Raw genomic sequence first — 57,671 nt, forward strand, 5'->3', positions numbered from 1 at the left:
TGTGGGAGATTCTATGTTGCAGGGGAACCCTGCAGCATAGAATTAGGGCGATATTCGCTCTGGTTTTTCATCAGGGCGAATGCCACCCGACACAATTTACGGGCGAGGCTCACCAACGCTTGGGTTCTGGCGAAACCTCTTGCCAAGCAGGACTCGTAGTAAGGCTTCCAGACTGGAGACCGGCAAGCCGCCATTGCTGCGGTGTGTGCCAAGCGTCGCAGCTCGCCATCTCCTTTCTTGCTCAGGTGTCTGGGACTGTGTTTTTTTCCGGAGTCCTTTGGCCTCAGGTCCATCCCTAAAAAGGCAATGAACGCATCGCCGCTGGCGAAGTCACCTCGCATGAATGCGGTCGCCAGGCTTGTTGCCGTCAGTTCGCCCACACCCTCAATGGCTTTGCAGCGGTTGATATTCTCAGTAATTCCCGCCCCTTGGCTGGCTTCACGCAATAATTTCTGAATGGCCCGATCGCTTTGCTTGAAGGCGTCCAGTTGCTGGGTCAGGATATCTTTCAGAAGCGGTTCGCCCGACCAGCTCAGCATGAGGCTGACGCGAGCTTTGATCAGTTCTGCACGCTTGCGTAGCAGGCTTCTTAGCACTTTGTAGGCATCGGGAGGTGGTGTCCAGGCACGTAGCCGTTGCTGTTCATTCGTCAGATAACGCGCCAGCAAACGTGCATCACAAGGGTCGGTTTTTGCCCGCTGCCCAATGCTTTCACGGTAATGGGCCACACGATAGGCATCCACAACATAAACCCTGTGCCCCATCCCATGGGCCAGTTCAGCCGTATCCAGGTGATAAAAGCTGGTGGCTTCCAAGGCAATCAAGCTTTGCGCTGGCAACATTTTGAGCCAGCGGACAAGGGCTTCACGATTGTTATCGACGATTTGAATGCTTTTCAGATCCTCGCGATAAGCGACAATTTCAGCCTTGGCGACATCAATACCGATAACCGCTGGAGAGGTAAGGATTGTCATGTCGAATCCTCGGAGCTAGGGTTTAGATGCTTGTCGGGGTCTACCGTAGCGCTGGCTTGCTTCTATCGTCGGTTTTACCGATGAATTCCTTATCGGCGCTTTAGGTAGAAAGGGCGGGACGAGAAGTCTCCCACGGTCCGTACTGGCTAGAGTCGGAATCGAGCTTTTAGTCCTGCCCACCCCTTCAAGTCTAAACATACAAGCGAGCTTGCTCCGGGCGGCGATCCGACGATGAACACACCTCAGTTCTTGACCGGCGGCTTGCGCAACAGGCTGAACGCCATCGCCGCGAGGAACAGCACGCTCAGTAGCAACACCGCCCACAAGCCCATTTTCTTCCAGTTGGTGTCAACGACCGCAGGCACCGCTTCAACCGTTGGCGTCGACGTAGTGGTTCCGTTTACCTTCGCCGAACCCAGCGCCGCCAGGCGTGACGGTTTGTAATCCGGAATCAGCGTGGTCAACGGCAAGTTGGCCGCCTTTACCGTCGCGCTGCCCAGTGCCAGCTGGTATGGCCCTTCGCCCCGTGCCAGGAACACCACTTGGGTCGCCCGCACGGCAAAACGCAGCGCAGGCGCTTCGGTGCCCAGACCGCCGCCGCGCTCATCCACCGTCAGCTTCAATTGTTGAACGGTCTGGCCGGACAACTGCAGCTGGTTTTGCTGCACGTCCTGACCGTTCTGGGTCAGGCGATAGAGCAAGCCACCGCCCATCGGCTGCCACGGATGGCTGCTTTCACGGCGACCGGCCAGGGTCACCGGCGCCAGGCTGTTGGCCTGGCTGAGCTCCACCTGCACCTGCTCGATGTCCAGCCCCATCGGCAACTGCCATGTGTACTCACCGGCCTTCGTCGTGTTGCCGGCAAGCGGTTGCGACCAGACCAACGGCAGCGGCAGGCTTTCGCGGCTGGCGCTTTGCAGTTGGGCTGAGGTCAGCACCGGCGCCGAGGACGGCGAATCCCACAGCAACCGCAAGTACCGCGCCGATTGCCCGGGCAGGTTCACTTCGTGCTGCTCGACCCGCTCATCGGCAAATGTCAGCCGGGCGACCTGCCCTTCCCCCCAGGCCTGCCAATGCTGCAAGTCATCGCTGGCTTCGATGGTGAAGCGCTGGAAGCCGTCGCGCTCGCTGGTCCAGTCGAGGATCAACTGCTGCAGCGGTGCCTTGATTGCGCTGGCATCGAGCAGCCAGCCGCGCAATTCTTCTTCCCCCGCTTCGAGTCGGCTGGACGGCTGCACTTGCACCAACGTGCCGTTGGCGTTCGATTGCACCCGCACGCTGGGCGCGCGCTCGCTGTCGTCCGCGGCGTTGTACAACGGGAACCACTTCACATCGGTGAGGGTGCGATTCTCCCGGCTCTGAGCCGACTCGCGCACCAACGCATAGGCCTGGGCCTGCCCGGCGGCGTTGAAGACCCGCAGGTCACTGAGGTCGGTTTGCCGCGCCTGCAACTGGACGTCCAACGGTAACGGCAAGCGATACCACGGCCCCTCGCCGCTCAAGGCCAACGGCACCTGATGGACAAAATCCTGCGGTTGCTCCTGCGCCGTCGCCGACAAGGCTGCCCACAGCCCGACCACGCCCAACCCGATTCGACTCAACTTGCGACTCAAGACGACACTCCCTCACTGACAGGCATCGGCGGTTCGGCATCGGCGGCCGGCTCCGGACGTTTCGGTGGCAGCGGCGCAAAATAACCGACCACCAGCAACAACACGCCCACGCCGATAAACGACACGATCCGCGCCAGACCGCCACGGTTACTCAATTCGACGAAGAACAGCTTGGCCACGACGACAGCAATCAACGCGGCGCCGATCAGCCACACCTCACGGCGATGGCGCAGGTGACCGCCGATCATCAGGCCCAAGGCAATCAAGGTCCAGACGATGGACAGACCGGCCTGCACGAACATGGATTCAAGCAACGCATCCAGTTCGTACGCAACCCCCATCCACTGGTGCGCACAGCGCATCACCACGGCAGTGAAGAACGCGAACAGCGACACACCGGCGGTCAACTGAGCGATATGCCCGACGCGACTCCAACGGTTTGTCGACTGCTCCACGGCGTTGCGGGCCCACACGTAAATACCGAACAAGGCGAACAGCAGGCCCAGCTCCAAGGGATTGAGCAACGGCACATAGGGCAGTGGCTCAGAGTTGCCGTCACTGAAGGTGTTGGTCAGCCAGAACCAACCGAGCATCAACAGCGCCATCGGTGCCGCCGCGTAGACGCGGTATTCGCGCGGTTGAGCCGATACCGGCCAGGGCAAGGTGCGCGGCGTTGACACCAGCACCAGGTAAAGGCTCGGCAGGATCGCCCAGGCCAACCAGCGCCAGGCGTTGTATTGCTCAGACAGCAACAGCAGGCCGTAACGCAGCTCCAGCATCAACACCGTCATCAGCAGCCAGCAGCCGAGCACATGAGCCGTACTGCGCGCCTGGGCCGGCAGTATCGGCGCGAGCCGTTTCAAGGACATGAAATGCACGGCGAACACCGCAAGCCAGGCCAGCCAACCGAAATCCGCCGCCGGGTGGTAACGGCTGTGCCCGGTCGCCACCAGCACACAGCCCGCCGCCGGGATCAGCAAGGTGCCCAACAACCCCAGCGCCGGCCATTTCAAACGCAGCGACAAGACGCTCCACACCGCCACGCTGGCCGCCGCCACCATCAGCAACAAGCTGCCTTGCAGGTTGGCCGGGGCAAAGCGCAGCACTTCGCTGACCCATGCCAGCGCCCACCAACCGGCACCCCAAATCAGCAACAGCTCGGACAGGCGCCGCAAACTCAAGGCGTCGAGCTCCTTCGCCGAATGCGCCCGTTGCAGCCGCCATGCACCCACCAGCGCCGCCAGTCCCAGAACCAATGGTGTCCAGAAACCGCTGTGGGCCAGCGGACGAAGATCCTCGGCATCGAGCGCCCCCAACAGCGCCGGCCCCGCAGTGAGGAACGCCGCACCGCCCAGCAATTGCAGCAGCAAGCCGAAGACAAAACTCACCCGCTGCTTCAGGTACAGGCTCAACCAGATGATCAACAGGCCGCTGGCCGCCCACACGCCGCTCGCCGTTTGCCAAGGCAGGACGAAGAGCACCGCGAGATTGATCAGCACCAGTCCCGCCAGCAACACCACCGACAAGCCACGCAGCAACCGCACATCGTTGCGCACCATGTCGTCGCGCGCCGCCAGCAGCATGCCGCCGATCAATGCCAGGCCAATCAGCGAAGCACTGAGCAAACCGCTCCAGCCAGCGCTGAACACGGCCGTCGAATCCCCGTCCGCACCTTGCAGGCGCACCAGGAACAACGCACCGCCCAGTAGCTGGACGGCGAACGCCGTGAACAAGAAGCTACGTGATTGCAGGCGCAGGCCAACGAACAGCGTCGCCAGGCCGGCCAATGCCCAGGCGATGGCGGTGCCGTGGGTGGAGAAGAACAGCGGAGCCAGCAGATAAAGGAAGCCTAGGCCCAGCACCGCCAGCACGGGTTGGCCCTGGCGCTCCCAGCTCGCGATATGGTCAGGCTCTGCCTTGCGCAACTGATAGAAGCTGAACAGCAAGGCGCCACCGAGCATCAACGCACCCAGCCACGAACCTTCCAGCAGGCTGCCTTCACCTGAATGCAATTCGCTGACGAAGGCCAGCGCCGAACCCAATTGCAGCAACAGGGCAAAGACTCGCGCGAAGGGCCGTTGTTGGCGCAGGCCCAGCCAGAAGATGCCGGCGCCCTCCACCGCCCATGCCGCGGCAGTCCAACGGGCATCGAGGCCGAGCGGAATCGCCAGACTGCTGAAAATCACGCCCAAGGCGAGGCAGGTTTCAGCCAGCAACACGGCGCGACCGCCCATCAATACGCGGGCCAGACCCATGTAGATCATGCCCAGGGCCAAAGCACTGAACGCTGCGGCGAATTCCAGGTGCTGGACCAACGCGAACTGCAAACCGAAGCCTACCAACGGAGGGCCGAAGAGCATGCTGCCATCGACGTAGTCACCCTTGCGGGCCGACCAGCGCAACATTGCATCGCGGCTGTCATCGTCGGGTCCATCGCTCATTTCCATCAGCTTGCGCCGGGTGAACAGCAAGCCGATCACCAAATACATCAGGAAAAACACAATGAGGAACGGTTCGGTGCTCCACAACAATTCCGGCGTATAGGAACGCAAACCCCAGGCGAAACCAATGCCGAAAGTACCAACAAAGCCAATCAGGTTGAGCAGGCGCCAGGCTTTGAACCAGGCAATCGCGAGGATGCCGGCGTTGAGCAGGATGAAATAGCTGAACAGCCCGACGTGGTTGCCACTGCCGGTGGAGGTGAGGATCGGCGCGGCAAACCCGCCCAGCGCCGCGGCCGCCGCCAGGCCCATGGCATTCTGGGTGACCGCCAGGATCGCCGAGAACACCGTGACCGCCACCAGCAAGGCCAGCGCTGCCTTGGAATCGAGCAATGGATGCAGGCGCATGGCGGCAAACACGGTCAGGTACAGCACCGCAATGCCCGTGCCTTGGAGCATCAATGCATAACTGTTGTTACGTTGGCGCAACCACCAGCCCAGGCCCAACAGGCCCAGCGCGCTGGCCGCGACGCCGGCATAGCGCAATTCGATCGGCACCACCATGCCTTCGGTGGCGTAGCGCAGCAGGAATGCCAGACCGAGGAATAACAACACCACCCCGACCCGCAACACCGTATTACCGCCGAACAGCCAGTTGCGCGCGGCGGTGATGGCGCGATCGAACAGATTCGGGCCACGGGGAACCGCAGGCGCAGGCGACGTCGATTCAAGGGGCAACGGCGCAAAGTCACGATGGGAGGGACGGCTGGAAGCGGCCGGCGCAGGACTCCAGATTTCATCAGGCAACGGCTGGCTGGCCTGGGTGCTCATGACGGAGATGGGTTCGAGGTCTGGCGGCAGTTCCCAGACCAGCTCCGGCTCGGTGCGGGTCTCGGGTTTTGGAGCCTGGGGCGCGACGGCCTCGGCCGCCGGCGCCGGGTCACTCGGCTGGGCGGCCTTGCCGCGTTCGAGCACCGCCAGCCGCGCTTCCAAGGTGAGCAGACTCTGCTGGGCCTCTTGCAACAGGATCTGCTGCTTGGCCGCCTGGATACCCAAGCGCCCCAGTCGAAACGACTGGGCGATGCCGAGCCCGACCAACGCGCCTATCAGCGCATCGGCGAACGACTCGTCCACCACCCAGCCGAGTGCCAGGCCCAACAGTGTCAAAATCCATTGCATATGGTCGATATCCCTAAGCGGCCCGTAGCGGGCATGACCGGGAGGATGCGGTGCCTGGATCAGTCTAGTGGAAACCCCAAAACCCTGCGGGAGCGAGCTTGCTCGCGATGGCGTCGTTTCAGGCGACAGTGATCGTGCCTGACATGCCGCTATCGCGAGCAAGCTCGCCCCCACAGTGGATCGTTGGCGCTTCCAGTACTGAATCCGGCTTCACAACCCGGCGAATCAGGCGCTTAGTATATCGACGAAGCCCAACCGTCGTTGGGCTTCGCTCACATTTCTCGCAAGCGTTATTCCAGCGCTTTCCAGATATCGGTGGCGTATTCGCGAATGGTCCGGTCCGAGGAGAACCAGCCCATGCGCGCGGTGTTGAGCACCGCCGAGCGCCACCATTGCTTGGAGTCGTGCCACTTCTCTTCGACCTTCGCCTGGGCATTCCAGTAAGCGTCGAAATCGGCGCAGACCAGGAAGCGGTCGTAGTCCACCAGCGAATCCACCAATCCGGTGTAGCGCATCGGATCGTCCGGGGAGAACACCCCGCCCCGAATCGCCTGCAACACATCGTTGAGGCGATGGGAGGCGGCGATGTCCGGCGCGGCGCTGAACTCACCGTTGCGCTTGCGCGCTTCCACCTGCTCGGCGGTCAGGCCGAAGATGAACATGTGCTCATCGCCGACGCGCTCGTGCATCTCCACGTTAGCGCCATCCATGGTGCCGATGGTCAGCGCGCCGTTGAGGCCGAACTTCATATTACTGGTGCCCGACGCCTCGAAACCGGCGGTGGAAATCTGCTCTGACAAGTCCGCCGCCGGAATGATGCTTTCGGCGAGGCTGACGTTGTAATTGGGCAGGAAAACCACTTTGAGCAGACCGCGCACGGTCGGGTCGTTGTTCACCACCCGGGCGATGTCGTTGGTCAGCTTGATGATCAGCTTGGCCTGGTGGTAACTGGCGGCGGCCTTGCCGGCGAAGATCTTCACCCGCGGTACCCAGTCCACTTCCGGCTCGGCACGAATCGCCTGGTACAGCGCCACGGTATGCAGCAGGTTGAGCAACTGGCGTTTGTACTCGTGGATGCGCTTGACCTGCACGTCGAACATCGCCGCCGGGTTGACGGCGATGCCCAGGCGCTCGTGAATCAAGTAAGCCAAGGCTTTCTTGCTGTGCAGCCGCTGCTCGGCGAACTGCTTGCGGAACGCCGGCTTGTCGGCGAACGGCTCCAGCTCGATCAGCCGTTCCTCGGGGTTGTCGAGCACGCCAGGCCCCAGAGCGTCGACCATCATCGAGGTCAATTCGGCGTTGGCCTGGAACAGCCAGCGGCGGAAGGTGATGCCGTTCGTCTTGTTGTTGATTCGCTCTGGATAGAGCTTGTGCAGCTCGGAGAACACCGTGCTGCGCATCAACTGGGTGTGCAACCCGGACACGCCGTTGACGCTGTGGGAGCCGAGGAACGCCAGGTTGCCCATGCGCACCCGGCGACCGTTGTCTTCCTCGATCAGCGACACCGAGCGCAGCACGTCGAAATCATGCACGCCCTTGGCCCGCAGCGAATCGATGTGCTGGGCGTTGATCAGGTAGATGATCTGCATGTGCCGAGGCAGCATGCGCTCCATCAACCCTACCGGCCAGGTTTCCAGGGCCTCAGGCAGCAACGTGTGGTTGGTGTAGGACAGTGTGTCCTGGGTGATCTGCCAGGCCGCGTCCCACGCCACATCGTAGACGTCCACCAATTGGCGCATCAGCTCGGCCACGGCAATGGACGGGTGCGTGTCGTTGAGCTGGATCGCCGCGTGATCGCCCAGGGTCAGCACCGAGGTGTGCATGTTGCGATGACGACGCAGCAAGTCCTGCAGCGAAGCGGCGACAAAGAAGTACTCCTGGCGCAGGCGCAGCTCCTGGCCGGCCTCGGTGCTGTCGGCCGGATACAGCACGCGGGAAATACTTTCGGCCCGGGCCACTTCGGCTACGGCGCCGAGGTGGTCGCCGGCATTGAAGCGCTCCAGGTGCAGCTCTTCCATGGCCCGGGCGCGCCACAAGCGCAAGGTGTTGACGCTGGCGCCACGCCAGCCGACCACCGGCGTGTCATAGGCGATGGCCCGCACGGTTTCGGCCGGGGACCACACCTGGCGAGTCTTGCCGGTTTCGTCGGTGACGGTTTCGACGCTGCCGCCAAAGCCGATTGGGTAGACGACTTCAGGCCGCTCGAACTCCCAGGGGTTGCCGAAATCCAGCCAGTGCTCGGTCTGCTCCTGTTGCCAGCCATCGACAATCGCCTGGCGGAACAAGCCGTGTTCGTAACGAATACCGTAGCCATGACCGGCGATACCCAGTGTCGACATGCTTTCCATGAAGCACGCCGCCAGACGGCCAAGGCCGCCGTTGCCCAGGGCCGCGTCGGGCTCCAGCAGACGGATGCGTTCCAGGTCGACACCCAGCTCGGTCAGCGCTTCGCGGGCGGTGTCCAGCAGGCCGAGGTTGCTCAGGCTGTCGTAGAGCAGGCGGCCGATGAGGAATTCCAGGGAGAGGTAATAGACACGCTTCTGGCCCTTGCGGTAGATCTGCCGCGTGTGGTCCATCCAGTGTTCGACCATATGGTCGCGGGCGGCAAGGGCGATGGCTTCGAACCAATCGTGATCAAACGCATGATCGGGATCCTTGCCGACGGCATAAGTGAGTTTGGTCAACACAGCGTCGCGAAATGCCGCAACCTCAGCTTCGCGAACAAGTGGTTCTTGAGTCATTGATGAGACCTCGAACGAGCATGGAATTGTCTGAGCCTAGTCGGTCTGACAGACGGTAAAGGCTCTTGGTTCGGTGGTTTTTCCGTCGGCGCCGGAGAATCGTCGCCAAGGAATTGCCGATGGACGAATGAATGCAGGGGCCGTGCCGGTAAGGGCGGGTTTTGTCGGGACGCAAAAAAAACCGGCAGATGGTCGTTCAAAATTTCACCAGTCCCGGTATGATCGCGCGCCCTGATGCATGCTGGTACACACCGATGATGAAGCCCAACCTGATCGCCGCCGCGGAGATCGACCGACTCGATACCTGGGCCAAGTACTCCGCCCCGATGTGCGGTTCCTGCGTGTCGAGCTGCTGCACGCTGCCGGTGGAGGTGAAGATCAAGGATCTGATCCGGATTGGCATCGTCGATGAGTTCGAACTGGGCGACCCGCCGAAGAACATCGCCAAGCGCCTGCAAAAGGAAGGGATCGTCGAGCGCTACAACCAGAAATCGGAAATCTTCACGTTGCAACGCATGAGCAACAACGATTGCCTGTACCTGGACCGAAAGAGCCGGCTGTGCACCATCTATGAGAAGCGCCCGGACACCTGCCGCAACCATCCACGGGTTGGGCCACGGCCGGGTTATTGCGCGTACAAGCCCAAGGAAGTGGAGCGCGAGCGCAATCCTCGGACGTTGGATCGATTCTGATCGACTGATGGTTTAGCGGTGACTGGCCTACCGCTATCGCGAACAAGCTCGCTCCCACAAGGAATCTGTGCCTGACGCAAAATTTGCGCCGAATAGAGCTCCCCTGTGGGAGCGAGCTTGCTCGCGAAGGGGCCCTGGAAGGCGCCACATAAATCCCAGGCACAAAAAAACGCCCCCGGTCTCACAACCGGGGGCGTTTTTCATTCAGCCTGGGCTAAATCAGGCCTTGGCTTTCTTGGCGGCGCGGGTACGCTCGCTTTCGTCCAGGATCTTCTTGCGCAGGCGGATCGACTTAGGCGTCACTTCGCACAGCTCGTCATCCTGGATGAATTCCAGGGCCTGTTCCAGAGTGAAGCGAACAGGTGGAACCAGGGCGATGGTTTCGTCTTTACCCGAAGCACGCATGTTGTCGAGCTTCTTGCCCTTGGTAGGGTTCACGCCCAGGTCGTTGTCACGGCTGTTCAGACCAACGATCTGGCCGCCGTAGATTTCCTGGCCGTGCTCGACAAACAGCTTGCCACGCGCCTGGAGAGTTTCCAGGGAGTAGGTCAGTGCCTTGCCGGTTTCAACCGATACCAGAACGCCATTCTGACGGCCGGACATGTCGCCCGACTTCATCACGTCGTAACGGTCGAAGATCGAGGTCAGGATGCCAGCACCGTTGGTCAGGGTCAGGAACTGGTTACGGAAACCGATCAGACCGCGAGCAGGGATGTTGTATTCCAGACGTACACGGCCTTTGCCATCCGGCACCATGTTGGTCAGGTCGCCCTTACGCAGGCCCATCTCTTCCATCACCTTGCCCTGGGATTCTTCCGGCAGGTCGATGGTGACGTTTTCGAACGGTTCGTGCTTCACACCGTCAACCAGACGGATGATCACTTCCGGACGGCCTACAGCCATTTCGAAGCCTTCACGACGCATGGTTTCGATCAGTACCGAAAGGTGCAGTTCGCCACGGCCGGAAACCTTGAACTTATCAGCCGAGTCGCCTTCTTCAACGCGCAGTGCAACGTTGTACAGCAGCTCTTTGTCCAGACGTTCCTTGATGTTACGGGACGTCACGAACTTGCCTTCTTTACCGCAGAATGGCGAGTCGTTGACCTGGAAGGTCATGGAAACGGTCGGCTCGTCGACGGTCAACGGCTTCATCGCTTCAACGGTGTCCGGGTGGCACAGGGTGTCGGAGATGAACAGCGAGTCCATACCGCTGATGCAGACGATGTCGCCGGCGGCAGCTTCTTCGACGTCAACGCGGTGCAGGCCATGGTGACCCATCAGCTTCAGGATACGACCGTTGCGGCGCTTGCCGTCGGCGCCGATAGCCACGACCGGGGTGTTCGGCTTGACGCGACCACGGGCGATACGGCCAACACCGATCACACCCAGGAAGCTGTTGTAGTCCAGTGCCGAGATCTGCATCTGGAACGGACCGTCACGGTCAACGGCCGGTGCAGGTACGTTGTCGACGATCGACTGGTACAGCGGGGTCATGTCTTCAGCCATGTCGGTGTGGTCCAGACCGGCAATGCCGTTCAGGGCCGAGGCGTAGACGACTTTGAAGTCCAGCTGTTCTTCGGTGGCGCCCAGGTTGTCGAACAGGTCGAAGATCTGATCCAGAACCCAGTCCGGACGCGCGCCTGGACGGTCAACCTTGTTGATGCACACGATCGGACGCAGGCCGGCTTCGAAGGCCTTCTTGGTCACGAAACGGGTTTGCGGCATAGGGCCGTCCTGGGCGTCAACCAGCAGCAGCACGGAGTCGACCATCGACATCACGCGCTCTACTTCGCCACCGAAGTCGGCGTGGCCCGGGGTGTCCACGATGTTGATGTGGTAGCCGTTCCAGTTGATGGCGGTGTTTTTCGCCAGGATGGTAATACCGCGCTCTTTTTCCTGGTCGTTGGAGTCCATCACGCGCTCGTCGTTGAGCTCGTTGCGCTCCAGGGTGCCGGATTGACGCAAGAGTTTGTCTACCAGGGTGGTCTTACCATGGTCAACGTGAGCAATGATGGCGATGTTGCGTAGATTTTCGATCACTTGTGTATCTCGATCAGAGGATTCGGTGTGCTGACAGGTCGTGGCAGCGATTTACAGTAGAGTCCGACAGTTACAGCGTGTCGGCGGCGTCGGGGGGCCGGTGACGCAGGCCACAGGCAAACAGCCCCGGGCACTTAGCTCGGTCGATAAACGCGCACATTGGCATGCCCCTCACTGAGCAAATGGTGAGCATGCAGGCGACTCATCACGCCTTTGTCGCAATACAGCAGGTACTGGCGAGTAGGGTCCAGTTCCTTGAAACGCGCGTTCACTGCATAGAACGGCATCGTTTGTACCTCGACGCCGGCGATACTCAGCGGGTCGTCCTCAGCATCGTCCGGGTGACGGATGTCGATGATGATCTGACCGGCCAGCGCTTCGCCGACTTCTTCAATCTGGATGTCCTGGCCCAATTCGTCGATGACCCGATCGATCGGTACCAGCCTGGCGTTCTCGATCGCGCGCTCGAGTACCGCCATGTCGAATTCTTTCTCTTCGTGCTCCACGCGCCCGCGCTTGGCCGCCGTCTTCGGATTGACCGAGATGACCCCGCAGTACTCGGGCATGTGCCGGGCGAAATCGGCGGTGCCGATCTCGTTCGCCGTGTCGATGATGTCCTGCTTGTGGCTGGCGATCAGCGGGCGCAGCACGAGTTTCTCGGTCACGCAGTCGATCACCGACAGGTTCGGCAGCGTCTGGCTCGATACCTGGGAAATCGCCTCGCCGGTCACCAGCGCGTCGATGTGCAGGCGGTCGGCGATGCTCGTCGCGGCACGCAACATCATACGCTTCAAAATGACGCCCATATGACTGTTATCGACTTTGCCGAGAATCTCGCCCAGGACTTCTTCGAACGGCACGCTCACAAATAACACGCGCTGGGAGCTGCCGTACTTCTTCCAGATGAAGTGCGCCACTTCCATCACGCCCAGCTCATGGGCGCGCCCGCCGAGGTTGAAGAAGCAGAAATGGCTCATCAGGCCGCGACGCATGATCTGGTAAGCGGCGACGGTGGAATCGAAGCCACCGGACATCAGCACCAGCGTTTGCTCCAGTGACCCCAACGGGTAACCGCCGATGCTGTCGTGCTGGCTGTGGATCACGAACAACCGCTGGTCGCGAATTTCGATGCGCACTTCAACTTGCGGGTCTTTCAGCGAAATCCCGGCGGCGCCGCACTGCCGGCGCAGCTGGCTGCCGACATAACGTTCCACGTCCATGGAACTGAACGGGTGCTTGCCGGCGCGCTTGCAGCGGACCGAAAAGATCTTGCCGGCCAGTGCATCACCATAATGGAGCATGCACTTGGCGAGGATATCGTCGAAGTCCCCCAGCGGGTACTCGTCAACTTGCAGGAAATGCGCGATGCCCGGCATGCAGCTCAGGCGCTCGGTCATTTCCTTCAGCAGCTTGGGTTCGCTGACGCGGGTTTCCAGTTCGAGGTTGTCCCACACACCGTTCACCACCACGGCCGGGTCCAGGTCACGGAGCACGGCACGGATGTTCTTGGCCAACTGGCGGATGAAACGCATCCGTACCGGGCGGCTCTTGATGGTGATCTCGGGGAAGACTTTTACGATTAGTTTCATGAAAACAGCGCGCGAACGGCCAGCCGAAAAAGGGGGGCGCGGATTATAGCGGAAATTGCTCAAGGTTTAACCAGTTTATGTGCAGATGGTTTTGCGTGCACCAAAACGGGTCATTATCGACTGACAGCGCCACATTGCAGTGCGTTATTGTCTGACAATCTTTGATTTGCGCCTGTAAAAGCGTGGATTTGGTGCAAAAAACCCATGGTGGGGCACTGGCATGCAATTTGCTCCCTTGTGAGGCAGGTTGCCTTGGCAGAGTATTCGCGCCGGCATCACCCATATCTAAGGGCACTCCACTACCCGCCCGAAGCCACCCGGAGGACATATGTCGAAGTCGGTTCAACTCATCAAAGATCATGACGTCAAGTGGATTGATCTGCGCTTCACTGACACCAAAGGCACTCAACATCACGTGACCATGCCGGCCCGTGATGCGCTGGACGACGAATTCTTCGAAATCGGCAAGATGTTCGACGGTTCTTCCATCTCCGGCTGGAAAGGCATCGAAGCCTCCGACATGATCCTGATGCCGGACGACGAAACCGCCGTCCTGGACCCGTTCACCGAAGAGCCGACCCTGATCCTGGTCTGCGACATCATCGAACCTTCGACCATGCAAGGCTATGACCGCGACCCACGCGCCATTGCCCACCGCGCCGAGGAATACCTGAAGTCCACCGGTATCGGCGACACCGCTTTCTTCGGTCCAGAGCCTGAGTTCTTCATCTTTGACTCGGTCAAGTTCAAGTCCGATATCTCCGGCTCCATGTTCAAGATCTTCTCCGAACAAGGTTCGTGGATGTCCGACCAGGACGTGGAAGGCGGCAACAAAGGCCACCGTCCAGGTATCAAAGGCGGCTACTTCCCGGTTCCACCGTTCGACTTCGACCACGAAATCCGTACCTCCATGTGCAACGCACTGGAAGAAATGGGCCAGACCGTCGAAGTTCACCACCACGAAGTGGCAACTGCCGGCCAGAACGAAATCGGTGTGAAATTCAACACACTGGTGAAGAAGGCTGACGAAGTCCAGACCCTGAAGTACTGCGTACACAACGTTGCTGACGCCTACGGCCGCACCGCGACCTTCATGCCGAAGCCTCTGTACGGCGATAACGGTTCGGGCATGCACGTGCACATGTCGATCTCCAAGGACGGCAAGAACACCTTCGCTGGCGAAGGTTATGCCGGTCTGTCGGACACTGCTCTGTACTTCATCGGTGGCATCATCAAGCACGGTAAGGCCCTGAACGGCTTCACCAACCCGTCGACCAACTCCTACAAGCGTCTGGTACCAGGCTTCGAAGCCCCGGTCATGCTGGCCTACTCGGCTCGCAACCGTTCCGCCTCGATCCGTATCCCTTACGTTAACAGCCCGAAAGCCCGCCGTATCGAAGCGCGCTTCCCGGATCCGGCTGCCAACCCATACCTGGCCTTCGCTGCGCTGATGATGGCCGGCCTGGACGGTATCCAGAACAAGATCCACCCTGGCGATGCCGCTGACAAAAACCTGTATGACCTGCCGCCTGAAGAGGCCAAGGAAATCCCACAGGTTTGTGGCAGCCTGAAAGAAGCCCTGGAAGAGCTGGACAAGGGCCGTGCGTTCCTGACCAAGGGCGGCGTATTCAGCGATGACTTCATCGACGCTTACATCGCACTGAAAAGCGAAGAAGAAATCAAGGTTCGCACCTTCGTACACCCACTGGAATACGAGCTGTACTACAGCTGCTGATCCAGTAAGCGCCGCCACGCACGGCGTGAACTAAAGAGAGGCCTCCTTCGGGAGGCCTTTTTTATGGGCGCAGGATGCGTGCATGATGGTGCGCCGCTTCCCTTACAAGACGAGATCGCCAATGACTTCCCGCTTGAAGATTTGCCTCGCCCTGTCTGCCGCACTGCTGTGTTCCACAGCCGAGGCCAGCAACGCCCCCGACGCCCTGACGCCGTTGCTCAATGCCATCGGCGAACGCCTGCTGATCGCAGATCAAGTGGCCTTGAGCAAATGGGACAGTGGCAAACCCGTAGAGGACCGTCCGCGCGAGCGCGAAGTCATTGCCGCCGCCGTGGCCCAGGCGCCCACCTACAAGCTGAACGGCGAGACGGTGGAGGCGTTTTTCGCCGCCCAGATAGAAGCCAACAAACTGGTCCAATACATCAACTTGTCCGACTGGGCCCTGGACGGCAAGGCGCCAGACCTGCCGCGCCCGGACCTGGTAGGCGAGATCCGCCCTAAACTCGACCGCCTGCAAAAACGCCTGCTGCAACAACTGGCCGACTTCGCGCCCTACCGCACCGATCCACAGTGCCCGCAATGGCTGGCCCAGGCCACCCACCACAACAAACAGCACCCGGTGCACCGGCTGGCCCTGATCCGGGCAACCGGCGGACTGTGTATATCCACACAATCCTGAGGCCACACCCCCTTTCCCTGTGGGAGCGAGCTTGCTCGCGATGAGGCCAGCATATCCAATACCTCAGCGACTGAGACGCCGCTGTCTCGAGCAAGCTCGCCCCCACACTGGCTTTATGCCGCCATGACATCCAGGCATGACACTGGACTCTGGGCAGGGCGCAACACTTTGGCCAACCGCCCACCGTGACCTATGCTGCAACTATCACCTCTTGTTTTCGGTCAATTTTTCCATGGGTCGTGGTTTCTCAATCTTCTTTTTGTTGCTGCTGACGCTGCCCGCCGCCGCGCAGATCTACAAATACACCGACGCCAACGGCAACACCGCCTACAGCAACCAGCCGCCCGACGGCGTGCCGGCCCAGGCGGTGGAGTTGCCGCCGCTCAACAGCGTTGAAACCCAGGCTCCGACCACCCCGGAAACGCCCGCACCTGCGCAAAACAACGACGCGCCGCGCAACGCCTACGACCTGCTGGAACTGACCGACATTCCCACCGATGAGGCCCTGCGCGCCAACAATGGCACCTTCACCGTCGGCGTTCGGACACAACCGCGCCTGCAAAGCCCCCATCTGTTCAGGTTGCTGCTGGACGGCCAGCCCTATGGCCAGCCTAGCAATGTGCCACGGCTGCAATTGATGAACATCGATCGCGGCGAGCACAGCCTCGCAGTGCAGGTCATCGACGGCGAGCGCCTGGTGCAGCAGAGCGAAACCGTCACCTTCACCGTGCAGCGGGTACACGTTCCTTGAGCCGCTGGTTACTCGCCGCAGCCCTGCTGTTGAGCGCATCGCCGGGCCTGGCGCAGGTCTATACCTACATCGACGCCCAGGGCAATCGTGTCTTCACCGACCAGCCCCGCCCCGGCAATGCCAAGAAACTGCAGCTATCACCGGGCAACCGGATGCAGGCGCCGCCCCCGGGTACAACCTCAACGGCGCCACCGGAGGAACCGCGACCCGAACCATTGTTTCGTTACGAGATGCTCCGGCTGCTGATTCCCGAACCGGACGCCACGATACGCAGCACCGCCGGGGAGCTGATCGTCACCGCCACCAGCGAACCCGGCCTGCAGAAAGGCCATCGCTACCGCCTGCTGCTGGATGGCAAACCCACCGGCGCCGCAGGGCCCAGCCCGGTATTCGCGTTGAAGAATATCGACCGTGGCAGCCATCAACTGGCGGTTGAAATCCTCGACGAGCAAGACCGTATCGTCGAACGCACCGCCAACCAACCCTTCCACATGCAGCGCATGTCCCTGGCACAGAAGCGCCGCGTCAAACCTTGTACAAAGGCCGATTACGGCCAACGTCCCGAATGCCCGCTCGCCGACAAGCCCAAGGAAGAAGAAAGCAGCATCCTGCCGTTCTTCTAATGCCCCTGGAGATGGAGCACCATATTGGTGCAGGCTCCGCACGCCCTACCCAGATCCCAACCCATTTTGGTTCGAAACTACCCGAAAGCGCTGGCAGAACGCCGCGTAAACGAGCGCACAAAGGCTGATTGAGGCTTTAAACGCTTCTTTTCGGAGCCTTGGTTTGGTTTTTGCATTTTCCTGGTATCAGCGCATTAATCGCGCGCGCAATTAGAGGGCTTGCCTCCAATTGCTACGCTTTAAAAGAGGTCCTGATGACCATTAGCGACGCACTACACCGCTTGCTGCTCGACAATCTCACCACCGCGACCATCCTGCTCGACGCCGAACTGCGCCTTGAGTACATGAACCCGGCGGCGGAGATGCTCTTGGCTGTCAGTGGCCAGCGCAGCCATGGGCAGTTCATCAGCGAACTGTTTACCGAATCCGCCGAAGCGCTCAACTCCCTGCGCCAGGCCGTCGAGCAGGCCCACCCATTCACCAAGCGCGAAGCCATGCTCACCGCCCTGACCGGCCAGACCCTGACCGTCGACTACGCGGTAACGCCTATCCTGAACAACCACGCCACCCTCCTGTTGCTGGAAGTCCATCCCCGTGATCGCCTGCTGCGCATCACCAAGGAAGAGGCGCAATTGTCCAAGCAGGAAACCAGCAAGATGCTGGTGCGCGGCCTCGCCCACGAGATCAAGAATCCGCTTGGCGGCATACGTGGCGCGGCGCAGTTGCTCGCCCGTGAGCTGCCGGAAGAAAGCCTCAAGGACTACACCAACGTCATCATCGAAGAAGCCGACCGCCTGCGGAACCTGGTGGACCGCATGCTCGGCTCGAACAAGCTTCCGTCCCTGGCGATGTGCAACGTCCACGAAGTGCTGGAGCGCGTCAGCAGCCTGGTCGAAGCGGAAAGCCAGGGCTGCATCACATTGGTGCGCGACTACGACCCGAGCATTCCCGACGTCCTGATCGACCGCGAGCAGATGATCCAGGCCGTGCTGAACATCGTGCGCAACGCCATGCAGGCCATCAGCAGCCAGAACGAGCTGCGCCTGGGCCGCATCAGCCTTCGCACCCGCGCCATGCGCCAGTTCACCATCGGCCATGTGCGTCATCGCCTGGTGACCAAGATCGAAATCATCGACAACGGCCCGGGGATCCCTGCCGAGCTGCAGGAAACCATCTTCTTTCCCATGGTCAGCGGCCGCCCGGACGGTACCGGGCTGGGGCTGTCCATCACCCAGAACATCATCAGTCAGCATCAGGGCTTGATCGAATGTGAAAGCCACCCTGGCCACACCACTTTCTCGATCTTCCTGCCACTGGAACAAGGAGCCACATCGACATGAGCCGTAGTGAAACCGTGTGGATCGTCGATGACGACCGTTCTATCCGCTGGGTCCTGGAAAAAGCCTTGCAACAGGAAGGCATGACCACCCAGAGCTTCGACAGCGCCGATGGGGTGATGAGCCGCCTGGCCCGTCAGCAGCCGGACGTCATCATCTCCGACATCCGCATGCCCGGCGCCAGTGGCCTGGACCTGCTGGCGAGGATTCGCGAGCAGCATCCTCGGCTGCCGGTGATCATCATGACCGCTCATTCCGACCTGGACAGCGCCGTCGCGTCCTACCAGGGCGGTGCGTTCGAATACCTGCCCAAGCCGTTCGACGTCGACGAAGCCGTGTCCCTGGTCAAGCGCGCCAACCAGCATGCCCAGGAACAACAAGGCCTGGAAGAAGTGCCAGCCCTGGCCCGCACCCCGGAAATCATCGGCGAAGCGCCGGCGATGCAGGAAGTGTTTCGCGCCATCGGCCGCCTGAGCCATTCCAACATCACCGTGCTGATCAACGGCGAGTCGGGCACTGGCAAGGAATTGGTTGCCCATGCCCTCCACCGTCACAGTCCCCGGGCGGCGTCGCCATTCATTGCTTTGAACATGGCGGCGATTCCCAAGGATCTGATGGAATCCGAGCTGTTCGGCCATGAAAAAGGTGCGTTTACCGGCGCGGCCAACCTTCGACGCGGACGCTTCGAACAGGCCGATGGCGGCACCTTGTTCCTTGACGAAATCGGCGACATGCCGGCCGACACCCAGACCCGCCTGCTTCGGGTATTGGCGGACGGTGAGTTCTATCGCGTGGGCGGCCATACGCCGGTCAAGGTGGATGTGCGGATCATCGCCGCGACCCACCAGAACCTGGAAACCCTGGTCCACGCCGGTAAATTCCGGGAAGACTTGTTCCATCGCCTGAACGTGATCCGCATCCACATACCGCGCCTGGCCGACCGCCGCGAAGACATCCCGACCCTGGCCCGGCATTTCCTTGGCCGTGCCGCTCAGGAACTGGCCGTGGAGCCCAAGCTGCTCAAGAGCGAAACCGAGGAATACCTCAAAAACCTGCCATGGCCCGGCAACGTGCGCCAATTGGAGAACACTTGCCGCTGGATCACGGTAATGGCTTCGGGGCGCGAAGTGCATATCAGCGACCTGCCACCCGAGCTGTTGAGCCTGCCACAAGATTCGGCGCCGGTGACCAATTGGGAACAGGCCCTGCGCCAGTGGGCCGACCAGGCGTTGGCCCGCGGCCAATCGAGCCTGCTGGACAGCGCCGTGCCGAGCTTCGAACGCATCATGATCGAGACCGCCCTCAAGCACACCGCCGGCCGCCGCCGCGACGCCGCCGTGCTGCTGGGCTGGGGCCGCAATACCTTGACCCGCAAGATCAAGGAATTGGGGATGAAGGTCGATGGTGGGGATGACGATGAGGGAGATGAGGGTTGATCAGCCTTTAATCCTTCACTGAATTTGAAGGCCCAATCGCGAGCAGGCTCGCTCCCACAGGTTTTGGGAACGACACAGAGCTACTGTGGGAGCAGCCTGCTCCGGGCGGCGATCCGACGAAGCTTTTAGAAACTATGTGCACCGCTTCAATGCACGGCGAACCGCAATTGCCCATGCCCTACAAGCCCGCCCCCATCGGAGCGCCTCAAGAAAACCAGCCCACACAAAAGCCAAAGCCCCGGAATACGGGGCTTTACTCATCCACTGCAGTGTTTTTGTGACAAGCCGTTTAAAACTGGCACGCCCCCTGCAATAGCTAGGTCACTACCCAGTTTTGGGGACCTTGGTACAGGCAGGCCGGGGATTCCCCTCTTTTATACCGGGCTCTCGAGCTCGCTGTTTTGGGGGCCTTGATACAGGCAGGTCAAGGTTTCCCTTCTTTACACCCAGGGCTCTGCGCCAAGCGCGAGCCCTCCCGTTTTGGGAACCTTGGTACAGGCAGGCCGGGGATTCCCTCTTTTATTGCTCTTGGAGACGGATCTCCAGCCGCCAGCGGTCATCGACTTCGCTGCCGGACCATTCCCCTCGCAACGGACGCGCCGCCACCAGCGTCAGCAACAACCCCTTGTCACTCAACCGCACCCGCCAATTCACGTCCTTGCCGTTGAGCTTGAGCTGGCCCTTCTGCGGTCGACCTTCGGCCTGGAACAACAGCGCCACGGAGCCGTCGACGATTTCCCCGTGGAGCTTGGGTTCATTGTTGAACCAGGCTACCAACACCCCATCGCCCGCCTCGATCTGTTGCAGCGCACTGGGGTCAGGCGTGGTCAGACGGCCGATCATCAGCCCGACCATCATGCCGAAGATCGCCAGCGAGCCCAGCACCCGAGGCAATAGCTTCGAACGTCGGTCGGTTTGCGGCGTAGAATGCCGCTCATCTTTATCTGCGGAGCCGTGCATGTTTCACGTCATCCTTTTTCAACCGGAAATACCGCCCAATACCGGCAACGTCATCAGGCTGTGCGCCAACAGCGGCTGCCACTTGCATTTGATCGAACCACTGGGCTTCGAGATGGACGACAAGCGCCTGCGCCGCGCGGGCCTCGATTATCACGAGTATGCCACTTTGCAGCGGCACGCCGACCTCGCCAGTTGCCTGGAAAGCCTGGGGCACCCACGTCTGTTCGCGTTCACCACCAAGGGTTCACGGCCGTTTCATGACGCCAGTTTCGTCGCCGGTGATGCGTTTCTGTTCGGCCCCGAAAGTCGCGGCCTGCCGGCCGATGTGCTCGACGCCCTGCCGGCGGAACAGCGCCTGCGCCTGCCGATGCGCGAAGGCTGCCGCAGCCTGAACCTGTCCAACACCGTGGCAGTGGCGGTTTACGAGGCGTGGCGGCAGAACGGCTTCCGGTAACAAGATTGACAATCCCGGGCCAGAAACCCCTGTGGGAGCGAGCCTGCTCGCGATAGCGGTGTATCAGTCAACTCACTGCTGACTGACGTACCGCTATCGCGAGCAGGCTCGCTCCCACAGGTTTTGTGCCTGGCTATGGAACGGATTACTGAACGGTCGCGCCGCCTTCCTCTTGCATGCGCTGCAGCTCTTGTGCGTACAGAGCATCGAAGTTCACCGGAGCCAGCATCAGGGCCGGGAACGAACCGCGGGTCACCAGGCTGTCCAGGGTTTCGCGAGCGTAAGGGAACAGGATGTTCGGGCAGAAGGCGCCCAGGGTGTGGCTCATCGAAGCGGCGTCGAGGTTCTTGATCAGGAAGATACCGGCTTGCTGGACTTCGGCAATGAACGCCACTTCGTCACCGTTTTTCACGGTCACGGACAGGGTCAGCACCACTTCGTGGAAATCTTCTTCCAGGGCTTTCTGACGGGTGTTCAGGTCCAGGGCCACGCTCGGCTCCCACTGCTGACGAAAGATCGCCGGGCTTTTCGGGGCCTCGAAGGACAGGTCACGGACATAGATGCGCTGCAAGGAGAATTGCGGTGCGGCTTCTTCTTCAGTGGCAGCAGTGTTCTGTTGGTCAGTCATCGCAGATCCTTCTTACTTCAGTTCTATTGATAAGGAATTCAAGCCTTGAGCAGCGCGTCAAGCTTGCCGGCGCGCTCCAAGGCATACAGGTCATCGCAACCGCCCACGTGAGTGTCGCCGATCCAGATCTGCGGCACGGAAGTACGCCGGGCCTTCTGGGTCATTTCGGCGCGCAGTTGCGGCTTGCCGTCGACCTTGATCTCTTCGAAAGCCACGCCTTTGCTTTGGAGCAAGTGCTTGGCTCTGGAGCAGTAGGGGCAGTAATCGCTGGAATAGACAACAACGTGGGGCATGTCACTTCACCAGGGGCAGATTGTCGGCTTTCCAGCTTGCAACGCCACCGGACAGTTTGGCGGCGGTGAAGCCGGACTTCATCAGTTCGCGGGCGAGGGTCCCGGCCTGCTGGCCTTGGGCGTCGACCAGGATTACCGTCTTGGCCTTGTGCTTTTCCAGTTCGCCTACGCGTGCGACCAGTTTGTCCTGAGGGATGTTCAGCGCGCCGACAATGTGACCGGCGGCGTAGTCCTTGCTCGGACGAATATCGACCACGACGCCGGCGTCCTTGTTGACCAGCGCGGTCAGCTCGCCAGTGCTCAGGCTGCGACCGCCGCCCTGCATCGTGTGGGCAACCAGCAAAGCCAGCAGTACGACGAAGATACCGACGAGAATGTAGTGGTTAGTGGCAAATTCAATCAGGTGAGCAACCATCGAAGGAGGTTCCAGGGCGTTAAAATGTCGGCCAGTATACACAGCACGCAAGGCCGGCCAAACCCCGCCCGGCGGTGACGGCACCGGAACTTACCTTTAAACTGCCCGTCCCTTTTCCATCGTCTTCTTTTAACCAGCCACGAGTGGATTCCATGACTACCACGCCTAAACCTTTGGTCCTGATGATTCTGGACGGCTTCGGTCACAGTGACAGCCACGAATCCAACGCCGTATACGCGGCCAGGAAGCCTGTGCTCGATCGCCTGTGGGCCACCGTGCCGAACGGCTTGATCTCCGGCAGCGGCATGGACGTCGGCCTGCCGGACGGGCAGATGGGCAACTCCGAGGTCGGCCACATGAACCTCGGCGCGGGCCGCGTGGTTTACCAGGACTTCACCCGCGTGACCAAGTCGATCCGCGACGGCGATTTCTTCGAAAATCCCACCATCTGCGCCGCCGTGGACAAAGCAGTGGCCGCTGGCAAGGCCGTGCACTTCATGGGCCTGCTGTCGGACGGCGGCGTGCACAGCCACCAGGACCACCTGGTTGCCATGGCCGAACTCGCTGCCAAGCGCGGCGCCCAGAACATCTACCTGCACGCCTTCCTCGATGGCCGCGACACGCCGCCCAAGAGCGCCGAGTCGTCGATCAAAGTACTGGACGACACCTTCAAGGCGTTGGGCAAGGGCCGGATCGCCAGCCTGATCGGCCGTTATTTCGCCATGGACCGTGACAATCGCTGGGACCGCGTCGCCCAGGCCTACAACCTGATCGTCGACGGCAATGCCGAATTCCATGCCGCCACCGCGCAAGAGGGTCTGCAAGCGGCTTATGAACGCGGCGAAAGCGACGAGTTCGTCAAGGCCACCACCCTCGGCGAGCCGGTAAAAGTCGAAGACGGCGACGCCGTGGTGTTCATGAACTTCCGTGCCGACCGTGCCCGCGAACTGACCCGCGTATTTGTCGAAGATGATTTCAAGGAATTCGAGCGCGCCCGCCAGCCGAAACTGGCCGGCTTCGTGATGCTGACTCAATACGCCGCCAGCATTCCCGCACCATCCGCCTTTGCCGCCGGCAGCCTGGACAACGTGCTGGGCGACTACTTGGCGAAAAACGGCAAGACCCAGCTGCGCATCGCCGAAACCGAAAAGTACGCCCACGTGACGTTCTTCTTCTCCGGTGGCCGTGAAGAACCCTTCCCGGGCGAAGAACGCATCCTGATCCCCTCGCCGAAAGTCGCCACCTATGACCTGCAGCCGGAAATGAGCGCGCCGGAAGTGACCGACCGCATCGTCGATGCCATCGAGAACCAGCGCTACGACGTAATCGTGGTCAACTACGCCAACGGCGACATGGTGGGCCATAGCGGCGTGTTCGAGGCGGCGGTCAAGGCCGTTGAATGCTTGGACACCTGCGTGGGTCGCATCGTCGACGCCTTGGAAAAAGTCGGCGGCGAAGCCCTGATCACGGCGGACCATGGCAATGTCGAGCAAATGTCCGATGAGTCCACCGGCCAGGCCCACACCGCCCACACCACCGAGCCGGTGCCGTTCATTTATGTCGGCAAGCGCGACTTCAAGGTCCGCGACGGCGGCGTGCTGGCTGACGTGGCACCAACCATGCTGATGTTGCTGGGCATGGAGAAACCGGCGGAGATGACCGGGACTTCGATCCTGGTCTGACGAAACGTCGCAGGTTTGAGCACAGCTTGTGTGGCGAGGGAGCTTGCTCCCGCTCGATGGCGCAGCCATCGCAAAGGCTTCTGGCCTGATCTACTGTCGAGGGGCTGCTTCGCAGCCCAGCGGGAGCAAGCTCCCTCGCCACAGCAAGCTCGCTCCCACATTGGGGTTTGGTGTTTTTTCGGCCAGTTATCACACAGCCCTAAATGGGCGTTTTTTTTGCAGCGTGGGGCGGGCATACTAGGCCGTCCCTTTCCCTGGTGCCACCCGCCTCTATGCTCCGCGTCCTGATAGCCCTTGCCCTGACCTGCCTGCTCCAACCGGCCTTCGCCGACGAGCGCGCGCAAACCCAACAGCAGTTGGAAGCCACGCGCCAGGACATCGCCGAGCTGAAGAAACTGCTGGGCAAGCTGCAGGAAGAAAAATCCAGTGTGCAGAAAGACTTGCGCGGCACCGAGACCGAGATGGGCAAGCTGGAGAAGCAGGTCGAGGCCCTGCAGAAAGAGCTGAAGAAAAGCGAATCCGAGCTGCAACGGCTCGATGGAGAGAAAAAAAAACTCCAGAGCGCGCGCACTGAACAGCAAAAGCTGATCGCGATCCAGGCCCGAGCGGCCTACCAGAACGGTCGCCAGGAATACCTCAAGCTGCTCCTCAACCAGCAGAACCCCGAGAAATTCGCCCGCACCCTCACTTATTACGACTACCTGAGCCAGGCACGCCTGGAACAGCTCAAGAATTTCAACGAAACCCTGCGCCAACTGGCCAATGTCGAAAAAGACATCGAGTTGCAGCAAGCCCAGTTGCTGGTCCAGAAAAGCAGTCTCGACACCCAGCGCGAAGAACTCGAGAAAGTCCGCAAGGAGCGCCAGGTGGCCCTGGCCAAACTCAATGACGATGTGAAAGCCCGCGACAGCAAGCTCAAGGCCCGCGAGCAAGACCAGGCCGAACTGGCCAACGTCTTGAAGACGATCGAGGAAACACTTGCCCGCCAGGCCCGAGAGGCTGAAGAAGCGCGCCAGAAAGCGCTGATCGCCCAGCAGGAGGCCGAAAAAAAGCGTTTACGTGAAGCCCAGGCCGACGCGGACGCCGGCGACGCGCCGCGCAAACCTGCAAAATCGAGCCCCGGCACGCTGGTTTCCAGCGGTGGAGAAACCTTCGGCGGTGCTTTTGGTTCGGCCCGGGGAAAACTTCCATGGCCGGTCAATGGTCGATTGCTTGCGCGCTTCGGTGAAACCCGCGGCGACGATACCCGCACCAAGTGGGACGGCGTGATGATCAGCGCCTCCGCCGGTAGCCAGGTGCACGCCGTGCATGGCGGGCGCGTGGTGTTTGCCGATTGGCTGCGCGGCGCCGGCCTGTTGGTGATTCTCGACCACGGCAACGGTTACTTGAGCCTGTACGGCCACAACCAGACGCTGCTCAAGGCGGCGGGCGATGTGGTCAAGGCCGGCGAGTCCATCTCCACGGTCGGCAACAGTGGCGGGCAGGATACGCCAGCGCTGTATTTCGCTATTCGTCAGCAGGGTCGCCCCAGCGACCCGGCCCAATGGTGTCGTGCGCAAGGATAAGCGCGCCCATCCTATTAAGGAGTTCGTTCGACATGCTGCATTTGTCCCGCCTCACCTCGCTGGCCCTGACGATCGCCCTCGTGATCGGCGCGCCCCTGGCCTTCGCCGCCGAACCGGCCCCGTCGGCACCCGCCGCCACCGCCGCGACCACCAAGGCTCCGCTGCCGCTGGACGAACTGCGCACCTTCGCCGAGGTCATGGACCGGATCAAGGCTGCCTACGTCGAGCCCGTGGATGACAAACAGCTGCTGGAAAACGCCATCAAAGGCATGCTCAGCAACCTTGACCCGCACTCGGCCTACCTGGGGCCGGAGGATTTTGCCGAGTTGCAGGAAAGCACCAGTGGCGAGTTCGGCGGCCTGGGTATCGAGGTCGGCAGCGAAGACGGCTTCGTCAAAGTCGTCTCGCCAATCGACGATACGCCCGCTTCCAAGGCCGGCATCCAGGCCGGTGACTTCATCGTCAAGATCAACGGCCAGCCGACCCGCGGCCAGAGCATGACCGAAGCCGTAGACAAGATGCGCGGCAAGATCGGCCAGAAAATCACCCTGACGCTGGTGCGCGACGGCGGCACGCCATTCGACGTGACCCTCACGCGAGCGGTCATCCAGGTCAGGAGCGTGAAGAGCCAGTTGTTGGAGTCGGGCTACGGCTACATCCGCATCACGCAGTTCCAGGTCAAGACCGGCGAAGAAGTCGCCAAGGCCCTGGCCAAGTTGCGCAAGGACAACGGCAAGAAGCTCAACGGGCTGGTTCTGGACCTGCGCAACAACCCCGGCGGCGTCCTGCAATCGGCCGTCGAGGTGGTGGATCACTTCATCACCAAGGGCCTGATCGTCTACACCAAGGGGCGCATTGCCAATTCCGAGCTGCGCTTCTCGGCCACTGGCAACGACCTGAGCGAAGCCGTGCCATTGGTGGTGCTGATCAACGGCGGCAGTGCCTCGGCCTCGGAAATCGTCGCCGGCGCCCTGCAGGACCAGAAACGCGGCGTGGTCATGGGCACCACCAGTTTTGGCAAGGGCTCGGTGCAGACCGTGTTGCCGCTGAACAACGATCGAGCCTTGAAGATCACCACCGCGCTGTACTTCACCCCCAACGGCCGCTCCATCCAGGCCCAGGGCATCGTTCCGGACATCGAAGTGCGCAAGGCCAAGATCACCAGCGAGGCGGACAGCGAGTACTTCAAGGAAGCCGACCTGCAAGGTCACTTGGGCAATGGCAACGGCGGCGCCGACAAGCCGACCGGTTCCGGTGCCAAGGCCAAGCCAATGCCGCAGGACGACGACTATCAGTTGGCCCAGGCCTTGAGCTTGCTCAAGGGGTTGAACATCACTTCCGGCCGCTGAGATGTTCCGGCGGTTTACCTTCGTCCTGCTGTGCCTGCTGGCGGGAGCCGTTAACGCGGCGCCCGCTACACCTTCTTCGCCGCATAAGGCGTACCTGAGCCTGATCATCGACGACCTGGGGCAAAACCTGCCTCGGGATCTCCGGGTACTGGCCCTCCCTGGGCCCGTCACCGCTGCGATCATGCCCGACACACCCCATGCCGCCGAACTTGCCCGCGAAGCCCATCGCGCCGGCAAACTGGTCATGCTCCACATGCCCATGGACCCGGCCAACGGGCCGTTCGCCTGGCATCCGGAACTGGGTGTCGAAGAACTGGGCAAGCGCCTGGACGCCGCGTTTGCCGCCGTGCCCTATACCAGCGGCGTCAACAACCACATGGGTAGCCGCATGACCGCCCAACCCAGGGCCATGGCGTGGTTGATGGCGAACCTGCAACAGCGGCACAAGTTTTTCGTCGACAGCCGCACCAGCGCCCAGACGGTCGCCGGCGCCGAGGCCCAGAAAATCGGCCTCGCCAGCGTGTCGCGGGATGTGTTCCTGGATGACGAGCGCACCGAAGCAGCCATCGCCCATCAGCTCCAGACCGCCATCGACCTGGCCCGCCGGCAGGGCTCGGCCGTGATGATCGGCCACCCCTACCCACAGACCCTGGCGGTACTCGAACGCGAACTACCCAATCTCAAGGCTCAGGGCATCGAATGGATCGACATCGAATCGATGATCAGCCTGCGCAGCAACCGAGCAATGGCCGGGCATGGGAAAGATGGGGTTTATCGGTAGCGACGGTAACCGCGTCGCCGCCATCGCGAGCAAGTTCGCTCCCACAGGGGATCTGCGGTGAACACAAATCTTGTGCCCGATGCAGAACCATTGTGGGGGCGAGCCTGCTCGCGATGGCGGCCGCGCGGCGGGTGAAGTGCTTAGAGATACCGCGCCATGATCGCGTCCACCGTACCGTCCTTGCGCAGTTCGTCCAGGGCCGCTTGGAGTCGGGCAACCACATCGTCCGGCACGTCCTTGTTCAACGCCAGGTACAGCTCGGCACTGTTGAATCGCAGCACGGTCTTGAGATCGCTCACTCCTTCCTGCCGCGCCAGGTAACGCCCGGCCGGGTCTCCGGTGGCCCACAGATCTATCTGGCCACTGATCAGCTTCCTGGCGTTGTCCTGATCGCGCAACACGACGACAGGCTTGAGTCCTTGCTTGGCCAATGTCTCGGCAATAGCGTCGCCCTTGTAGGCGCCAATCTTGTATTCACGCGCCTGCTCAAGCGAGTCTAGGGCAATTTTGCTGTCTGCCTTGGCTAGCATGACCCAGTCGTCCGGGCCGATAGGGCCGACCCATTTGAAGAGTTTCTCGCGCTCCGGCAACCGCGCCGTGACGAACACCCCGTAGCCGGGTTTCTCCAGGGCGAGCTTGTAGATTCGTTCCCAAGGAAAGCGCAATGTCAGGCTGTAAGTAATGTCGGCGCGCTTGAAGATCTCGCGCACGATGTCCACGGCGATGCCATGGATGTTTTCGTCCTGGGCGAAGTTCTTGCCGTTCTTGGCCATGTTGTATGGCGGGAAATTTTCCGTCAGCAATACCACGCCGACATCGCGATGTTCTTGAGCCTGCGCCCCATTGATGAACAACAGCACGGTGCCGGCAAGAAAGAAAACCAAACGTCTGAACATGTCTGACTACCGAAGATCCATGGCGAGCCAAGAGTGCCTCAGGGCCGCAATCATGTCTACGGTCGTTACTTGCCGCCGGCTCAACCTTTCAGGCTAGAGGTTCCAGCCTTCAAGGGTGAGGTAATTAGTTACCGCCAGCCAACAGGCGCGCTCTGGTTAATTGAAACACCGGCCTGACCGGTTTCTATTCATTTAATCAGAGGCAGCGTGTTATGAGATCGATCTTATTTCCGTTAATGGCCGTGCTGTGCGTGTCGGCTATGCAAGGTATTGCTCACAGCAAGGACTATGGCGATGGCCTGCAAAACTTCGCAGCGTCCAGGGTCTTGGAAAATGCGGATGGCAAATATGACCATTGGCGAGGCATCGGTCGGCTGTATACCGACAGTTATTGCACCGCCACACTGCTCGATACTCAGGATTCCACTGTGGCCGGACCAACGCCCGCCTATGTGGTCACCACGGGTTTCTGTACGAGGCAAATCGACGAAAGCAACATGACGGACACCCCCATAAGCGGCCACATCTATTTCAGTTACTTCGCTGACACCCTGTTATTCCAGATCTTCCCGGTAAAAAAAGTGGCATGGCGGAGTATGCATGGCACCAATCTTTCTATCATCGAGCTGAACGTCAGCCTTCAGGAACTCATCAGGGCCGGTATAAAACCATTGAAATTGGCCCAGGGACAGCCGACTGATGGAACCGATGTGTTGACGGTAGGAGCCTCGTTGGGTTTTCCAAAGAACACACTGCGCATGGCCGCGTGCACATTGCAATCTGCCGACGAGGTCATCAAAGGTCAGTTTGTCTGGCGAAACAACATAATGAATCAATGCTCGGATCTGGCGGGAGGCAGTGAAGGAAGCCCCATCCTTGATCGTTACACCAACGAGATTGTCGGTGTGCTGAACACCAGTGCCACACCTGAGGGCTTCACCCCATGCGAATGGCATGTGCCTTGTATGCGCACCAACAGTGGCTATAAACCAGTCCCCGACAACCACTATGGAACTTCGACGGCTTTTCTCAACGGGTGCTTCGTGCAAGGCCATCTGGTCAAGGACGTGACGGCATCTTGCGCGCTTTACCCGTCATTTTCCGTTGACCTGGAAAAAAACAGCCCGGCGCGGTATCAGCGTCTTGTAAAACAGCCTGACGGGACCATCGCAATCCCGACTTGGAACTACCGCTTCAAGATCAGCACTGCCTTTTATCGCCACAAGACAGTTCGTACCGCAAAGCACTGCGAAAACGGCCAAAGCTATAGCGATCCAATCAGCTCGGTCGACGCGTTTATAGACACTGATATCGGCACTCAGCCAGGCGTCTATTTCCTATGCATTATTGGTGTTGACTCCTCGGGACCGGCAGAGCCACTCACTACCCTTTCGCTGCCGGTAGAAATCCTGGACGGCGCTCCGACAGCCCAGCCAAATCTGTCGATCTACGCGGGCATCGGAGTCGCACTGGAACAATCCGAGGATCAATACCATACCTACGCCATCAAGTTCGGCCCGCCGGAAACGACAGACTGCACTGAAGCGCAAGAGTACGAACCCTATGACCCGAGAGGTTATTTGTTCGAAAACGAAGAACTGCCGCAGAAATTCTGCAGCATCGCTTACGACAAAATGAATCAGGAATCCAAGCCCAGGGAAGACTTGTTAAGTCCTGCCACAAGCCGGCAGGAGACCAGCCCGACACTCTGACAGGCACCGGGCTGTTTTCGATGAAGAAACCTATCGAATGCAGATACCGCGCTGCGCCATATAAGCTTTGGCCTCCGGCACGGTGTACTCGCCGAAGTGGAAGATACTCGCCGCCAATACCGCACTGGCGTGACCTTCGAGAATGCCGTCAGCCAAGTGCTGCAGGTTGCCGACACCGCCGGAAGCGATGACTGGAATGCCCAGCGCATCGCTGATGGCGCGGGTGACGCCCAGGTCGAAGCCGTTTTTCATGCCGTCCTGGTCCATGCTGGTCAGCAGGATCTCACCGGCGCCCAGGGCTTCCATTTTCTTTGCCCATTCAACAGCGTCCAGACCCGTGGGTTTGCGCCCACCATGGGTGAAGATTTCCCAGCGCGGGGTTTCGCCGGGGGCGGAAACCTTCTTCGCATCGATGGCCACGACAATGCACTGCGAGCCGAAGTGCTGCGCTGCTTCACCGACAAATTCGGGGTTGAACACCGCGGCGGTATTGATCGACACCTTGTCCGCCCCGGCATTGAGCAGGTTGCGGATGTCCTGAACGGAGCGCACGCCGCCGCCCACGGTCAGCGGGATGAACACCTGGCTGGCCATGCGCTCGACGGTATGCAGTGTGGTATCGCGGCCATCGACACTGGCCGTGATGTCGAGGAAGGTAATCTCATCGGCACCCTGCTCGTCGTAGCGGCGAGCAATTTCCACCGGGTCGCCGGCGTCACGGATGTTCTCGAATTTGACGCCCTTGACCACCCGGCCGTTGTCCACGTCCAGGCAAGGGATGATGCGTTTGGCCAGCGCCATGGTCAGTCCTCAGCCTTTGTAGGAATCGCAGAAAGCTTGCGCTTGCGCGACGTCGAGGGTGCCCTCATAAATCGCACGCCCGGTGATTGCGCCGATGATGCCCGGCGCCTTGGCGTCGAGCAGCGACTTGATGTCACCCAGATTATGGATGCCACCGGAAGCGATCACCGGGATCTTGGTGGCAGCGGCCAGCGCAGCGGTGAACGGTACGTTGCAGCCCTGCATCATGCCGTCTTTGGCGATGTCGGTATAAACGATCGAGGACACGCCGTCGGCTTCAAACTGCTTGGCCAGATCGATGACCTGCACGGAGCTGATTTCAGCCCAGCCATCGGTGGCGACGAAACCGTCTTTGGCATCCAGGCCAACGATGATTTTGCCAGGGAACGCGCGACAGGCTTCAGCGACGAAAGCCGGGTCTTTCACGGCCTTGGTGCCGATGATCACGTAGCTCACGCCAGCCTTGACGTAGTGCTCGATGGTTTCCAGCGAGCGGATGCCGCCACCGATCTGGATCGGCAGGTTCGGATAGCGCTTGGCGATGGCCGTGACCACTTCGCCATTGACCGGCTGGCCTTCGAAAGCACCGTTCAGGTCAACCAGATGCAGGCGACGGCAGCCGCCCTCCACCCACTTGGCGGCCATGCTCACCGGGTCATCGGAAAACACCGTGGAGTCTTCCATGCGGCCCTGGCGCAGACGTACGCAAGCGCCGTCCTTGAGATCGATAGCGGGGATAATCAGCATCTGGCAAACCCTTAAATACGAGTATTCAGCTTGGCTCGGGAATCAGTTTTTCTCGAGCGCCCACAAGTCGCTTTCAATGCTTTCGAACCTTTCTTTAAGGTGCGCCTGCACATCGAAAATCGCCCTGTTGTAATAGTGCGGAGCAATTTCGCGGGTAAACAGGTCAAGAATTTCCGCCGCTTCGAACGAACCAAGGTCCAGCTCGAAACGTTCCTCCATGAACCGCTGGATCTTGCGGTTCGCTTCACTTTCCTGCTCAGGCGTGAGGGTGAGGATCGGCGGTTTCTTGCGTGCCATTACCAGCGTCCGTCCCATGCGGCGAAGTTCTGCAACAGCTGCAGGCCATGGGTATGGCTCTTCTCCGGATGGAACTGCACGGCGAAGCGCGAACCATCGGCCAGGGCCGCGGCGAAATCGACGCCATAGTGACCGCTGCCCACCACCTGCCGCGCGTTGCCGGCGGCGATGTAGTAGCTATGCACGAAGTAGAAGCGCGCCAAGTCAGGGATGTTGTGCCACAGGGGATGATCGACCGCCTGCTTCACTTCGTTCCAGCCCATGTGCGGGACTTTCAGATGTTCGCCATCCTCATGCAGGCCCTTGCCGAAAAACTTTACCTGGCCGGGGAACAGCGAAATGCAATCGACGCCATCGTTCTCTTCGCTGCGATCGAGCAAAGCCTGCATGCCCACGCAGATGCCGAGGAAGGGCCGATCCTGGCTGACTTCGTGCACCAGCTTGTCGAAGCCCAGGCGACGAATCTCGGCCATGCAATCACGAATCGCGCCGACACCGGGGAACACCACCCGGTCGGCTTCGCGAATCACATCGGCATCGCTGGTGATCAGCACCTTGCCGGCGCCCACGTGCTCGAGGGCCTTGGCCACCGAGTGCAGGTTGCCCATGCCGTAATCGATAACCGCGACCGTCTGCATTACAGCACGCCCTTGGTGGAAGGCATCTGGCCGGCCATGCGGTCATCGAGCTCCACCGCCATGCGCAGCGCGCGGCCAAAGGCCTTGAACACGGTTTCGATCTGGTGATGGGTGTTGTGCCCGCGCAGGTTGTCGATGTGCAGGGTCACGTTGGCGTGGTTGACGAAGCCCTGGAAGAATTCCTGGAACAGGTCAACGTCGAAGCCGCCGACGGTGGCACGGGTGTACGGCACATGCATTTGCAGGCCAGGGCGGCCGGAGAAGTCGATGACCACGCGCGACAGCGCTTCATCGAGCGGCACGTAGGCATGGCCGTAGCGACGGATGCCTTTTTTGTCGCCGATGGCCTGGGTGAAGGCCTGGCCCAAGGTGATACCGACGTCTTCCACCGTGTGGTGGTCGTCGATATGCAAGTCGCCCTTGCTGACGATGTCCAGGTCGATCAGCCCGTGACGGGCGATCTGGTCCAGCATGTGCTCAAGAAAAGGCACGCCGATATCAAACCGGGCCTTTCCGGTGCCATCCAGGTTGATCGAGGCTTTGATCTGGGTTTCCAGAGTGTCGCGCTCGACAGACGCCTTACGTTCGGCCATCACCAGCTCCGCAAAATCATTGGGCGAAAAAGGCAGCCATTATAGGGGCGCGAGCGGCAAACAGAAACAAAAGAGGTGACATCACTGACGGGTTGAAACCCGGGCTGTCGGCGATAGACATGTGCATACAAGTCTAAGCCATGCCCATAAACAACTGTGGGAGCGAGCTTGCTCGCGATGAGGCGTGTCAGCCGACATCACTGTCCGCTGACCCACCGCTATCGCGAGCAAGCTCGCTCCCACAAGGGCTGCCCTGACCTGATGATCAGGGCAACGGTCTTAACGGAACAACACCGCCGTCTTCTGCAGGGTCACCCACACACCCCACGCCAACGGAATGCCCACCACCAGCCAGGCGGCGATTGCCAAAGGCTTGGTGCCCGGCGCGGCTTTCCATTCCAGCGAAGTGGTGCTGTCGGCGCCCTTGTCATGGCCCAGCGCCTGTTCAGCGGCCAGTTCGGCGTCGGTCATGAAGTACTTGTCGGCGACCGGACGGACCATCAGGTTACACAGGAAACCCAGCACCAGCAGGCCGGCCAGGATGTACAAGGTGATGTCATAGGCCGCGGCACGCTCGACGCCGATGCTCAGCTGATATTCACGCAAGTAGTTCACCAGCACCGGGCCCAGCACGCCTGCCGCCGCCCACGCCGTCAGCAGACGACCGTGGATCGCGCCAACCATCTGCGTACCGAACAGGTCCGCCAGGTAGGCCGGCACGGTTGCGAAACCGCCGCCGTACATCGACAGGATGATGCAGAACGCCGCCACGAACAGCGCGATACTGCCCAAGTGACCCAGGTTCGGGATCAACGCGTACAGGGCAACACCCAATGCGAAGAACACGAAATAGGTGTTTTTACGGCCCAGGTAGTCCGAGAAGGACGCCCAGAAGAACCGGCCACCGATGTTGAACAGGCTCAACAGACCGGTGAAACCGGCCGCAATGGCAGCGATCTGGCCCAGTTGCACGGCGTCCAGCTGACCGAAAGGCAAATCGTTGCCCAGCAGTTTGCCGCCAAACACTTCCTGCAGCAGTGGCGAAGCCATGCCCAGGATGCCGATACCGGCGGATACGTTCAGGCACAGCACCAGCCATACCAGGCGGAACTGCGGGGTTTTCCAGGCAACATTCACGTGAACGTGACGATGAGTGATCATCGCGTTCGCGGCTTTCTTCGGTGCCGGGGTCCAGCCTTCAGGCTTCCAACCGGTTGGCGGAACGCGGTACGACAAGGCGCCACCGATCATGAACACGAAGTAGATCGCGGCCATCACCAGGAAGCTCTGCCAGACACCCACCTCGGTCGGCGTAGCGAAATGGCTCATCAGCGCCGCAGCCAGTGGAGCACCGACCATCGCACCGCCACCAAAGCCCATGATCGCCATGCCGGTCGCCATGCCGCGCTTGTCCGGGAACCATTTGATCAGCGTCGAGACTGGCGAGATATAGCCCAGGCCCAGGCCAATGCCGCCGATCACACCGGAACCGACCCACATCAGCCAGATCTGGTGGGTATAGATACCCAGCGCGGAAATCAGCAGGCCACCGCACCAGCACAATGCCGAAACAACGCCGGCCTTGCGTGGCCCGGCGTGTTCCAGCCAGCCGCCCCAAATGGCTGCCGAGCAGCCCAGGAAGATGAAGAACAGGGTGTAGATCCAGCCGAGCATGGAGATCGGCCAGTCACATTGGGACGAAAAGATTTGCGAGATGAAGCTCATATCCGGCGCACAGGCGACAGGCTTGGTGATACCCAAGGCCTTGGACAGTGGCAACCAGAACACCGAGAAGCCATAGGCCATGCCGATGCAGAGGTGGATGGCCAGCGCGGCCGGTGGAACCAGCCACCGGTTGAATCCGGGCTTGGCGATGATACGTTCCTTGGAGAGGAACGCAGGCTGGTCGGCGATGCCGTCCGCCGTGATGCTCGTGCTCATTGTGTATCCCCCAGTTATTGGAATGGTTCGCCAGCCACACCTCACCCTCAGCCTTCTTGCACGCAGGCATGACTGTATTCTGTGGTGAAGCTCCATTTTAGTGCGACATCACGTCGCAGAAGGACGGACGAACCGACAAAGGTTAACATTTGCTCGTGACAGAAAAACCAAAGTGCTATCACCTTTTTTCTCTCACTCGTCTTATCGCGCCTCTGCTGACTTTCTGTAGGGGGCAATTCGTTTATTTTTCAGGAATTTCCATGCCCATCGTTGTCGAGCACCTGAATGAAGCCACTCGTCAGGACGAGCAGGATCTGCAGAAAATCTATCGGGACGCGCCGGTCTGGCTGTTCGAGCCGTTCAGCGACGCCGCGCGACTCATAGAGAAATGTCTCGAGGAAGGCTCGTTGATCGCGGCACGCTTCAACGATCGCCTGCTCGGTGCAGCACGACTGCAACGGCACCAGAACGTCTGGCGCTTGTCCCACTTATGCGTGCGAAACGTCACTCGCCGCCGGGGCGTGGCGGAACGGCTGGTGAGCGAAGCCCGGAGGATGGCTGAGCAAGGCAACGCCGAGCTGCGACTTCAGGCGCCTGCCGGGCATCTGGAAGCCCAGGCCTTGGCGGCGAAATTGAAATTACCTCTGGATGTCGAATAGCTCCCTCGCCACGGGGACCGCGCCTGGCCGGGTAACGGCAGCTCGAAAAATCGATCCCTCAACGCTCCACCGACCCGGGACGTTATACTCCCTGGCAAAATTTGAACTCAACCTATAAGGATTCGCCCATGAAAGCGTTCGGCAAAATCCTGGGTCTGGTACTTCTCGGGCTGTTGCTGATCATTGTGGCCCTGGGCTTTGCCCTGACCCACCTCTTCGATCCCAACGACTATAAAGAAGAGATCCGCCAGATAGCCCGCGACAAAGCCCACATCGAGCTGACACTCAATGGGGACATCGGTTGGAGCCTGTTCCCATGGCTGGGTCTGGAACTGCACGAAGCCAGTGTCGCCACCCTGGCCAACCCAACCCAACCTTTCGCCGACCTGCAGATGCTCGGGCTGTCTGTCCGGGTGATGCCGCTGCTGCGCCGCGAAGTGCAGATGAGCGATGTCCGGGTCGAAGGCCTGAACCTGCGCCTGAACCGTGACAAGAGCGGCCACGGCAACTGGGAAGATATCGGCAAGGCGCCCACCTCCGCATCCACCCAGGAAGCACCAACGCCCGTCGAACAATCCACCCCGCCGGCCAGCGCACCGGCAGAAAAGCCGGCCCAGCCAACACGGTTGGACATCGACAGCCTGACCGTGAACAACGCCCGAGTGGAATACACCGACGAGCAGACCGGCAAGCAGTTCAGTGCCGAAAGCATCCAGTTGAGCACCGGCCCGATCCATGACGCTACCAACATCCCGGTTACCCTCACGGCGTTCCTGTCCAGCAACCAGCCGGCCGTCCGCGTGCGCACCGAGGTCACTGGCGAACTGCGCTTCGAGCGCGCTTTGCAGCGCTATCGGTTCGAAGACCTGAAGCTGTCCGGCGAAGCCACCGGCGATCCCTTGCAAGGCAAGACCGTGAGTTTCGCGGCCCAAGGGCAACTTTCCCTGGATAAAGCGGCAAACGTCGCCGAGTGGACCGGGATCAAGCTTTCCCTCAACCAACTGCGTGCACTGGGCGAGTTGAAGGTCAACGACCTCGACAAGACGCCACAACTGAATGGCGGCATTTCGATTGCCCAATTCGACTTGGCAAAGTTTGTCGACAGCGTTGGCCAAAAACTGCCAGCCATGGCGGAGGGCAGCCTGAGCAAGGTCGAACTGGCGAGCCGCATTGCCGGCACGCCGAACAGTGTCGAGCTCAACGACATCAACTTGAAGGTCGACGACAGCAGTTTCAGCGGCCGTATCGCTGTGGAAGACTTTGCCAAACAGGCCCTGCGCGTGCAGCTCAAGGCCGATACGTTCAACATCGACCGCTACCTGCCGCCAAAGTCCGCCGAAGCCGACAGCTCCAAGGCAGCCCGCGAGGCCGAAGTCAGCAACACCGAGGCCAGTGCCATGGCCGGCGCCGGCAGCACACCCCTGCCAAGCGCTCCAACCCAAGGCGCCTGGAGCAATGATCGGCTGTTTCCGGTGGAGCGCCTGAGCAAGCTGGACATCGATGCCGACCTGACCTTCGGCCAACTGACCCTCGACAAACTGCCGATCCAGAACGCCGCGCTCAAGGCGACCGGCCTGGGTGGCCTGTTGACTCTGGAGAACCTGCGCGGCGACCTGTACAGCGGCAACTTTGAAACCAAGGGCACCCTGGACGTACGGCAGCCTACGCCACAGTTGAGCCTGCAAACCCGCATCAACCGGGTGCCTGCCGAGAAAATCATCGAAAGCCAAGGCAAGAATCCGCCGGTCAAGGGTCTGGTCACGCTCAACAGCGCGATCACCGCCAACGGCAACAGCCAAAAAGCCCTGATCGATAGCCTTAATGGCACGGCCGGTTTCGTCATCAATGATGGCGTATTGCTCAATGCCAATCTTGAACAGCAACTGTGCAAAGGCATCGCCACGCTGAACCGCAAGTCACTCACTGGCGAACCTCGCGGCAAGGACACGCCGTTCCAGCAGCTCAACGGCAACCTCACTTTTACCAACGGCGTTGCCCACAACCCAGACCTGAAAGTCCGCATTCCCGGCATGACCGTCAACGGCAACGGCGACATCGACCTGCGCGTGCTGGGCATGGACTACCGCGTCGGCGTGATCGTCGAAGGCGACAAGAGCGACATGCCCGACCCTGCCTGCCAGGTCAACGAACGCTACGTCGACGTCGAGTGGCCGTTGCGCTGCCGCGGCCCGCTGGAGTTGGGTGCCAAAGCCTGCCGCCTGGACAACGATGGGCTGGGCAAGGTCGCGGCGAAACTGGCCGGAGACCGCCTCGGCGACAAGATTGACGAGAAGCTGGGCGACAAAGTCAGCCCTGAGCTCAAAGACGCGCTCAAGGGGCTGTTCAAGCGATGACATCCGAGCAGTTTTCCGCCGCGGTACTGGATTGGTTCGACCGCCATGGACGCCACGACCTGCCCTGGCAACAGGGCATCACGCCTTATCGGGTGTGGGTCTCGGAAATCATGCTGCAGCAGACCCAGGTCAGCACCGTGCTCAATTACTTCGACCGGTTCATGGCCGCCCTGCCAACGGTCCAGGCTCTCGCCGACGCGCCGGAGGATGAAGTGCTGCATCTGTGGACCGGATTGGGCTACTACACCCGTGCACGCAACCTGCAGAAAACAGCGAAAATCGTCGTGGAGCAATACGCCGGGGAATTCCCCCGGGATGTGGAAAAACTCACCGAACTGCCGGGGATCGGCCTGTCCACCGCTGGCGCCATCGCCAGCATCAGCATGGACCTACGGGCGCCGATCCTCGATGGCAACGTCAAGCGGGTGCTGGCGCGTTTCACCGCCCAGGAAGGCTACCCGGGCGAACCCAAGGTTGCGAAACAGCTATGGGCCACCGCCGAGCGCTTCACGCCGCAAGACCGCGTCAACGCTTACACCCAGGCGATGATGGACCTGGGCGCCACGCTGTGTACCCGCAGCAAGCCCAGTTGCCTGTTGTGTCCGCTCAAAAAAGGTTGCGAGGCGCACATGCTGGGCCTGGAAACCCGCTACCCGATTCCCAAGCCACGCAAGGAAGTGCCCAAGAAGCGCACCTTGATGCCCATGCTGGCCAATCGCGAGGGCGCCATCTTGCTTTACCGTCGCCCATCCACCGGCTTATGGGGCGGCTTGTGGAGTCTGCCGGAACTCGATGGCCTGGATGATCTGCAGCACCTGGCCTTGCAACATTCCCTGGAGCTGGGCCCGCAACAGGCAATGCCAGACCTGATACACACTTTCAGCCACTTCCAGTTGGCAATCGAACCCTGGCTGGTCCGGGTCCGGGAAACCGGCCACCACGTGGCCGAGGCCGACTGGCTCTGGTATAACCTCGCCACCCCGCCGCGCCTGGGCCTTGCCGCCCCGGTCAAAACCTTGCTCGAACGCGCGGCCGCCGTATTGAATGCAGGAGAGTTGCAATGACCCGCACCATCATGTGCCGCAAGTACAAAGAAGAACTGGAAGGCCTGGAACGCGCGCCGTTCCCGGGCGCCAAAGGCCAGGACATCTACGACAACGTCTCGGCCAAGGCCTGGGGCGATTGGCAGAAACACCAGACCCTGCTGATCAACGAAAAACGCCTGAACATGATGAACGCCGAAGATCGCAAATACCTTCAAGGCGAGATGGAGAAGTTCTTTTCCGGCGAAGAATACGCCAAGGCCGAAGGCTACGTGCCGCCGTCCGAATAAGCCTTCCAGAGCGGGGGCGAATCGTAAGCGACGGTAATAATTAAATATTTTTTGATAACTCGCTTGACGCCCCCCTGAAAAACCCGTTTAATGCGCCCCGTTGCCCAGATAGCTCAGTCGGTAGAGCAGGGGATTGAAAATCCCCGTGTCGGCGGTTCGATTCCGTCTCTGGGCACCAAATACCGAAAACCCCGATCAAGAAATTGATCGGGGTTTTTTTATTGCCTGGATTTTTCTTCCGCCGCCCTATCGACTCAGCTACATTCGTCCGCTCCCCTCCAGCAAGCGAGTCGAAATGGACATCACTGGCATCCCCTTCGGCACCACCGATTGGTCCACCATCGAGCCCACCGAGCATAAGGGCATTACCGGAACCGCTTATTGGCGAACGCGGCAGTTCGGGAGCATTCGGGTACGGATGGTGGAATACACCGCCGGTTACCTGGCCGACCATTGGTGCACCAAGGGCCATATCCTGTTTTGCCTAAAGGGCGAGCTCGATACCGAGCTCGAAGACGGCCGGCAATTTCTGCTCAAGCCAGGCATGAGCTACCAGGTGGCGGACCAGGCCGAGCCCCATCGGTCTTCGACTTCATCAGGGGCCACGCTCTTCATAGTCGATTGAGATTCGAAGCGTCCGCGTCGAAGCTGTAGGATAGATCGTCTTATCCATCAGGAATCCGACCATGTCATCGGCGAACAAACAGCACAAACGCAGCCAGCGCGCGAAGGCGAAAGCCAAGAACAACCGCATTCAGCGTGCTGCTGCGCCAAACGATTTCCTTGACCCGAACGATGAGCGCATCGACTTGGAAACCGTGGACTTGTCGGATCTGTTCCGACTCATGAGCGCCGCCGAAAAGGTCAGCCAGAAAGCCATGTGCGAAGCATTCCTGGCACATCCGCTGCTGGCGCTCGTGTTGGAACAGGAAGGCGAAGAAGAGGCCACCGACTTCATCATCACTGCATTGATCGAGTACCGTCGCCTGACCACGGGTGTCGATGAGCAGACCGCGCTGGATTGGGTGGAAAGCAAGCAATTCCAAGCCGACTATGTGGCCGCATCCCAAGCACTGAGCCAAGGCCAAGCCTGATTTTACGGCGTAGCCTATCGTGGATTACGCCCAACGGCTGGACACCCGCCGTGGAGGTAATGAACACCTCTTCGCCGGCCAATACCAGGAGCGACAGACCGGCATGCTGCCCGAACAATAAAGCGGGCTATTGACGATCGCCCACCCAATAAACCTGTGTAAGATTGATGCGTTTTTTCCTGCAACGCTCCACTCAAAGAGCTTCATTCTGCATGCCTGCACCGTCCGCCCCTCCGTCCTCCCTGATCCAGGCATTGCGGACTGAAACCGCTGAACTGCACATTGCCCTGGAGAAACGCTTGCCGTTTTTCTCGGAGCAACTGGATCTAGGCCTGTACCGGCGCTTGATAGCGGCATACCACGGTTTTTATGAGCCACTGGAACGTCGCCTCCATATTCTCGCGCTGACGCCGACGGGGCTGGACCAATCCCTACGCATCAAGCTGCCGGTGCTACGAGCGGATCTCATGGCGCTGGGTCTGGACGAAATGGCGATTGACTCGCTGCCCGTCTGCCAACTCCTGCCGCAGATTGATTCTCCGGCCGCCGCCCTCGGCGTTTCCTATGTGCTGGAAGGCGCAACATTGGGCGGACAGATCCTGCGACGCAGGGTGGCCGAACAGTTAGGTCTCGACTCATCCAGCGGTGCCGCTTTCCTCGACGTTTATGGAGAACTTACCGGCCGGCGCTGGAAGGATTTTCTTCAGTATCTAGGTGACCGGAACCTTGGCGCCGACCAGATGCTCGAAGCCACACGCGCTGCCAAGGCGACATTCATCTGTTTTGAACGCTGGCTGGCCAGTCAGGAGGTTCTGTTATGAAACCGGAAAACCAAGAAGCCTTCGAAGAATTGCTGGCCAATTGCGCAGACGAACCGATCCGCTTCCCCGGGGCCATCCAGCCTCACGGCGTATTGCTGATGCTGTCCGAGCCTGATTTCGTGATCCGCCAGGTCAGCGCAAACGCGCAACAACTGACAGGGTATGATCCTCAAGAGCTTCTCGGTCTGCCCCTGGATGCACTGTTTGGGCAGGAACAGGCCGCAACCCTTCTGGAAGCTTTCCGCACCGAAATTGAAAGAGACAACGTTCCGCTCGACATCGTAGTGAACCAGCAGCGCTTCGACGCCCTGATCCACCGCCATCAGGGCGCCTTGATTGTCGAACTGGAACAGCACCTGACCGACTACCGCCCCGAGGGCGTCAATGGCGAGGCCAACCTGGGCCGCATGCTGCAGCGTCTGCAAAGCGCGAAAACGCTCCAGGCTTTGTACGAAATCAGCGTGCGGGAGATCCAGGCCATGACCGGATACGACCGCGTCCTGATTTATCGTTTCGAGGAAGGAGGCCACGGGCAAGTCATTGCCGAGGCCAGCGCGCCTTCGATGGAGCTCTACAAGGGCTTGTTTTTCCCAGCATCGGACATTCCGGAACAGGCTCGCGAGCTGTATCGCACCAACTGGTTGCGCATCATCCCCAACGCCGACTACACGCCGGTACCGCTGATGCCCGAGCTGCGCCCCGACACGCAGGCGCCACTGGACTTGAGCTTTTCCACGCTGCGCAGCGTCTCGCCGATTCACCGTCAATACATGAAGAACATGGGCGTGTTGTCATCCATGAGCATCTCGCTGATGAAAGGCGAGCAATTATGGGGATTGATCAGCTGCGGCAACCGCCAGCCGCTGCATGTTCCCCACCAAATGCGCATGGCCTGTCAGACGATCGGCCAGATCCTCTCACTGCAGATCAGTGCGATGGAGGCTCTTGAACTGGCAGGGCAACGGGACGCCAAGCTCGAAGACCTCGGGGCGCTTGCCACTCTCATGGCCGAATCCAGCGAAAACGTCTTTGACAGTCTGTCCCACGACCCACAGCGTCTGATGGAACTCACCGGGGCCAATGGCGTTGCGATCATCGAGGACAACAAGCTGCATCGCCACGGACAGTGCCCGGAACCGGAGCAGATTCGTGAATTGCACAAATGGATAATGGAAACCGACCAACCGGTTTTTGCTCACCATAACCTGGGCGAAATTTTCGCGCCGGCCAAGGCTTATCCGGAGGTTGCGAGCGGTGTGCTGGCGATTCACCTGCCCAAGCCAGTGGAAAACGGCGTGCTGTGGTTCCGCCCCGAGGTCAAGCAAACCATCAATTGGAGCGGTGACCCTCAAAAACCCCTCGACCTGGAGCAAAGCGCGACCGGACTACGCTTACGCCCGAGGACGTCGTTCGAAATCTGGAAAGTCGAAATGGGGGGCATCAGTACCAAATGGAGCCATGGCGATGTATTCGCCGCCAACGACCTGCGGCGCTCGGCCCTGGAAAACGACTTGGCACGGCAAGTTCGCAAGGAGCGCCAGGCGGTGCAGGCCCGGGATGAGTTGGTTGCAGTCGTGTCCCATGATTTGCGCAACCCGATGACAGTCATTTCCATGCTGTGCGGCATGATGCAAAAGGCTTTCAGCTCCGATGGCTCTCACAGCTCGAAGCGAATTTCTTCGGCCATCGATACCATGCAGCAGGCCGCCAGCCGTATGAATTCGCTCCTGGAGGACCTTCTCGACACCTCGCGCATCGACGCCGGCCGCTACACCATCCACCCCAAGCCGATGGACGTGAGCCAGATATTCGAAGACGCGTGTTCATTACTGACGCCGCTGGCCTCTGCCAAGGCCATCGATATTTCTTTCCACGCCGAACCCAACCTCAGGATCAACGCGGACCCGGAGCGATTGTTCCAGGTGCTGTCCAATCTGATTGGCAATGCCATCAAATTCACGCCGCGGAAAGGTAGCGTAGGTGTCAGCGCAATGTCGGTGGGCGATGAGATCGTATTCAGTGTCCGCGACACTGGTGAGGGCATCGCGCCAGAACAACTGCCTCATGTTTTCGACCGTTACTGGACCACCAAGGACGGCAACCCGAACGGCACCGGCCTCGGCCTTTATATTTCCAAGGGGATTGTCCAGGCTCATGGCGGTAAACTGCAGGCCGAAAGCCAGCCAGGCAAAGGCAGCGAATTCCGCTTCACCGTGCCGAAAATCGATTGAGCCGGCCACCGCCCCCTAACGAATTGGAAACCGAAGCCCAATGGCCTCACTGAACAAACAGCAGAAACGCGCCAAGCGCGCCAAAGACAAAGCCAAGCAAATCCGTATGACCGGGCGCAAATCCATCCCGATGTACGGCGATCCGGCTCACGCCACTGCCCAGCCGCCGGTCTATGTGCTGGAGCTATTCGCCAAGTTGCGTGAAGCCGAGGCCGTCAGCCGCAGCCAGATGCTCGACACGCTGCTTGCCGACGTTAGCGAAATGATCATCGAGCGTCCGGGCCTGCTGGACCTCAAGAACGCGGAAAACGAGGGCATGGCCGCCACCAACCTGGCCGCCGATATGCTGGTGGACTACCGCATGTGGGCCGACGACATGGACCGCGAGGCCGCCCAGCGCTGGCTCAGCACGCCGGAATTCATCAAGGATTTCAGCGAGGCGCTGGACCGTTATCGCCAATCCATGGAAGAGCCCGCCAGCGAGTAAGCTCTCGGCTACTCGCTGCTGTTCCAATGGAACACTAGCTTGCGCGCGGCTCCGCTGCCCACTTTGGCGGTGTCGCGACGCTCCTCGCCGTTACGCGTCGCTATCACGCTGTAACTGCCCGGCGGCAGTTGTACGTACACCAACGGGCCTGCGTCGCTGAGCGTCAGCAATGTCTGTCCCGATGAACTCTGCACGGTCACCTTCACATCCGGGACGTATTTGCCCTCCGGGCCGATCGCAAAAGTCATGTGCAGGTTGTAGCCCTGGGCCTGTTCGATGGCCCGGGCTTCGTCCTCGCCGATACCGCCGGACAGGTAGCTGATACCGTTCTGTTGCATGGGCTGGACCTGGACGCCTGCGTTGTCGATGGGCGCGAGGTTGGTGGCGTTGAGCATGATGGGAAAAAGCAGCGCACCCAGAACGATGGGGCAATATAGCAACTTCATGACCACAACTCCTGATAAGGAACACCACCTCGTTTGATCGTTTTATGAACACCCATGTTCAGATCGATTGGAAGTTGAGCCGAATGCCAAACGGAATAGACAACGCTCATCCGGTTAACCCTTCCCACCCCCGCCCAAAGCTGGCACCATCGCGCCTTTTTTTACGCGACTCCCCGGGCAAATCGCCGATGAACAGGGTTCAAACAGCCGTTCGGTTGTTGATGGCGCGACAGTCTGCTGCGCCGATGCGACAACCTGTCACTCATCATCGGTCTACCGTCCGAAGCGCTGTTGGCTGTCATTCGGACGCATGCTAGCTTGGCCGCCTCGCCAGGAAGGCTGCCAATAGCAAGGGAGCACAAATCATGAGGATCGCACATGGCCCAGGCCACGCCCGCGCTTGAAATCCGCAACTTGCACAAACGCTACGCAAAGCTGGAGGTGCTCAAAGGCGTCTCGCTGACCGCTCGCGACGGTGACGTGATCTCGATCCTGGGTTCCTCCGGCTCCGGCAAGTCCACGTTTTTGCGTTGCATCAATCTGCTGGAAAATCCCAACCAGGGTCAGATTCTGGTCGCAGGTGAGGAGCTCAAGCTCAAGGCTGCCAAAAACGGTGAGCTGATTGCCGCCGATGGCAAACAGATCAATCGCATGCGCAGCGAGATTGGTTTTGTATTTCAAAACTTTAATCTCTGGCCGCACATGAGCGTGCTCGACAACATCATCGAAGCCCCGCGCCGCGTGCTGGGCCAGAGCAAGGCCGAAGCCGTGGAAGTGGCCGAAGCCTTGCTGGCCAAGGTCGGCATTGCCGACAAGCGCCACGCCTACCCTGCCGAACTGTCCGGCGGCCAGCAACAACGTGCCGCCATCGCCCGCACATTGGCGATGCAACCTAAAGTCATTCTGTTCGACGAGCCGACTTCCGCCCTTGACCCGGAAATGGTCCAGGAAGTACTAAGCGTGATCCGCGCCCTCGCCGAAGAAGGTCGTACCATGCTGCTCGTAACCCACGAGATGGGCTTCGCCCGCCAGGTATCGAGCGAAGTCGTGTTCCTTCACCAAGGGCTGGTCGAGGAGCAAGGGTCGCCACAGCAGGTCTTCGAGAACCCGCTTTCGGCGCGCTGCAAACAATTCATGTCCAGCAACCGCTAACGGAGCAATATATATGCAGACCTACAAGAAATTCCTCCTGGCCGCTGCCGCCAGTCTGGTCTTCTCGGCCAGCGCCATGGCTGCTGAGAAACTGAAGATGGGCATCGAAGCGGCCTACCCGCCGTTCAACAACAAAGATGCCAGCGGCAACGTTGTCGGCTTCGACAAGGACATTGGCGACGCCCTGTGCGCCAAGATGAAAGTCGAGTGCGAAGTGGTCACCTCCGACTGGGACGGCATCATTCCGGCCCTGAACGCCAAGAAGTTCGACTTCCTGATCTCCTCGCTGTCGATTACCGAGGAACGCAAGCAAGCCGTGGACTTCACCGAGCCGTACTACTCCAACAAGCTGCAATTCATCGCACCAAAGGCCACCAAGGACTTCAAGACTGACAAGGCCTACCTGGCCGGCAAGACCATTGGCGCACAACGCGCGACACTGGCCGGCACCTGGCTGGAAGACCGCAACATGGAAGATGACTACAACGTAAAGGTCACGCTCTACGACACCCAGGAAAACGCTTACTTGGACCTGCTCTCGGGCCGCGTTGACGCCATCCTGGCGGACAAATACGTGCAATACGAATGGCTCAAGAGCGAAGACGGCGCCGCCTTCGAATTCAAAGGTGATCCGGTGGTGGAAAGCGACAAGATCGGTATCGCGGTGAACAAGGATGACGACGAACTGCGCAACAAACTGAATGCCGCGCTGAAGGAAATCGTTGCCGACGGCACCTATAAAAAGATCAACGACAAGTACTTCCCGTTCAGCATCTATTGATACTGACGTGCCTGGCCGGCGTTGCTACCCAGTAGCGCCGGCCCTTAGCAAAGCCTGCCGCGATATGAACACACGCCCATGATGATCGACCTCTACGGATTCGGCCCGGCGCTTGCCGCCGGCGCGCTGATGACCGTCAAGCTGGCCCTTTCGGCTCTCTGCCTGGGGCTGGTGCTCGGCCTGCTCGGCGCCTTGGCCAAGACCTCCCCGTACAAGCCGTTGCAATGGCTTGGCGGCACCTATTCGACACTGGTTCGCGGCATTCCGGAATTGCTCTGGGTGCTGTTGATCTACTTCGGTACCGTCAACCTGATGCGTGCCTTGGGTGAATATTTCGGCAATCCCGACCTAGCCCTCAATGCCTTCGCCGCCGGCGTCATCGCCCTCGGCCTATGCTTTGGCGCCTACGCCACTGAAGTATTTCGCGGTGCGATCCTGGCGATACCCAAGGGGCACCGTGAAGCCGGCGTGGCGCTTGGCCTGTCGAAATGGCGGATCTTCACCCGATTGATCCTGCCGCAGATGTGGCGCATCGCCCTGCCCGGCCTGGGCAATCTGTTCATGATCCTCATGAAGGATACCGCACTGGTTTCGGTGATCGGCCTGGAAGAAATCATGCGCCACGCGCAAATCGGCGTGACCATTTCCAAGCAACCGTTCACTTTTTATATGGTCGCAGCGCTTATGTATCTGGGCCTGACGGTGCTCGCCATGATCGGCATGCACCTGCTGGAAAAACGCGCCGCCCGCGGCTTTGCCAGGAGCACCCAATGAACTGGGAAGTCATCATCAAATGGCTGCCGAAACTGGCCCAGGGCGCCACGCTTACACTGGAGCTGGTGGCCATCGCGGTGATCGCCGGCTTGCTGCTGGCGATCCCATTGGGCATCGCCCGTTCATCGCGGCTGTGGTACGTGCGGGCGTTTCCCTACGCTTACATCTTCTTTTTCCGTGGTACGCCACTGTTGGTCCAGTTGTTCCTGGTCTATTACGGCCTGGCACAGTTCGATGCCGTGCGCAGCAGCGCGCTGTGGCCGTATCTGCGGGACCCGTTCTGGTGCGCCACGGCCACCATGACCCTGCACACCGCCGCCTACATCGCCGAGATCCTGCGCGGCGCCATCCAGGCCATTCCCCGCGGCGAAATCGAAGCCGCACGAGCCTTGGGCATGTCGCGGCCCAAGGCGCTGTTCTACATCATGCTGCCCCGGGCCGCGCGCATCGGCTTGCCCGCCTACAGCAACGAAGTGATCCTGATGCTCAAGGCCAGCGCCCTGGCAAGCACGGTGACCCTGCTGGAACTCACCGGCATGGCGCGCACCATCATTGCCAGGACCTACATGCCAGTGGAGATTTTCTTCGCGGCCGGCATGTTCTACCTGCTGATGTCCTTCGTACTGGTGCAAGGCTTCAAGCAGCTTGAACGCTGGCTTCGCGTCGATGCCTGCCAAGGGCGCTGACAGCCAAGTGCTGACGGGTGAAGCATTGCTCACCCGTTTTACCGCGCTGGATGCGTTTCTTACAACGCACCAGTCACTATGGAAGCCTCGGCCCTTCACGCATCTGCAATTGCCTTGGGAAACTTCCCACCCGGAATTGGCCCGATGGCTACGCGAGCGTTCGCTGGACGCAGCGGAAAACGACCATCATCAACCATGGTTGATTGAGAGCGCGCCAGCGCCATTCCCGGAACTGGCTGCTCTCTCCCGGGCATTGAGCGCCGTGGCTGAATTGCCGGCCAACTCGCTCGAAGCTCCCAGCCATCGCCTCAACGTCGACGTACCCGGGCGCAAATGGCAGCAGATAGAAGCCTTTGCCAGCCGCCTGCGCTTCACCACCCCACCGATCCATTGGCTCGATTGGTGCGCCGGTAAAGGCCACCTTGGCCGGCGCCTGTTGCAGGATGGACAACAACTGACCTGCCTGGAATACGACCCCGCCCTGGTCGCCAGCGGCCAGTTGCTGAGCCAACGCCATCACCTGCCCGCCACGCACTCGCAACAAGACGTATTGGCGGCAGACGCAAACCAGGCGCTGCGCCCCGGACACACCCCGGTGGCTCTGCACGCTTGCGGCGACTTGCATGTGCGCCTGATGCGTCTGGCCAGCGCCGCTGGCTGCGCACAATTGGCTATCGCGCCGTGCTGCTACAACCGCATCAGCACCTCGGAATATCAGCCGCTGTCCGACGCCGCAAAAGGCTCTGCCCTACAACTGTCGCTCGACGATCTCAGCCTGCCGCAGACCGAGACCGTCACCGCTGGCGCCCGCGTAAGAAGACAACGGGACCAATCCATGGCCTGGCGCCTGGGCTTCGACCTGCTGCAACGACAAATCAGAGGGCACGACGACTACCTGCCCACCCCCTCCTTGCCCAGCGCCTGGCTGGAAAAATCCTTCGCCCAATACTGCACCGACCTGGCGGCCCTGAAAGACTTATCCACAATCGGCACGCCTGATTGGGTCGCCCTGGAAGCAGCCGGCCGCCAACGTTTGGCCGAGGTGCGTAACCTGGAATTGGTGCGAGGCCTTTTCCGCCGGCCGCTGGAGCTTTGGCTGGTCTTGGACCGGGCGCTTTTCCTTACTCAGAACAGCTACAAAGTCCGCCTTGGCACCTTCTGCGAGACACCTCTGACACCGCGCAACCTGCTGTTGCTGGCAGAACGTTAATGAGGCGAAACAGCCTGTGGATAACTCTGTTGATGAATTAAACCAGGATCCAAGAAAACCGCGATTTCCGGGCAGAATCTTAGCTGGTCATTTTTTGTTCACATGGATAAAAAACCATGAAAACAGCAGCTTGCGAGCAAACGGGAAAGCGGTCACAAAACAGAAAGATATCCGTCGCAGCGTCCTTTCGATTGTGCATAAGCGTTTGAGCAAACCAGCATAAAGGTTGGGTCTGGCGTCTTTTGCGCTCAGGCATCAAGTGCTTTGGCTTGCCTCGATTCAAGTCAGGCAACCGCACGCTACCAGGCCCCTCGCGCCCCGCCCAGCGGCGCCACATCCACCAGAACTGCAGCTCGTCTAAAAATAGTCAGAATTCAGGGGTTTACAGAACCTTCCCAATCGCTATAATCGTCGCCCACACGCCGGTATAGCTCAGTTGGTAGAGCAACTGACTTGTAATCAGTAGGTCCCGGGTTCGACTCCTGGTGCCGGCACCAATAAAATCAAAGGCTTGCAGCGATGCAGGCCTTTGTTTTTTGTCCCATACGTAATAAAAGACGTAATAAGCAGCCACTCAACCTCCGCGTTACCTTTGAAACGGTACCTACCATGGATTGGAAACAGTTCTGCGCTGCAATCATCGGATCGCTTGCTTGGCCTACGGCAGTTGTCATCGTAGTAGTGCTGCTCAGGTCGCCATTGGCCAAACTCATCCCAATGGTGCGAACGCTCAAATATAAAGACCTTCATATTGATTTGAGTGAGAAGCTCGAGGCAGTAAAAGAGGAGTTAGAAGCTGGGACCCAAGACAATGACCATCCGATTCCACTCTCTGCGGAAGGTCGGTTATTGGAGCTCGCCCGACTCGACCCTCGAGCAGCGGTACTAAGCGCCTGGATAGACGTGGAGCGCGCATTGAGCAGTTTGGCCGCACGTGTGGGTATTTCGCCCAATTCCGGCCCTATGGCAGTCGCCAATGAGCTGCATGTTAAGGACTTCCTGACTGAACTAGAGATGCAGACCTTCCGCGAGCTGCGCCGCATTAGAAATCAGGCTGGACATCAGTACACAGACGTCAGCTTTGAGGAAGCGAAGTCCATGGCTGAGATGTGCGGTTGGTTAGCACATCGCCTGCGAATGGTCGAAGAGTCCTACATATCCTTTCAGGCGATGAATGCGTAAGCACATGCACAAGCGAACGTTCACGAGGCTGTAAGCCCAGCTGATGCGAACCCATCTAGTACATTTAATTCCGATTTTATGTTGACCCACGGGCAACTGGTATTTTTGGTAAGTTTTTTCCGCTCACTTGCGAAAGCCCCGGAATACAAGGCTTGTAGGCCATTTGATTTGGGTAACTATCAAGTAATATCTGGGAATATCCTTACCTTTTATCAAGTTAGAAGCCGGAACAAAAATCTCTTTATAATTCATACGGTTACAAACACATTACTCCTCTCATCACTCAAAAATACAGTGCAAAGTAAGTTCGAAAACTGCATCGGACGCGGGCTCCAGCTAACTCCTTACCCCTCCATACCTAAACTACTTGTTTCCCATGGGGCACCTGAATAGGGTCTCCTGAAATCGCTCCTGAGCATTCATAAAACCGGGGGGCGTGCAGGGTTCTGTAGGGTTTTCTCGGCCCCATTTCGCTCAGGAAAAGCCCTGCCATCGCTGTCGGAGGGCGGATGCAGGGATGCAGAAATTAAGACCTATTTAGTCCGCAGGCGTGGTGGGGGGATGACGGCGCGCGCCAGGCCAGCCACACCGTTCGATCTCCGCCCCGTATGCACGACGGACACCGGGGAAGCGGCTTATGACTCAACAATCGAATGATGAGCGGATTCGGTTGCATGGACCGCCATGAGCGCATCAGAATCAAACCTTCTTCTACAAGGAAGTCAGCATGCAAGATATTACATCTCCTCCGTTGAGTTCTGGTTCTCGCTGGCTTCGCTGGGAACCACACGTCCACGCCCCAGGTACATTGTTCAATGATCAGTTCAACGGTAACTGGGACCGTTACCTAGCAGCACTCGAAATGGCAACGCCCGCTATCAGTGCTATAGCTGTTACCGACTACTATCTACTTGATACCTATCGGACCGTGTTAGAACACAAAGCTAACGGCAGACTGCCTGGTTGTGATTTGATTTTCCCCAACGTTGAGTTACGGTTCAGTGTCGGTACAGCAAAGTCTTGGGTGAATGTTCACCTCCTTGTAAGCCCGGAAGAACAGAATCACGTGGAGGAGATCGAGCGATTTCTTTCCAGTTTGACTTTCAAGGCATTCCAAGACGAATTCAGGTGCAATCCTCCGGATCTGATGCGCCTCGGCCGTAAAGCCAACACACTGATAGAGAATGATCGTGCCGCGCTGAAATATGGAGCGGAACAATTCAAGGTATCGTTCGACGAACTAAAATCGAAGTACGAAGCCAGTGAATGGGCTCAACGCAACGTTCTTATTGCTATTGCCGCCAAGCAAAACGATGGAACCTCAGCACTACGCGACGGGGCCGACGAGACTCTTCGACAGGAGCTAGAACGTTTCGCCCACATAATGTTTGCCGCGAACCCAAATCAAAGAGAGTTTTGGCTCGGTAGGAAAAGCCTTTCGGCAGAAGCCATCAAAGAACGTTATAACGGCTTAAAGCCTTGCCTTCATGGTTGCGATGCACACAGTATTTCCAAAACAGGCGTTCCTGATGAGTCCCGCTTTAGCTGGATCAAAGGAGCCCCAATTTTTGATACGCTGCGTCAAGCATGCATAGACCCAGAAGGACGGGCATTTGTAGGCGAAGATCCACCACCATCAGCGATGTCATCCGAAACTCTTTCTCGTATTTCGATCAACAATGCACCGTGGTTGCAGACGCCACATATAGATCTCAATCCAGGGCTGATAGCTATTATTGGAGCTAGAGGGTCAGGAAAAACAGCATTGGCAGATATGATTGCTGCCGCTTGCGATGCGCATGCTGGCCATGTCACAAATCAATCGTTTCTATTGAGAGCACAAGAGCATTTAGAGGGTGCATCAGCTAGCGTCACTTGGCAGAACGGTGAAACAGAAAGCCGAGATCTAACTGAGGCAGCCCAAGTTAATCATGAACCGTACCGAAGAGCTCGATATCTATCCCAACAGTTTGTGGAAAAGCTATGCTCAGCTGACGGCATGACCGATGGGTTACTCTCCGAGGTGGAAAGGGTGATTTTCGACTCCCACACAGTTATCGAACGGGAAGGGGCTATTAATTTTTCAGATCTGCGTGAGATTCGATCCGCTCGTCATAGACAAGCTCGAAAGCACGGTGAGGAATCACTATCGATTCTTTCCGAGCGAATAAATACCGAGCTCGAAAAGCGCAGCCTCGTAACCACGTATAAAACACAGGTACAAGAGAAGGAACAACTCCTAACCCGGTTAAATGAGGATCGATCAAAACTCGTTGCCAAAGGTTCAGAGAGCCGAATATCGCGACTGGAGGAATTAACAAAAGCAGCAGAAACAGTTAGCGGCTACGTTCGCTACTATACCAATCAAGAAAATCAAATATTGCTCATGCAGGATGAGGTCGCTAACGTTCGAACTGTTATCGCCCCGGAAGACTTACGAGAAATAAAAGAAAGGCACGCAGCAAGCAGAATTGGGGAAAATGAATGGGAGATATTTTTTAGGGACTACAAAGGTAATGTAGATGAAGTATTGCAAAAAATGCTTGAAACGGCGCAATATAATAAAAAACGGTGGGAAGGAATTTCACCACTGCCAAATACTGACCCGCAGCTAGAGTACATTACCAACAACACTGAGCTAAATAAAAATCCCCTTGCACATCTACAAGCCGAAATCGGACGCCTACAGCAACAAGTTAGCATCGACAAAGAGACATCTACACGCTTTACCGAGGCCTCAAAAAAGATTACCACTGAGACCGAGCTTTTGCGTGCAACCAAGGAAAAACTCGCAGATTATGAGGGAGCGGCACTGCGGCTCGAAGGTTTATTGAAGGATAGAGAGGCAGCCTATGAGCGAGTCTTTGCTGCAATTCTTTCAGAACAGCAAGTGCTGGCTGAACTATACGCCCCCATAAAATCAAAGCTTGAGACAGCCGACGGAACATTGAGAAAACTTTCATTCTCCATCACTCGCACTGTGGATATTGATAGTTGGGCAACTGAAGGGGAAGCGCTTCTAAACTTGACCAAAAAAGGTCCTTTTCGGGGCAAAGGATCGCTTAGAGATGTTGTCGGAGCTTATCTGCTAGCACCCTGGATGGAAGGTAGTGAGATAGAGGTTATGGAAGCTATGCGTGCTTTCAAAGACGCCCATCAAAAAGATTTACTGGCTCATTCTCCTGTAGTGTCAACTGACCCTGCAGAATATCGGCGCTGGGCCAAAAAACTTGCTCAGTGGCTTTATGGAACAGACCATATAAGTGTGCAGTATGCTGTCAACTATGACGATATCGACATCCAAAAATTGTCGCCGGGAACGCGGGGCATCGTCCTACTACTTCTTTATTTATCTCTTGATGACGCTGACACCAAACCCCTGATTATCGACCAACCTGAAGAAAACCTAGACCCCAAATCAATTAACGATGATTTAGTACCACTTTTTTTATCGGCAAAAACCACACGACAAGTAATCATCGTTACGCACAATGCGAACTTGGTAATCAATACGGACGCTGACCAGATCATCGTCGCAAATTCTGGCACCCATACATCCGGCGGACTGCCCCCCATCACTTATGTATCAGGAGGTCTTGAAAATAAGGACATCAGGGGACTTGTATGCGAGATTCTTGAGGGGGGAGAAATAGCATTTAAGGAAAGAGCTCGTCGACTCAGAGTTAGATTATCACGTTAACATATGTGGAGCTTCTCCCATGTAAACCATGACAAGGCTCCCCTACTGATGTCTGAAAAATAGCGCGTTGTCGGGACACGCCGGCTCGCGGCCTCTGTTGCCCCGCGGGAGGACTTTACACCTCCCCGCATACTTCAAATGTCTTGAAATTAACGACCTCTTCTCCCAGCCAGTCGTTCATCTGGGAGATTCGGGTTTGGACAGGCTCCAGCTCGTTGGCTGCATAGATTTGAGTCGCCTCCCTGATCGACCCAAACCCACCCGCGTTCTGCGGCACTATGCCCATCAATTGGGGCGGAATCCGCAGGCTCGCCAACACATCATCCCGCGTCTGATTCTTAATCGAGTTGAATTCGTCTTTGGCCGCTACCTCGCTGACAGGGATCAGTTGAATCCCATCCTTCTTGCCCGTGGGCGAGTAGACAAACAGGTTTCGAAAATTCCCCGGTCCCTTCGAGTCCTTCAATGCCTTGCGCAATGCATCGATGTCCGCCTCGGTCTGGGCCGCGTCGGTCATGTACAGGATGAAACCGGCATGACTGCCGTTCTCGTAATACTTGCGCCGGAACAGCGTCGCGGACTCGTTCAACAGCGCCGATTGCAACGCACTGATCCACTCCGGCAGCCCATAAATCTCCTGATGCAAATCCGCCTCACGCAGATGAAAAATACTTCCAGGCTCAAACGCGTGCTCGTTCTTCCACCCCTGCACCTGGTAGAACTGCCCCTCCGGCCCCACCCGCATGTACTTCGCCAACGAAGGCGCCAGTTGCCTGGTGCTGCCCAGCACCGACCGGCGCTTCTCCAGGTACCCATTGCCCAGGCACAGAAAGTCTAGGGCAAACTGTTCAAAAGCCGCCCGGGACAGCATCGGGTGCGGGATAAACGTCTTGCTCAACAGATTGCGCTTAAACATCAACCCCGAATGCAAATGCACGCTCGCCCCCACCGACCGGGCCAGGCCGTTAAGCGACAACGGCGGCTCATACCACCGCCCGTTGAACCAGCATTCCAAGTAATCAAACACCTCCCGACCACCCAACACCGGCGTCGGCTCCCCAAAGCTGAACACCTGGGTCCCCGCACTGGCGGCGTCAATGGTGGCCGGCAAATGTACCTGGCTGGCAAGTTGTTCAGTCATGTAAAAATCTCCATTCGCCCAGTATTGGCAGCGGTCTGCCCTTCGAGCGGTTCGTTGTGCAATGCATGAAAGAGCGCCCAAGCCAGGTCGGCGTGACCTGTGTTCTCGTTGCGCCCTGCGGTATAGGTGAACTGCCGTCCACCTGCGGTGATGGTTTTGCGAATCGCCATGAGCGACTGGGCCATGTCGGTCCAGCCAGCATCGAACTCCAGCCGGCCCTTGTGGATCACGTCGTAGGCTTTCAGCACCAGGCGGGTTTTCACCTCGGGCGAGTAGCTGAAGGTGGTCACCGCCGGGAAAAACTGGCGCACCAGCTGGGCTACGCCGCTGCCCAGGCCGGTGACGTCGATGCCGATGTAGGTGACCCAATAGCGGTCGCACACGCCCTTGATGGCGGCGGCCTGGGCGGCGAAGTCCATGCCGCGAAACTGGTGGCGCTCGAGCACGCGAAATTTGCCGCCGGGCACCAAGGGCGGCGCGACCACCACCAGTCCGGAGCAATCGCCGGTTTCGGCCGGGTCATAGCCGACCCACACCTGGCGGTCGCCGAACGGGCGCATGGCGAAAGGTTTGTAGTCCTCGGACCATTCCACCCAGCTATCGACCATGCAAGACTGCAACACCGACAGCGGGAAGATGCTCGCGCCGTCATCGACGAACTCGCACATCAGCAGGTTGGCGAAGGCCTCGGGGCTGTACTCCCGGCGCAACTCTTCGATGTCGAACAGATCGCACCCGCCCCGCTCGGCGTCGAGGATCGTAACGATCTGGCGCCATAGCCGGTCCTCGCAGAACCGACCCTGCTGTAGTGCGCCGTGGGACACATCCACCTTGGTGTGGTGCGCGGCGGGTTTCCCCTTGTTGAAGCGTTCGCCCGTCCAGAAGGTGTACGCCTCGTGGGCCATGCTCGATGGCGTGGAGAAGTAGGTTTTGCGCCACTTCTTGTGCATCGCCATGCCCGAGGCGACCTTGTTCAACTCCTCGAACTTGAACGTCCAGAAAAATTCGTCGAAGTAGAAATTTCCGTGATAGCCCTGGGCGGTGCGGGCATTGGTCCCGAGGAAAAACAGCTCGGCGCCGTTGGGCAGCACAATCGGGTCACCGGTCAGCTCGACGCCGATGATTTCCCGGGCAAAGGCCTGGATGTAGCCCCGGAACAGATAGGCCTGGTTCTTCGAAGCCGACAGGAAAATCTGGTTGCGGCCGGTGTCCAGGGCGTCGATGAACGCCTCGCGGGCGAAGTAGTACGTGGCGCCGATCTGGCGGCTTTTGAGGATGACGCGGGTGCGCTGATTGCCGGCCCGGTACCAATCTTTCTGGTAGTCGAAACAGCCGTCGATGAACGCCTCGCGCAGCAGCTCGATCTGGTCTTCGCTGATGTCGTTCTTCGGGGATTTTTTCTTCGGTCCCTCGTTGCGCTTGGCGAGGTTCGGGTTAAGGTCGGTTTCGGTACCGCCGCCCTGGAAACGCTGAATACGGGCCTGACGCTCAAGCTGGCGATGCAGCAGATCGATCTCTTTGAAATCGCCGCCGGTCTTGTTGTCCTTGAGGATCAACTGCACCAAGCGCGCTTCCAGGGCCCCGCCGATGCGCTCGACGTTGTCGGCCTGGTCCCACTTGTCGCGAGCCTTCCAGCTGTGTAGCGTTTTCTCCTTCTCGCCCGTCGCCTCGGCGATCTCACAGACGCGCCAGCCCATCCAGTACAGAAACTTGGATTGGCGTCGGGGGTCGATGGACAGCAAGGCAGTCGTCATGCCGAGATGCTGCCGCCCACCGCGGCGACTCAATAGCGCCGCCGCCTGTACCCTCCCCGCCTACAGTCCCGCCCCGTTGCCGCCGCTCGCACCCATGCCGACCATGCCCCTCATTGCAACGCACTGAGAATCCCCGGCATGAAGAAGTACCGAAGCAACTGGTTCCGCGTCGCCATCGAAGGCGCCACCTCGGACAAGCGCACCATCAAACGCAGCTGGCTGGAACAAGCCGCCAAGAACTTCAATCCTTCCACCTACGGCGCCCGTATCTGGCTGGAGCATTT

50 protein-coding genes and 2 tRNA genes (1 of these 52 running past the window's edge) are annotated in these 57,671 nt (G+C 59.4%); 32 read left to right on the forward strand and 20 right to left on the reverse strand.

Going from position 1 to position 57,671, the window contains the following annotated elements; all coding sequences use genetic code 11:
- Positions 1-11: 11 nt before the first annotated feature.
- From ACLK1G_RS16125 to ACLK1G_RS16140, 4 genes are all read right to left on the reverse strand, one after another.
- Positions 12-974 carry an IS110 family transposase gene (locus ACLK1G_RS16125; protein ID WP_420766129.1) on the reverse strand — a complete coding sequence of 321 codons (963 nt, stop codon included), beginning with the start codon at positions 972-974 and terminating at the stop codon, positions 12-14.
- Positions 975-1,216: 242 nt separating this feature from the next.
- Positions 1,217-2,587, reverse strand: a complete 1,371-nt coding sequence (locus ACLK1G_RS16130; protein WP_420766320.1) for a DUF3999 domain-containing protein — start codon at positions 2,585-2,587, stop codon at positions 1,217-1,219.
- Complete coding sequence (locus tag ACLK1G_RS16135; protein ID WP_420766321.1) at positions 2,584-6,207, reverse strand: DUF2339 domain-containing protein; 3,624 nt, start codon at positions 6,205-6,207, stop codon at positions 2,584-2,586. The genes ACLK1G_RS16130 and ACLK1G_RS16135 overlap by 4 nt, the downstream gene beginning before the upstream one ends.
- 290 nt (positions 6,208-6,497) lie before the next feature.
- A complete protein-coding gene (locus ACLK1G_RS16140) occupies positions 6,498-8,948 on the reverse strand; it encodes a glycogen/starch/alpha-glucan phosphorylase (RefSeq protein WP_420766322.1) in 2,451 nt (816 codons plus the stop codon).
- Between the two features lie 254 nt (positions 8,949-9,202).
- Between ACLK1G_RS16140 and ACLK1G_RS16145 the strand changes: the two genes are divergently transcribed.
- Positions 9,203-9,640 (forward strand): YkgJ family cysteine cluster protein, encoded by a 438-nt coding sequence (locus ACLK1G_RS16145; RefSeq protein WP_024778075.1) that lies wholly within the window; start codon positions 9,203-9,205, stop codon positions 9,638-9,640.
- A 219-nt stretch (positions 9,641-9,859) separates the two neighbouring features.
- Here ACLK1G_RS16145 and typA read toward each other — a convergent pair whose 3' ends face one another.
- Positions 9,860-11,680, reverse strand: coding sequence for a translational GTPase TypA (gene typA, locus ACLK1G_RS16150; RefSeq protein WP_420766323.1), 1,821 nt, complete (start codon positions 11,678-11,680; stop codon positions 9,860-9,862).
- A gap of 134 nt (positions 11,681-11,814) precedes the next feature.
- The gene (thiI, locus tag ACLK1G_RS16155; protein ID WP_420766324.1) at positions 11,815-13,269 is read right to left on the reverse strand and encodes a tRNA uracil 4-sulfurtransferase ThiI; all 1,455 of its coding nucleotides are present in this window, start codon (positions 13,267-13,269) and stop codon (positions 11,815-11,817) included.
- A gap of 328 nt (positions 13,270-13,597) precedes the next feature.
- Here thiI and glnA point away from each other — a divergent pair, with 328 nt between their 5' ends.
- The 6 genes from glnA to ntrC all read left to right on the forward strand — a co-directional run bounded on the left by glnA (position 13,598) and on the right by ntrC (position 19,830).
- On the forward strand, positions 13,598-15,004 hold the full coding sequence (glnA, locus tag ACLK1G_RS16160) for a type I glutamate--ammonia ligase (protein WP_014336114.1): 1,407 nt from the start codon (positions 13,598-13,600) through the stop codon (positions 15,002-15,004).
- A gap of 121 nt (positions 15,005-15,125) precedes the next feature.
- The gene (locus ACLK1G_RS16165) at positions 15,126-15,683 is read left to right on the forward strand and encodes a chorismate mutase (protein ID WP_420766325.1); all 558 of its coding nucleotides are present in this window, start codon (positions 15,126-15,128) and stop codon (positions 15,681-15,683) included.
- Positions 15,684-15,915: 232 nt separating this feature from the next.
- Positions 15,916-16,434 carry a DUF4124 domain-containing protein gene (locus ACLK1G_RS16170; RefSeq protein ID WP_420766502.1) on the forward strand — a complete coding sequence of 173 codons (519 nt, stop codon included), beginning with the start codon at positions 15,916-15,918 and terminating at the stop codon, positions 16,432-16,434.
- On the forward strand, positions 16,431-17,057 hold the full coding sequence (locus ACLK1G_RS16175) for a DUF4124 domain-containing protein (protein WP_420766326.1): 627 nt from the start codon (positions 16,431-16,433) through the stop codon (positions 17,055-17,057). The genes ACLK1G_RS16170 and ACLK1G_RS16175 overlap by 4 nt, the downstream gene beginning before the upstream one ends.
- A gap of 254 nt (positions 17,058-17,311) precedes the next feature.
- Entirely contained in the window at positions 17,312-18,397 is a 1,086-nt protein-coding gene (gene glnL / locus ACLK1G_RS16180; protein WP_420766327.1) for a nitrogen regulation protein NR(II), read from the forward strand.
- On the forward strand, positions 18,394-19,830 hold the full coding sequence (ntrC, locus tag ACLK1G_RS16185; protein WP_420766328.1) for a nitrogen regulation protein NR(I): 1,437 nt from the start codon (positions 18,394-18,396) through the stop codon (positions 19,828-19,830). The genes glnL and ntrC overlap by 4 nt, the downstream gene beginning before the upstream one ends.
- A gap of 519 nt (positions 19,831-20,349) precedes the next feature.
- Here the strand turns inward: ntrC and ACLK1G_RS16190 are convergent.
- Complete coding sequence (locus ACLK1G_RS16190; protein ID WP_420766329.1) at positions 20,350-20,790, reverse strand: hypothetical protein; 441 nt, start codon at positions 20,788-20,790, stop codon at positions 20,350-20,352.
- On the opposite strand from ACLK1G_RS16190, the gene trmL reads away from it, so the two are divergent.
- The gene (trmL, locus tag ACLK1G_RS16195) at positions 20,789-21,244 is read left to right on the forward strand and encodes a tRNA (uridine(34)/cytosine(34)/5-carboxymethylaminomethyluridine(34)-2'-O)-methyltransferase TrmL (protein WP_420766330.1); all 456 of its coding nucleotides are present in this window, start codon (positions 20,789-20,791) and stop codon (positions 21,242-21,244) included. The two genes, ACLK1G_RS16190 and trmL, sit on opposite strands and share 2 nt — an antisense overlap.
- 145 nt (positions 21,245-21,389) lie before the next feature.
- On the opposite strand, the gene secB is transcribed toward trmL, so the two are convergent.
- The 3 genes from secB to ACLK1G_RS16210 are packed head-to-tail and all read right to left on the reverse strand — an operon-like array spanning position 21,390 to position 22,580.
- Positions 21,390-21,872: a protein-export chaperone SecB gene (gene secB / locus ACLK1G_RS16200; RefSeq protein WP_420766331.1), complete on the reverse strand. Its 483-nt coding sequence runs from the start codon at positions 21,870-21,872 to the stop codon at positions 21,390-21,392.
- Positions 21,873-21,910: 38 nt separating this feature from the next.
- Positions 21,911-22,165 carry a glutaredoxin 3 gene (gene grxC / locus ACLK1G_RS16205; RefSeq protein ID WP_030141472.1) on the reverse strand — a complete coding sequence of 85 codons (255 nt, stop codon included), beginning with the start codon at positions 22,163-22,165 and terminating at the stop codon, positions 21,911-21,913.
- Between the two features lies 1 nt (position 22,166).
- Positions 22,167-22,580 carry a rhodanese-like domain-containing protein gene (locus tag ACLK1G_RS16210; protein ID WP_420766332.1) on the reverse strand — a complete coding sequence of 138 codons (414 nt, stop codon included), beginning with the start codon at positions 22,578-22,580 and terminating at the stop codon, positions 22,167-22,169.
- 152 nt (positions 22,581-22,732) lie between these two features.
- On the opposite strand from ACLK1G_RS16210, the gene gpmI reads away from it, so the two are divergent.
- The 4 genes from gpmI to ACLK1G_RS16230 all read left to right on the forward strand — a co-directional run bounded on the left by gpmI (position 22,733) and on the right by ACLK1G_RS16230 (position 27,957).
- Positions 22,733-24,262 (forward strand): 2,3-bisphosphoglycerate-independent phosphoglycerate mutase, encoded by a 1,530-nt coding sequence (gene gpmI / locus ACLK1G_RS16215; protein WP_420766333.1) that lies wholly within the window; start codon positions 22,733-22,735, stop codon positions 24,260-24,262.
- 272 nt (positions 24,263-24,534) lie between these two features.
- Entirely contained in the window at positions 24,535-25,827 is a 1,293-nt protein-coding gene (locus tag ACLK1G_RS16220) for a murein hydrolase activator EnvC family protein (protein WP_420766334.1), read from the forward strand.
- Positions 25,828-25,859: 32 nt separating this feature from the next.
- Positions 25,860-27,176: a S41 family peptidase gene (locus tag ACLK1G_RS16225; protein ID WP_420766335.1), complete on the forward strand. Its 1,317-nt coding sequence runs from the start codon at positions 25,860-25,862 to the stop codon at positions 27,174-27,176.
- A gap of 1 nt (position 27,177) precedes the next feature.
- Complete coding sequence (locus ACLK1G_RS16230; protein ID WP_420766336.1) at positions 27,178-27,957, forward strand: divergent polysaccharide deacetylase family protein; 780 nt, start codon at positions 27,178-27,180, stop codon at positions 27,955-27,957.
- A 140-nt stretch (positions 27,958-28,097) separates the two neighbouring features.
- On the opposite strand, the gene ACLK1G_RS16235 is transcribed toward ACLK1G_RS16230, so the two are convergent.
- Entirely contained in the window at positions 28,098-28,853 is a 756-nt protein-coding gene (locus ACLK1G_RS16235) for a substrate-binding periplasmic protein (RefSeq protein ID WP_420766337.1), read from the reverse strand.
- A gap of 212 nt (positions 28,854-29,065) precedes the next feature.
- On the opposite strand from ACLK1G_RS16235, the gene ACLK1G_RS16240 reads away from it, so the two are divergent.
- Positions 29,066-30,565, forward strand: a complete 1,500-nt coding sequence (locus ACLK1G_RS16240; RefSeq protein WP_420766338.1) for a S1 family serine peptidase — start codon at positions 29,066-29,068, stop codon at positions 30,563-30,565.
- A gap of 30 nt (positions 30,566-30,595) precedes the next feature.
- Here the strand turns inward: ACLK1G_RS16240 and hisF are convergent, their stop codons facing one another.
- The 6 genes from hisF to ACLK1G_RS16270 all read right to left on the reverse strand — a co-directional run bounded on the left by hisF (position 30,596) and on the right by ACLK1G_RS16270 (position 35,582).
- Positions 30,596-31,366 carry an imidazole glycerol phosphate synthase subunit HisF gene (hisF, locus tag ACLK1G_RS16245; RefSeq protein WP_420766339.1) on the reverse strand — a complete coding sequence of 257 codons (771 nt, stop codon included), beginning with the start codon at positions 31,364-31,366 and terminating at the stop codon, positions 30,596-30,598.
- 9 nt (positions 31,367-31,375) lie between these two features.
- Complete coding sequence (gene hisA / locus ACLK1G_RS16250) at positions 31,376-32,113, reverse strand: 1-(5-phosphoribosyl)-5-[(5-phosphoribosylamino)methylideneamino]imidazole-4-carboxamide isomerase (RefSeq protein WP_420766340.1); 738 nt, start codon at positions 32,111-32,113, stop codon at positions 31,376-31,378.
- A 42-nt stretch (positions 32,114-32,155) separates the two neighbouring features.
- A complete protein-coding gene (locus ACLK1G_RS16255) occupies positions 32,156-32,410 on the reverse strand; it encodes a DUF2164 domain-containing protein (protein ID WP_030141479.1) in 255 nt (84 codons plus the stop codon).
- Entirely contained in the window at positions 32,410-33,048 is a 639-nt protein-coding gene (hisH, locus tag ACLK1G_RS16260; RefSeq protein ID WP_092173371.1) for an imidazole glycerol phosphate synthase subunit HisH, read from the reverse strand. The genes ACLK1G_RS16255 and hisH overlap by 1 nt, the downstream gene beginning before the upstream one ends.
- Complete coding sequence (gene hisB, locus ACLK1G_RS16265; RefSeq protein ID WP_024778052.1) at positions 33,048-33,641, reverse strand: imidazoleglycerol-phosphate dehydratase HisB; 594 nt, start codon at positions 33,639-33,641, stop codon at positions 33,048-33,050. The genes hisH and hisB overlap by 1 nt, the downstream gene beginning before the upstream one ends.
- Before the next feature lie 279 nt (positions 33,642-33,920).
- Positions 33,921-35,582: an OFA family MFS transporter gene (locus ACLK1G_RS16270; protein ID WP_420766341.1), complete on the reverse strand. Its 1,662-nt coding sequence runs from the start codon at positions 35,580-35,582 to the stop codon at positions 33,921-33,923.
- A 260-nt stretch (positions 35,583-35,842) separates the two neighbouring features.
- On the opposite strand from ACLK1G_RS16270, the gene panM reads away from it, so the two are divergent.
- The 10 genes from panM to ACLK1G_RS16320 all read left to right on the forward strand — a co-directional run bounded on the left by panM (position 35,843) and on the right by ACLK1G_RS16320 (position 44,561).
- Positions 35,843-36,241 (forward strand): aspartate 1-decarboxylase autocleavage activator PanM, encoded by a 399-nt coding sequence (panM, locus tag ACLK1G_RS16275; protein ID WP_420766342.1) that lies wholly within the window; start codon positions 35,843-35,845, stop codon positions 36,239-36,241.
- Between the two features lie 128 nt (positions 36,242-36,369).
- The gene (locus ACLK1G_RS16280) at positions 36,370-38,595 is read left to right on the forward strand and encodes an AsmA family protein (protein ID WP_420766343.1); all 2,226 of its coding nucleotides are present in this window, start codon (positions 36,370-36,372) and stop codon (positions 38,593-38,595) included.
- A complete protein-coding gene (mutY, locus tag ACLK1G_RS16285; protein WP_420766344.1) occupies positions 38,592-39,659 on the forward strand; it encodes an A/G-specific adenine glycosylase in 1,068 nt (355 codons plus the stop codon). The genes ACLK1G_RS16280 and mutY overlap by 4 nt, the downstream gene beginning before the upstream one ends.
- Complete coding sequence (locus tag ACLK1G_RS16290; RefSeq protein ID WP_039592693.1) at positions 39,656-39,928, forward strand: oxidative damage protection protein; 273 nt, start codon at positions 39,656-39,658, stop codon at positions 39,926-39,928. Before mutY ends, ACLK1G_RS16290 begins: the two co-directional genes overlap by 4 nt.
- 102 nt (positions 39,929-40,030) lie before the next feature.
- Positions 40,031-40,106 (forward strand) — tRNA-Phe (locus ACLK1G_RS16295).
- Between the two features lie 117 nt (positions 40,107-40,223).
- Entirely contained in the window at positions 40,224-40,553 is a 330-nt protein-coding gene (locus tag ACLK1G_RS16300; protein WP_420766345.1) for a DHCW motif cupin fold protein, read from the forward strand.
- A 61-nt stretch (positions 40,554-40,614) separates the two neighbouring features.
- Positions 40,615-41,022, forward strand: a complete 408-nt coding sequence (locus ACLK1G_RS16305; RefSeq protein WP_420766346.1) for a hypothetical protein — start codon at positions 40,615-40,617, stop codon at positions 41,020-41,022.
- A gap of 212 nt (positions 41,023-41,234) precedes the next feature.
- A complete protein-coding gene (locus ACLK1G_RS16310) occupies positions 41,235-41,843 on the forward strand; it encodes a biliverdin-producing heme oxygenase (RefSeq protein ID WP_420766347.1) in 609 nt (202 codons plus the stop codon).
- A complete protein-coding gene (locus ACLK1G_RS16315) occupies positions 41,840-44,074 on the forward strand; it encodes an ATP-binding protein (RefSeq protein ID WP_420766348.1) in 2,235 nt (744 codons plus the stop codon). Before ACLK1G_RS16310 ends, ACLK1G_RS16315 begins: the two co-directional genes overlap by 4 nt.
- A gap of 40 nt (positions 44,075-44,114) precedes the next feature.
- Positions 44,115-44,561, forward strand: a complete 447-nt coding sequence (locus tag ACLK1G_RS16320; RefSeq protein WP_420766349.1) for a hypothetical protein — start codon at positions 44,115-44,117, stop codon at positions 44,559-44,561.
- 8 nt (positions 44,562-44,569) lie between these two features.
- Here the strand turns inward: ACLK1G_RS16320 and ACLK1G_RS16325 are convergent, their stop codons facing one another.
- Positions 44,570-45,007: a carboxypeptidase regulatory-like domain-containing protein gene (locus ACLK1G_RS16325; protein ID WP_420766350.1), complete on the reverse strand. Its 438-nt coding sequence runs from the start codon at positions 45,005-45,007 to the stop codon at positions 44,570-44,572.
- Between the two features lie 378 nt (positions 45,008-45,385).
- On the opposite strand from ACLK1G_RS16325, the gene ACLK1G_RS16330 reads away from it, so the two are divergent.
- The 8 genes from ACLK1G_RS16330 (at position 45,386) to ACLK1G_RS16365 (ending at position 54,492) form a co-directional block, all read left to right on the forward strand.
- Positions 45,386-46,159, forward strand: a complete 774-nt coding sequence (locus tag ACLK1G_RS16330; protein WP_420766351.1) for an ABC transporter ATP-binding protein — start codon at positions 45,386-45,388, stop codon at positions 46,157-46,159.
- A gap of 13 nt (positions 46,160-46,172) precedes the next feature.
- On the forward strand, positions 46,173-46,940 hold the full coding sequence (locus tag ACLK1G_RS16335; RefSeq protein WP_420766352.1) for an ABC transporter substrate-binding protein: 768 nt from the start codon (positions 46,173-46,175) through the stop codon (positions 46,938-46,940).
- A gap of 78 nt (positions 46,941-47,018) precedes the next feature.
- Positions 47,019-47,714: an ABC transporter permease gene (locus ACLK1G_RS16340; protein WP_420766353.1), complete on the forward strand. Its 696-nt coding sequence runs from the start codon at positions 47,019-47,021 to the stop codon at positions 47,712-47,714.
- Positions 47,711-48,400 carry an ABC transporter permease gene (locus tag ACLK1G_RS16345; RefSeq protein WP_420766354.1) on the forward strand — a complete coding sequence of 230 codons (690 nt, stop codon included), beginning with the start codon at positions 47,711-47,713 and terminating at the stop codon, positions 48,398-48,400. Before ACLK1G_RS16340 ends, ACLK1G_RS16345 begins: the two co-directional genes overlap by 4 nt.
- A complete protein-coding gene (locus tag ACLK1G_RS16350; protein ID WP_420766503.1) occupies positions 48,381-49,610 on the forward strand; it encodes a methyltransferase in 1,230 nt (409 codons plus the stop codon). The genes ACLK1G_RS16345 and ACLK1G_RS16350 overlap by 20 nt, the downstream gene beginning before the upstream one ends.
- A 421-nt stretch (positions 49,611-50,031) precedes the next feature.
- Positions 50,032-50,107, forward strand: a tRNA-Thr gene (locus tag ACLK1G_RS16355).
- 112 nt (positions 50,108-50,219) lie between these two features.
- Positions 50,220-50,792: a hypothetical protein gene (locus ACLK1G_RS16360; RefSeq protein ID WP_420766355.1), complete on the forward strand. Its 573-nt coding sequence runs from the start codon at positions 50,220-50,222 to the stop codon at positions 50,790-50,792.
- A 727-nt stretch (positions 50,793-51,519) separates the two neighbouring features.
- Positions 51,520-54,492: a TrlF family AAA-like ATPase gene (locus ACLK1G_RS16365; RefSeq protein ID WP_420766356.1), complete on the forward strand. Its 2,973-nt coding sequence runs from the start codon at positions 51,520-51,522 to the stop codon at positions 54,490-54,492.
- Positions 54,493-54,607: 115 nt separating this feature from the next.
- On the opposite strand, the gene ACLK1G_RS16370 is transcribed toward ACLK1G_RS16365, so the two are convergent.
- Complete coding sequence (locus ACLK1G_RS16370) at positions 54,608-55,633, reverse strand: phage portal protein (protein WP_420766357.1); 1,026 nt, start codon at positions 55,631-55,633, stop codon at positions 54,608-54,610.
- The gene (locus ACLK1G_RS16375) at positions 55,630-57,387 is read right to left on the reverse strand and encodes a terminase ATPase subunit family protein (protein ID WP_420766358.1); all 1,758 of its coding nucleotides are present in this window, start codon (positions 57,385-57,387) and stop codon (positions 55,630-55,632) included. The genes ACLK1G_RS16370 and ACLK1G_RS16375 overlap by 4 nt, the downstream gene beginning before the upstream one ends.
- A gap of 138 nt (positions 57,388-57,525) precedes the next feature.
- On the opposite strand from ACLK1G_RS16375, the gene ACLK1G_RS16380 reads away from it, so the two are divergent.
- On the forward strand, positions 57,526-57,671 hold the start of the coding sequence (locus tag ACLK1G_RS16380; RefSeq protein ID WP_420766359.1) for a GPO family capsid scaffolding protein. It continues 685 nt past the right edge of the window; only the first 146 of its 831 coding nucleotides appear in the window; the start codon lies at positions 57,526-57,528; its stop codon lies beyond the right edge, outside the window.

The sequence above is a fragment of the Pseudomonas algeriensis genome, from assembly GCF_048847255.1.
Lineage (GTDB): Bacteria > Pseudomonadota > Gammaproteobacteria > Pseudomonadales > Pseudomonadaceae > Aquipseudomonas.

Excerpts from the sequence above, each read along its gene's own strand:
- ACLK1G_RS16240 (WP_420766338.1), top strand. The coding sequence starts at position 29,066 with ATGAGATCGATCTTATTTCCGTTAATGGCCGTGCTGTGCGTGTCGGCT.
- ACLK1G_RS16210 (WP_420766332.1), bottom strand. The coding sequence starts at position 22,580 with ATGGTTGCTCACCTGATTGAATTTGCCACTAACCACTACATTCTCGTC.
- secB (WP_420766331.1), bottom strand. The coding sequence starts at position 21,872 with ATGACTGACCAACAGAACACTGCTGCCACTGAAGAAGAAGCCGCACCG.
- ACLK1G_RS16375 (WP_420766358.1), bottom strand. The coding sequence starts at position 57,387 with ATGACGACTGCCTTGCTGTCCATCGACCCCCGACGCCAATCCAAGTTT.
- ACLK1G_RS16145 (WP_024778075.1), top strand. The coding sequence starts at position 9,203 with ATGATGAAGCCCAACCTGATCGCCGCCGCGGAGATCGACCGACTCGAT.
- ACLK1G_RS16220 (WP_420766334.1), top strand. The coding sequence starts at position 24,535 with ATGCTCCGCGTCCTGATAGCCCTTGCCCTGACCTGCCTGCTCCAACCG.
- ACLK1G_RS16235 (WP_420766337.1), bottom strand. The coding sequence starts at position 28,853 with ATGTTCAGACGTTTGGTTTTCTTTCTTGCCGGCACCGTGCTGTTGTTC.
- ACLK1G_RS16165 (WP_420766325.1), top strand. The coding sequence starts at position 15,126 with ATGACTTCCCGCTTGAAGATTTGCCTCGCCCTGTCTGCCGCACTGCTG.
- panM (WP_420766342.1), top strand. The coding sequence starts at position 35,843 with ATGCCCATCGTTGTCGAGCACCTGAATGAAGCCACTCGTCAGGACGAG.
- ACLK1G_RS16280 (WP_420766343.1), top strand. The coding sequence starts at position 36,370 with ATGAAAGCGTTCGGCAAAATCCTGGGTCTGGTACTTCTCGGGCTGTTG.
- ACLK1G_RS16320 (WP_420766349.1), top strand. The coding sequence starts at position 44,115 with ATGGCCTCACTGAACAAACAGCAGAAACGCGCCAAGCGCGCCAAAGAC.
- ACLK1G_RS16190 (WP_420766329.1), bottom strand. The coding sequence starts at position 20,790 with ATGCACGGCTCCGCAGATAAAGATGAGCGGCATTCTACGCCGCAAACC.
- mutY (WP_420766344.1), top strand. The coding sequence starts at position 38,592 with ATGACATCCGAGCAGTTTTCCGCCGCGGTACTGGATTGGTTCGACCGC.
- ACLK1G_RS16310 (WP_420766347.1), top strand. The coding sequence starts at position 41,235 with ATGCCTGCACCGTCCGCCCCTCCGTCCTCCCTGATCCAGGCATTGCGG.
- hisH (WP_092173371.1), bottom strand. The coding sequence starts at position 33,048 with ATGCAGACGGTCGCGGTTATCGATTACGGCATGGGCAACCTGCACTCG.
- ACLK1G_RS16290 (WP_039592693.1), top strand. The coding sequence starts at position 39,656 with ATGACCCGCACCATCATGTGCCGCAAGTACAAAGAAGAACTGGAAGGC.
- trmL (WP_420766330.1), top strand. The coding sequence starts at position 20,789 with ATGTTTCACGTCATCCTTTTTCAACCGGAAATACCGCCCAATACCGGC.
- ACLK1G_RS16325 (WP_420766350.1), bottom strand. The coding sequence starts at position 45,007 with ATGAAGTTGCTATATTGCCCCATCGTTCTGGGTGCGCTGCTTTTTCCC.
- ACLK1G_RS16305 (WP_420766346.1), top strand. The coding sequence starts at position 40,615 with ATGTCATCGGCGAACAAACAGCACAAACGCAGCCAGCGCGCGAAGGCG.
- thiI (WP_420766324.1), bottom strand. The coding sequence starts at position 13,269 with ATGAAACTAATCGTAAAAGTCTTCCCCGAGATCACCATCAAGAGCCGC.
- ACLK1G_RS16170 (WP_420766502.1), top strand. The coding sequence starts at position 15,916 with ATGGGTCGTGGTTTCTCAATCTTCTTTTTGTTGCTGCTGACGCTGCCC.
- glnL (WP_420766327.1), top strand. The coding sequence starts at position 17,312 with ATGACCATTAGCGACGCACTACACCGCTTGCTGCTCGACAATCTCACC.
- grxC (WP_030141472.1), bottom strand. The coding sequence starts at position 22,165 with ATGCCCCACGTTGTTGTCTATTCCAGCGATTACTGCCCCTACTGCTCC.
- ACLK1G_RS16125 (WP_420766129.1), bottom strand. The coding sequence starts at position 974 with ATGACAATCCTTACCTCTCCAGCGGTTATCGGTATTGATGTCGCCAAG.
- hisA (WP_420766340.1), bottom strand. The coding sequence starts at position 32,113 with ATGCTGATTATCCCCGCTATCGATCTCAAGGACGGCGCTTGCGTACGT.
- ACLK1G_RS16350 (WP_420766503.1), top strand. The coding sequence starts at position 48,381 with ATGCCTGCCAAGGGCGCTGACAGCCAAGTGCTGACGGGTGAAGCATTG.
- ACLK1G_RS16365 (WP_420766356.1), top strand. The coding sequence starts at position 51,520 with ATGCAAGATATTACATCTCCTCCGTTGAGTTCTGGTTCTCGCTGGCTT.
- ACLK1G_RS16330 (WP_420766351.1), top strand. The coding sequence starts at position 45,386 with ATGGCCCAGGCCACGCCCGCGCTTGAAATCCGCAACTTGCACAAACGC.
- ntrC (WP_420766328.1), top strand. The coding sequence starts at position 18,394 with ATGAGCCGTAGTGAAACCGTGTGGATCGTCGATGACGACCGTTCTATC.
- ACLK1G_RS16255 (WP_030141479.1), bottom strand. The coding sequence starts at position 32,410 with ATGGCACGCAAGAAACCGCCGATCCTCACCCTCACGCCTGAGCAGGAA.
- hisB (WP_024778052.1), bottom strand. The coding sequence starts at position 33,641 with ATGGCCGAACGTAAGGCGTCTGTCGAGCGCGACACTCTGGAAACCCAG.
- ACLK1G_RS16340 (WP_420766353.1), top strand. The coding sequence starts at position 47,019 with ATGATGATCGACCTCTACGGATTCGGCCCGGCGCTTGCCGCCGGCGCG.
- ACLK1G_RS16225 (WP_420766335.1), top strand. The coding sequence starts at position 25,860 with ATGCTGCATTTGTCCCGCCTCACCTCGCTGGCCCTGACGATCGCCCTC.
- ACLK1G_RS16335 (WP_420766352.1), top strand. The coding sequence starts at position 46,173 with ATGCAGACCTACAAGAAATTCCTCCTGGCCGCTGCCGCCAGTCTGGTC.
- glnA (WP_014336114.1), top strand. The coding sequence starts at position 13,598 with ATGTCGAAGTCGGTTCAACTCATCAAAGATCATGACGTCAAGTGGATT.
- ACLK1G_RS16135 (WP_420766321.1), bottom strand. The coding sequence starts at position 6,207 with ATGCAATGGATTTTGACACTGTTGGGCCTGGCACTCGGCTGGGTGGTG.
- gpmI (WP_420766333.1), top strand. The coding sequence starts at position 22,733 with ATGACTACCACGCCTAAACCTTTGGTCCTGATGATTCTGGACGGCTTC.
- ACLK1G_RS16370 (WP_420766357.1), bottom strand. The coding sequence starts at position 55,633 with ATGACTGAACAACTTGCCAGCCAGGTACATTTGCCGGCCACCATTGAC.
- ACLK1G_RS16140 (WP_420766322.1), bottom strand. The coding sequence starts at position 8,948 with ATGACTCAAGAACCACTTGTTCGCGAAGCTGAGGTTGCGGCATTTCGC.
- ACLK1G_RS16270 (WP_420766341.1), bottom strand. The coding sequence starts at position 35,582 with ATGAGCACGAGCATCACGGCGGACGGCATCGCCGACCAGCCTGCGTTC.
- ACLK1G_RS16300 (WP_420766345.1), top strand. The coding sequence starts at position 40,224 with ATGGACATCACTGGCATCCCCTTCGGCACCACCGATTGGTCCACCATC.
- ACLK1G_RS16360 (WP_420766355.1), top strand. The coding sequence starts at position 50,220 with ATGGATTGGAAACAGTTCTGCGCTGCAATCATCGGATCGCTTGCTTGG.
- hisF (WP_420766339.1), bottom strand. The coding sequence starts at position 31,366 with ATGGCGCTGGCCAAACGCATCATCCCTTGCCTGGACGTGGACAACGGC.
- ACLK1G_RS16345 (WP_420766354.1), top strand. The coding sequence starts at position 47,711 with ATGAACTGGGAAGTCATCATCAAATGGCTGCCGAAACTGGCCCAGGGC.
- ACLK1G_RS16315 (WP_420766348.1), top strand. The coding sequence starts at position 41,840 with ATGAAACCGGAAAACCAAGAAGCCTTCGAAGAATTGCTGGCCAATTGC.
- ACLK1G_RS16230 (WP_420766336.1), top strand. The coding sequence starts at position 27,178 with ATGTTCCGGCGGTTTACCTTCGTCCTGCTGTGCCTGCTGGCGGGAGCC.